The 55,885-nt window shown below is 62.4% G+C and carries 54 protein-coding genes (2 of these 54 running past the window's edge); 14 read left to right on the top strand and 40 right to left on the bottom strand.

The window, feature by feature from the left end; all coding sequences use genetic code 11:
• Window positions 1-376, bottom strand: the 5' portion of a protein-coding gene (gene tsaB, locus ACTIFE_RS05535; RefSeq protein ID WP_439528162.1) for a tRNA (adenosine(37)-N6)-threonylcarbamoyltransferase complex dimerization subunit type 1 TsaB. The gene continues 305 nt to the left of window position 1, outside the view; the window shows 376 of its 681 coding nt (coding positions 1-376); its start codon is at window positions 374-376; the stop codon falls past the left edge of the window.
• A gap of 130 nt (window positions 377-506) precedes the next feature.
• Complete coding sequence (locus tag ACTIFE_RS05530; RefSeq protein WP_439528161.1) at window positions 507-1,646, bottom strand: LysM peptidoglycan-binding domain-containing protein; 1,140 nt, start codon at window positions 1,644-1,646, stop codon at window positions 507-509.
• 710 nt (window positions 1,647-2,356) lie between these two features.
• On the opposite strand from ACTIFE_RS05530, the gene ACTIFE_RS05525 reads away from it, so the two are divergent.
• Together ACTIFE_RS05525 and ACTIFE_RS05520 are read left to right on the top strand one after the other, a co-directional pair.
• Window positions 2,357-2,953, top strand: a complete 597-nt coding sequence (locus ACTIFE_RS05525; protein WP_439528160.1) for a TIGR00730 family Rossman fold protein — start codon at window positions 2,357-2,359, stop codon at window positions 2,951-2,953.
• Between the two features lie 202 nt (window positions 2,954-3,155).
• Window positions 3,156-4,403, top strand: a complete 1,248-nt coding sequence (locus tag ACTIFE_RS05520; RefSeq protein WP_439528159.1) for a GGDEF domain-containing response regulator — start codon at window positions 3,156-3,158, stop codon at window positions 4,401-4,403.
• 65 nt (window positions 4,404-4,468) lie between these two features.
• On the opposite strand, the gene ACTIFE_RS05515 is transcribed toward ACTIFE_RS05520, so the two are convergent.
• The 8 genes from ACTIFE_RS05515 to ACTIFE_RS05480 all read right to left on the bottom strand — a co-directional run bounded on the left by ACTIFE_RS05515 (window position 4,469) and on the right by ACTIFE_RS05480 (window position 12,363).
• The gene (locus tag ACTIFE_RS05515) at window positions 4,469-5,029 is read right to left on the bottom strand and encodes a NifU family protein (RefSeq protein ID WP_439528158.1); all 561 of its coding nucleotides are present in this window, start codon (window positions 5,027-5,029) and stop codon (window positions 4,469-4,471) included.
• Between the two features lie 138 nt (window positions 5,030-5,167).
• Window positions 5,168-5,662, bottom strand: coding sequence for a universal stress protein (locus ACTIFE_RS05510; protein WP_439528157.1), 495 nt, complete (start codon window positions 5,660-5,662; stop codon window positions 5,168-5,170).
• Window positions 5,663-5,717: 55 nt separating this feature from the next.
• Window positions 5,718-7,499, bottom strand: coding sequence for a SulP family inorganic anion transporter (locus ACTIFE_RS05505; RefSeq protein WP_439528156.1), 1,782 nt, complete (start codon window positions 7,497-7,499; stop codon window positions 5,718-5,720).
• Window positions 7,500-7,705: 206 nt separating this feature from the next.
• Complete coding sequence (locus ACTIFE_RS05500; protein ID WP_439528155.1) at window positions 7,706-8,599, bottom strand: MBL fold metallo-hydrolase; 894 nt, start codon at window positions 8,597-8,599, stop codon at window positions 7,706-7,708.
• Between the two features lie 97 nt (window positions 8,600-8,696).
• Window positions 8,697-9,137: a DUF6691 family protein gene (locus ACTIFE_RS05495; RefSeq protein WP_439528154.1), complete on the bottom strand. Its 441-nt coding sequence runs from the start codon at window positions 9,135-9,137 to the stop codon at window positions 8,697-8,699.
• 3 nt (window positions 9,138-9,140) lie between these two features.
• Window positions 9,141-9,572, bottom strand: a complete 432-nt coding sequence (locus ACTIFE_RS05490) for a YeeE/YedE family protein (RefSeq protein WP_439528153.1) — start codon at window positions 9,570-9,572, stop codon at window positions 9,141-9,143.
• 109 nt (window positions 9,573-9,681) lie between these two features.
• The gene (locus ACTIFE_RS05485; RefSeq protein ID WP_439528152.1) at window positions 9,682-11,700 is read right to left on the bottom strand and encodes a VTT domain-containing protein; all 2,019 of its coding nucleotides are present in this window, start codon (window positions 11,698-11,700) and stop codon (window positions 9,682-9,684) included.
• Window positions 11,701-11,913: 213 nt separating this feature from the next.
• Window positions 11,914-12,363: a low molecular weight phosphatase family protein gene (locus ACTIFE_RS05480; RefSeq protein WP_439528151.1), complete on the bottom strand. Its 450-nt coding sequence runs from the start codon at window positions 12,361-12,363 to the stop codon at window positions 11,914-11,916.
• 178 nt (window positions 12,364-12,541) lie between these two features.
• Between ACTIFE_RS05480 and ACTIFE_RS05475 the strand changes: the two genes are divergently transcribed.
• A complete protein-coding gene (locus tag ACTIFE_RS05475; protein WP_439528150.1) occupies window positions 12,542-12,919 on the top strand; it encodes a rhodanese-like domain-containing protein in 378 nt (125 codons plus the stop codon).
• Window positions 12,920-12,961: 42 nt separating this feature from the next.
• On the opposite strand, the gene ACTIFE_RS05470 is transcribed toward ACTIFE_RS05475, so the two are convergent.
• Window positions 12,962-13,600: an HAD family hydrolase gene (locus ACTIFE_RS05470; protein WP_439528149.1), complete on the bottom strand. Its 639-nt coding sequence runs from the start codon at window positions 13,598-13,600 to the stop codon at window positions 12,962-12,964.
• Window positions 13,601-13,674: 74 nt separating this feature from the next.
• Window positions 13,675-14,034 (bottom strand): carboxymuconolactone decarboxylase family protein, encoded by a 360-nt coding sequence (locus tag ACTIFE_RS05465; RefSeq protein WP_439528148.1) that lies wholly within the window; start codon window positions 14,032-14,034, stop codon window positions 13,675-13,677.
• A 123-nt stretch (window positions 14,035-14,157) separates the two neighbouring features.
• Between ACTIFE_RS05465 and ACTIFE_RS05460 the strand changes: the two genes are divergently transcribed.
• Window positions 14,158-15,198 carry a diacylglycerol/lipid kinase family protein gene (locus tag ACTIFE_RS05460; RefSeq protein WP_439528147.1) on the top strand — a complete coding sequence of 347 codons (1,041 nt, stop codon included), beginning with the start codon at window positions 14,158-14,160 and terminating at the stop codon, window positions 15,196-15,198.
• A gap of 1 nt (window position 15,199) precedes the next feature.
• Here ACTIFE_RS05460 and ACTIFE_RS05455 read toward each other — a convergent pair whose 3' ends face one another.
• Window positions 15,200-15,505 carry a DUF1330 domain-containing protein gene (locus tag ACTIFE_RS05455; protein ID WP_439528146.1) on the bottom strand — a complete coding sequence of 102 codons (306 nt, stop codon included), beginning with the start codon at window positions 15,503-15,505 and terminating at the stop codon, window positions 15,200-15,202.
• A 282-nt stretch (window positions 15,506-15,787) separates the two neighbouring features.
• On the opposite strand from ACTIFE_RS05455, the gene ACTIFE_RS05450 reads away from it, so the two are divergent.
• The gene (locus ACTIFE_RS05450; RefSeq protein ID WP_439528145.1) at window positions 15,788-17,977 is read left to right on the top strand and encodes a transglycosylase domain-containing protein; all 2,190 of its coding nucleotides are present in this window, start codon (window positions 15,788-15,790) and stop codon (window positions 17,975-17,977) included.
• Between the two features lie 35 nt (window positions 17,978-18,012).
• Here ACTIFE_RS05450 and ACTIFE_RS05445 read toward each other — a convergent pair whose 3' ends face one another.
• The 7 genes from ACTIFE_RS05445 to rph all read right to left on the bottom strand — a co-directional run bounded on the left by ACTIFE_RS05445 (window position 18,013) and on the right by rph (window position 24,891).
• Entirely contained in the window at window positions 18,013-18,747 is a 735-nt protein-coding gene (locus ACTIFE_RS05445; RefSeq protein WP_439528144.1) for a M48 family metallopeptidase, read from the bottom strand.
• A 188-nt stretch (window positions 18,748-18,935) separates the two neighbouring features.
• Complete coding sequence (locus tag ACTIFE_RS05440) at window positions 18,936-19,355, bottom strand: DUF2852 domain-containing protein (protein WP_439528143.1); 420 nt, start codon at window positions 19,353-19,355, stop codon at window positions 18,936-18,938.
• A gap of 117 nt (window positions 19,356-19,472) precedes the next feature.
• Entirely contained in the window at window positions 19,473-20,387 is a 915-nt protein-coding gene (locus ACTIFE_RS05435) for a glutaminase (RefSeq protein ID WP_439528188.1), read from the bottom strand.
• 98 nt (window positions 20,388-20,485) lie between these two features.
• The gene (phaZ, locus tag ACTIFE_RS05430; protein ID WP_439528187.1) at window positions 20,486-22,027 is read right to left on the bottom strand and encodes a polyhydroxyalkanoate depolymerase; all 1,542 of its coding nucleotides are present in this window, start codon (window positions 22,025-22,027) and stop codon (window positions 20,486-20,488) included.
• A gap of 344 nt (window positions 22,028-22,371) precedes the next feature.
• Entirely contained in the window at window positions 22,372-23,529 is a 1,158-nt protein-coding gene (hemW, locus tag ACTIFE_RS05425) for a radical SAM family heme chaperone HemW (RefSeq protein WP_439528142.1), read from the bottom strand.
• Window positions 23,526-24,167 (bottom strand): RdgB/HAM1 family non-canonical purine NTP pyrophosphatase, encoded by a 642-nt coding sequence (gene rdgB / locus ACTIFE_RS05420; RefSeq protein WP_439528141.1) that lies wholly within the window; start codon window positions 24,165-24,167, stop codon window positions 23,526-23,528. The genes hemW and rdgB overlap by 4 nt, the downstream gene beginning before the upstream one ends.
• 10 nt (window positions 24,168-24,177) lie before the next feature.
• The gene (rph, locus tag ACTIFE_RS05415; protein WP_439528140.1) at window positions 24,178-24,891 is read right to left on the bottom strand and encodes a ribonuclease PH; all 714 of its coding nucleotides are present in this window, start codon (window positions 24,889-24,891) and stop codon (window positions 24,178-24,180) included.
• Window positions 24,892-25,079: 188 nt separating this feature from the next.
• Here rph and hrcA point away from each other — a divergent pair, with 188 nt between their 5' ends.
• Together hrcA and ACTIFE_RS05405 are read left to right on the top strand one after the other, a co-directional pair.
• Entirely contained in the window at window positions 25,080-26,126 is a 1,047-nt protein-coding gene (gene hrcA / locus ACTIFE_RS05410; protein ID WP_439528139.1) for a heat-inducible transcriptional repressor HrcA, read from the top strand.
• A gap of 46 nt (window positions 26,127-26,172) precedes the next feature.
• A complete protein-coding gene (locus ACTIFE_RS05405) occupies window positions 26,173-26,988 on the top strand; it encodes a HesA/MoeB/ThiF family protein (protein WP_439528138.1) in 816 nt (271 codons plus the stop codon).
• A gap of 54 nt (window positions 26,989-27,042) precedes the next feature.
• On the opposite strand, the gene trpB is transcribed toward ACTIFE_RS05405, so the two are convergent.
• From trpB to sdhC, 7 genes are all read right to left on the bottom strand, one after another.
• Window positions 27,043-28,248 carry a tryptophan synthase subunit beta gene (gene trpB, locus ACTIFE_RS05400; protein WP_439528186.1) on the bottom strand — a complete coding sequence of 402 codons (1,206 nt, stop codon included), beginning with the start codon at window positions 28,246-28,248 and terminating at the stop codon, window positions 27,043-27,045.
• Window positions 28,249-28,263: 15 nt separating this feature from the next.
• A complete protein-coding gene (locus ACTIFE_RS05395; RefSeq protein WP_439528137.1) occupies window positions 28,264-28,923 on the bottom strand; it encodes a phosphoribosylanthranilate isomerase in 660 nt (219 codons plus the stop codon).
• Between the two features lie 147 nt (window positions 28,924-29,070).
• A complete protein-coding gene (locus ACTIFE_RS05390; protein ID WP_439528136.1) occupies window positions 29,071-29,853 on the bottom strand; it encodes a succinate dehydrogenase iron-sulfur subunit in 783 nt (260 codons plus the stop codon).
• 55 nt (window positions 29,854-29,908) lie between these two features.
• On the bottom strand, window positions 29,909-30,754 hold the full coding sequence (locus ACTIFE_RS05385; protein ID WP_439528135.1) for an FkbM family methyltransferase: 846 nt from the start codon (window positions 30,752-30,754) through the stop codon (window positions 29,909-29,911).
• 9 nt (window positions 30,755-30,763) lie between these two features.
• Entirely contained in the window at window positions 30,764-32,590 is a 1,827-nt protein-coding gene (gene sdhA / locus ACTIFE_RS05380; protein ID WP_439528134.1) for a succinate dehydrogenase flavoprotein subunit, read from the bottom strand.
• A 5-nt stretch (window positions 32,591-32,595) separates the two neighbouring features.
• Entirely contained in the window at window positions 32,596-32,979 is a 384-nt protein-coding gene (sdhD, locus tag ACTIFE_RS05375; protein WP_439528133.1) for a succinate dehydrogenase, hydrophobic membrane anchor protein, read from the bottom strand.
• 11 nt (window positions 32,980-32,990) lie between these two features.
• On the bottom strand, window positions 32,991-33,389 hold the full coding sequence (gene sdhC, locus ACTIFE_RS05370) for a succinate dehydrogenase, cytochrome b556 subunit (protein WP_439528132.1): 399 nt from the start codon (window positions 33,387-33,389) through the stop codon (window positions 32,991-32,993).
• 243 nt (window positions 33,390-33,632) lie between these two features.
• Here sdhC and ACTIFE_RS05365 point away from each other — a divergent pair, with 243 nt between their 5' ends.
• Window positions 33,633-34,337 (top strand): aquaporin, encoded by a 705-nt coding sequence (locus ACTIFE_RS05365; RefSeq protein ID WP_439528131.1) that lies wholly within the window; start codon window positions 33,633-33,635, stop codon window positions 34,335-34,337.
• Window positions 34,338-34,391: 54 nt separating this feature from the next.
• On the opposite strand, the gene ACTIFE_RS05360 is transcribed toward ACTIFE_RS05365, so the two are convergent.
• The 10 genes from ACTIFE_RS05360 to ACTIFE_RS05315 form a co-directional block, all read right to left on the bottom strand.
• On the bottom strand, window positions 34,392-35,069 hold the full coding sequence (locus tag ACTIFE_RS05360; protein WP_439528130.1) for a sulfate transporter family protein: 678 nt from the start codon (window positions 35,067-35,069) through the stop codon (window positions 34,392-34,394).
• Window positions 35,070-35,137: 68 nt separating this feature from the next.
• Window positions 35,138-35,746: a recombination mediator RecR gene (gene recR, locus ACTIFE_RS05355; protein WP_439528129.1), complete on the bottom strand. Its 609-nt coding sequence runs from the start codon at window positions 35,744-35,746 to the stop codon at window positions 35,138-35,140.
• Between the two features lie 67 nt (window positions 35,747-35,813).
• A complete protein-coding gene (locus ACTIFE_RS05350) occupies window positions 35,814-36,134 on the bottom strand; it encodes a YbaB/EbfC family nucleoid-associated protein (protein ID WP_439528128.1) in 321 nt (106 codons plus the stop codon).
• 56 nt (window positions 36,135-36,190) lie between these two features.
• Window positions 36,191-37,270, bottom strand: coding sequence for a tryptophan--tRNA ligase (gene trpS, locus ACTIFE_RS05345; RefSeq protein ID WP_439528127.1), 1,080 nt, complete (start codon window positions 37,268-37,270; stop codon window positions 36,191-36,193).
• A gap of 112 nt (window positions 37,271-37,382) precedes the next feature.
• Window positions 37,383-38,951: a murein biosynthesis integral membrane protein MurJ gene (murJ, locus tag ACTIFE_RS05340; RefSeq protein ID WP_439528126.1), complete on the bottom strand. Its 1,569-nt coding sequence runs from the start codon at window positions 38,949-38,951 to the stop codon at window positions 37,383-37,385.
• A gap of 10 nt (window positions 38,952-38,961) precedes the next feature.
• On the bottom strand, window positions 38,962-41,766 hold the full coding sequence (locus ACTIFE_RS05335) for a [protein-PII] uridylyltransferase (RefSeq protein WP_439528125.1): 2,805 nt from the start codon (window positions 41,764-41,766) through the stop codon (window positions 38,962-38,964).
• A gap of 196 nt (window positions 41,767-41,962) precedes the next feature.
• Window positions 41,963-42,334 (bottom strand): helix-turn-helix domain-containing protein, encoded by a 372-nt coding sequence (locus ACTIFE_RS05330; RefSeq protein WP_439528124.1) that lies wholly within the window; start codon window positions 42,332-42,334, stop codon window positions 41,963-41,965.
• 14 nt (window positions 42,335-42,348) lie between these two features.
• Entirely contained in the window at window positions 42,349-42,930 is a 582-nt protein-coding gene (locus ACTIFE_RS05325; protein WP_439528123.1) for a Smr/MutS family protein, read from the bottom strand.
• Window positions 42,927-44,147 (bottom strand): murein transglycosylase A, encoded by a 1,221-nt coding sequence (mltA, locus tag ACTIFE_RS05320; RefSeq protein WP_439528122.1) that lies wholly within the window; start codon window positions 44,145-44,147, stop codon window positions 42,927-42,929. The genes ACTIFE_RS05325 and mltA overlap by 4 nt, the downstream gene beginning before the upstream one ends.
• Window positions 44,144-44,869, bottom strand: coding sequence for a Tim44/TimA family putative adaptor protein (locus ACTIFE_RS05315; protein WP_439528121.1), 726 nt, complete (start codon window positions 44,867-44,869; stop codon window positions 44,144-44,146). The genes mltA and ACTIFE_RS05315 overlap by 4 nt, the downstream gene beginning before the upstream one ends.
• Window positions 44,870-45,084: 215 nt before the next feature.
• Between ACTIFE_RS05315 and ACTIFE_RS05310 the strand changes: the two genes are divergently transcribed.
• The 3 genes from ACTIFE_RS05310 (at window position 45,085) to polA (ending at window position 49,821) form a co-directional block, all read left to right on the top strand.
• Window positions 45,085-45,585: an FxsA family protein gene (locus ACTIFE_RS05310; RefSeq protein ID WP_439528120.1), complete on the top strand. Its 501-nt coding sequence runs from the start codon at window positions 45,085-45,087 to the stop codon at window positions 45,583-45,585.
• A gap of 105 nt (window positions 45,586-45,690) precedes the next feature.
• Complete coding sequence (locus ACTIFE_RS05305) at window positions 45,691-46,755, top strand: acyltransferase family protein (RefSeq protein WP_439528119.1); 1,065 nt, start codon at window positions 45,691-45,693, stop codon at window positions 46,753-46,755.
• 63 nt (window positions 46,756-46,818) lie between these two features.
• Window positions 46,819-49,821, top strand: coding sequence for a DNA polymerase I (gene polA / locus ACTIFE_RS05300; RefSeq protein ID WP_439528118.1), 3,003 nt, complete (start codon window positions 46,819-46,821; stop codon window positions 49,819-49,821).
• A gap of 29 nt (window positions 49,822-49,850) precedes the next feature.
• On the opposite strand, the gene ACTIFE_RS05295 is transcribed toward polA, so the two are convergent.
• Window positions 49,851-50,810 carry a methylated-DNA--[protein]-cysteine S-methyltransferase gene (locus ACTIFE_RS05295; RefSeq protein WP_439528117.1) on the bottom strand — a complete coding sequence of 320 codons (960 nt, stop codon included), beginning with the start codon at window positions 50,808-50,810 and terminating at the stop codon, window positions 49,851-49,853.
• 85 nt (window positions 50,811-50,895) lie between these two features.
• Entirely contained in the window at window positions 50,896-52,344 is a 1,449-nt protein-coding gene (locus ACTIFE_RS05290; protein WP_439528116.1) for an aminotransferase class V-fold PLP-dependent enzyme, read from the bottom strand.
• A 119-nt stretch (window positions 52,345-52,463) separates the two neighbouring features.
• On the opposite strand from ACTIFE_RS05290, the gene ACTIFE_RS05285 reads away from it, so the two are divergent.
• Entirely contained in the window at window positions 52,464-52,934 is a 471-nt protein-coding gene (locus ACTIFE_RS05285; protein WP_439528115.1) for an Lrp/AsnC family transcriptional regulator, read from the top strand.
• Between the two features lie 142 nt (window positions 52,935-53,076).
• A complete protein-coding gene (creD, locus tag ACTIFE_RS05280; RefSeq protein WP_439528114.1) occupies window positions 53,077-54,495 on the top strand; it encodes a cell envelope integrity protein CreD in 1,419 nt (472 codons plus the stop codon).
• Window positions 54,496-54,506: 11 nt separating this feature from the next.
• On the opposite strand, the gene pyrF is transcribed toward creD, so the two are convergent.
• On the bottom strand, window positions 54,507-55,235 hold the full coding sequence (gene pyrF, locus ACTIFE_RS05275) for an orotidine-5'-phosphate decarboxylase (protein WP_439528113.1): 729 nt from the start codon (window positions 55,233-55,235) through the stop codon (window positions 54,507-54,509).
• 235 nt (window positions 55,236-55,470) lie between these two features.
• On the opposite strand from pyrF, the gene hisB reads away from it, so the two are divergent.
• Window positions 55,471-55,885, top strand: the 5' portion of a protein-coding gene (gene hisB / locus ACTIFE_RS05270; RefSeq protein ID WP_439528112.1) for an imidazoleglycerol-phosphate dehydratase HisB. Its footprint extends 179 nt past the window's final position; the window shows 415 of its 594 coding nt (coding positions 1-415); it begins with the start codon at window positions 55,471-55,473; its stop codon lies off the right edge, out of view.

Here is a 55,885-nt window from a genome sequence, read left to right as displayed (position 1 = left end):
CGTTTTCCCGGGCGCTGAGCGCCACCAGGAGGGGATGACCAGCACTTCGGCTTCCCTGTTCCATGGCAATCGCATCCAGAGTCGACACGCCGACAACCGGAGTGTTCTTCACCAGGGCAAAGCCGCGCGCCACAGAAAGCCCGACCCTCAGGCCGGTAAAACTGCCAGGGCCATTGGTCACGGCAATGCGATCAAGGTCCGCAAAGTCGCAGCCGGCCTCTGCCATCACTTCCGCGATCATGGCGAGCAGCATTTCGGCGTGACCACGCCCGATCATCTGCGACCGGCGAACCAGCTGGACTTGGGTCCCGTCCTGGAGCAGAACCGCTGCGGCACAGGTGGTCTGCGCTGTATCAATCGCAAGAAGCCTCTTCATGCCTATCGCTTAGTTCGCCAGGACGCGCTTGTCGAGCCGGGCTTTTGACTTATGCCCCACGCGGCCAGTTTCAAAAGACAATGGCCCGGCACTTGGCCGGGCCATTGCAGATGGATGGCCGAGCGACAGCTTACTCGGCTGTCGCAGCAGGGGCTTCCGGGGTCAGGAACACTTGCCCGGGGTAAATCAGGTCCGGGTTGCGGATCTGGTCACGGTTGGCCTGGTAGATCGTGGTGTAACGGTAGCCGTTCCCATAAAGCCGACGGGAGATGTTCCAGAGGTTGTCACCCTTGCGGATGACGACATTTGGTGTCGGACGCGGCTCTCCGTCAGCCTGTGCCGTTTCGCCGGGCTTCGGCTCCTCGACCTTGGACAGGACGATTTCGTCCTCAACCGCCTTCTCGAAAGTCACCGCAGCACGCGCCAACACTTCGCCAGTCTTGCGCGATACCTGGTCGACCCGGATCTCGACTGACCCGACAGGGACCTCGGTCCGGCTTTCATGCAGCCAGTTGCCACTGTCACTGCCATCGACATCGCCAGCATGCTGGTCGGCGACATAAACCCGCAGCAGAGCGCCGGGCGCGCTGGTTCCAGCCGCATAGAGCGTCCCGTTTTCAGACTCAACTGCTTCCACCGTCAGCGGGCCGGCGATCTCGGCTGCCGGAGCTTCGGGTGTCACAGGCGCAACAGGGGCGGCCGGTGCCGCAGGCTCTGCCACGACGGTCGCAGTGTCTGCAGTTGGAGCCGGGATTTCCGCCGCAGGCGCTGCTGCAGAAGCCTCAGCCGCTGGCGCCGGTGGCGCAGCTTCTGCAGGTGCTTCCACCGGCGTCGGCGAGGCAGCCGGAGCCGGAACAGTGGCGGGCGTTTCAGCTGCTGCTACGTCTGCTGCAGCCGGGGCCGGAGCCGGCTCAGCAGCCGGAGCGGGAGCGGGGGCCTCGGCCACTTGGAGCGGGGCCGGCTCAGGCGTCTGCAGCACGCTCGATGGTGCGTCTGGTGTGTTGAGCACGATCAACGGCCGGTCCTTGCCCCCTTCGGGGATCGAGACCGCCAGACGTTGCTCCGAATCCAGCGCCTTGCCATCGCGTTCAGACTGCAACTGCATGTCATAGTCGCCCGGAGGCAGCGGGTTCTCCAGAATGATGGACCACTCGCCATCCTTGTTGGCAATGCCCTTGCCGACAACTGCGCCATTGGCAAGCAGAGCGACGATCGCGCCCGGTTCGGAACGGCCGGCGATGACCGCCGCTCCATCCGGCTGGATACCCACAACGTCAAAGCTGGGAACATCAGCGGGCTGGCTCGCGGGATCTGTCGCCGCAGGTGCTTGGCTCGGGGCCGGAGCTTGAGCAGGGGCCTGAGTGGGTACCTCGGCTACCGTTTCCTGAGCCTGACCAGCCTGAGGCGCTGCGTTCGGCGCCGAAGAGGACTCCGATCCCGATGGGGCAGCCGCGGGAGCCGGAGCTTGCGGGGCTTCAGCCACGGTAGCCGGTGCGGCAGGCGCCTGCGTTTGTGGTGCCTCTGCTGCGGGTGCCTGTACTGCAGGTGTCTGTACTGCAGGTGTCTGTACTGCAGGTGTCTGGGCAGGCAGCTCCGCCAGCGGTGCGGGCGACTTGTCCGGACCGAAGTTGAGAACACCTGTCACAACAGCCGCAATGCCGACCACTGCGGCAACGACAAGGCTCCAGATCACGCCTGTTCGCGTCATTTATTAGACCCCACCCTTGGCGGTGCCCACCACCGCCTGGCCTTTCGACCACCCTTACCTAACGTTACAGCCCGGCAAGGGTTTTTTCCCGTCAACTTACGGACTTGTCACAGATTTTCTGCCAAGTCCCTCATCTGCTGCTTTATACGTCTTTACGCAGTGCGGCAAGCAAAGCTCGTTTGTTAACCGACCCTTCATTGCTGTCTGCATCGTTTGAAACGATTGCGGGCCGGACTTGACGGCGCCGCTCCCTCAATGTCAGACAGTCGAGCATGAAACTTCTCAAAAGCGTCTGCGTCTATTGCGGCTCGAGCAATGGCCGAAATCCGGTCTATATCGAAGCGGCCCGTCAGTTCGGCACAGCCTTGGCTGTTGCCGGCGTGAATTGCGTCTATGGCGGCGGCTCTATCGGCCTCATGGGAACGGTCGCGCATTCGACCCTCGAGGCCGGCGGTCACGTAACGGGCATCATCCCGCAGTTTCTTGAAAAGCGCGAAGTCATGCTGCGCGAAGTAACCGACCTTATCGTTACCGACGACATGCATGAGCGCAAGCGCCTGATGTTCGAAAAGTCAGACGCATTTGTCGCCTTGCCAGGCGGCATCGGCACGCTTGAAGAGGTTGTCGAGATGATGACCTGGGCGCAGCTCGGCCAACACCGCAAGCCGATCCTGTTGGCCAATATCGACAGTTTCTGGTCACCCCTGCTCGAGTTGATGGACCATATGCGCACGGAAGCATTCATCCGCCCCGAGACAGAGGTTCCGTATCTGGTCGCCGAGCGGATCGAAGATATCCTGCCGATGCTCGAAACTGCGGTGGCGGCTGCATCCGGTACCGTCCAGGATGTTTCGGTCGCACATCTCTAAATCTGCTTTCGCGCGAAGGATCGCCTGATCCTACATCCGCGCTTGGACAGAAGTGCCGCGCGCGTGCTGCCCTTGTGGCATCACGTCTCACGATCCTGTCATTTTTTACATGAAACTTGATTCCGCTGCGTCAGATACTAACTCTTTCTTCGTGATTCGCGCGCAATTGTCTGGGACAAATCCAGGAGCATCAGGAACGCGGATGCAGACGATCCTCCTTGTTGAGGATGCTTCCTTCTTCGAGAAGGCGGCCCTCAAGAAGCTGACCGAAATCGGCGAACATCATGTGCTGGTTGCCCGTGACTATGCCGAGGCTAAGGATATTCTTGCCTCGGCCGCACAGACGCCGGATCTTGCCCTTGTCGACCTCACGCTGCCCGATGCACCGGACGGCGAGATCGTTGATCTTTGCATTGGCAACAACATTCCAACAGTTGTGTTCACCAGCCGGTTCGAACCACGCCTGCGTGCGGCCATGCGCCAGAAGGGTGTCCTCGACTATGTGGTCAAGGACAGCCCGTCGAGCCTTGAGTATCTCGGAGAACTGGTTCAGCGTCTTGGCCGGAACCCTTCGATCGGTGTTCTGGTGATCGATGATGCATCCGTTGAACGCGCTGTACTGGCCGAGACGCTGTCACGTCATCGCTACAAGGTCTATCAGGCCCGTTCCTCCCATGAAGGGCTGGAGCTTCTTGCGGCAAATCCGGACATCAAGCTTGTTCTGGTCGACTACTTCATGCCGGACGAAGATGGCTTTGCTTTCCTGAAGACGGTGCGTCGCAAGTACGGTCGCGAGAAGTTGGCTGTCCTTGGCATGTCCGGCCTTGAGGACACGGAGAACCGTATCCGTTTCCTGAAGTATGGAGCGAGCGACTTTCTGCAAAAAAGTTGCCCGCCGGAAGAGCTTCTTCTTCGAGTTTCGCAGAACCTTGACGTGATCGATCGTTTTGCGACGCTCTCGGACCGTAGCCTGCGCGACACGCTGACCGGCCTCTACAATCGCCGGTATCTCTTCGGTGAAGGCGTTCGGCGCTGCGAAACCGCTGCCCAGCAGAAACAGCCGGTGTGGCTGGCCTTGATTGATGTCGACGAGTTCAAGTCGATCAACGACAGCCGTGGCCATGGAGCTGGCGATGAGGCCCTGCTGCTGCTCGCCAGCGAACTGAACCGCCTGACCGTTGAAAACGGATTTGCCGTGCGGATCGGCGGGGACGAATTCTGCGCCATCATCGGCAGTTCCAGTGAAGCAGAGGCGCGTGCGTTAATCGAGAAGTTCCGGGTTCAGCTACAGAACCGCGATGTCGTCCGCGATGATCAAAACTTCCGCATCACCGTCAGTATCGGCCTTGCCCGGGTCGTGGGCGGCGACGTTTCGGAGGCGTTGCGGATCGCCGATACCTATCTCTATTCTGCGAAAAGCGCCGGCCGCAACCGTCTCGTCGCATCCTGACGTTCCGTCTACTCCAGACAGCAAAAAGCCCGCCGAAGCGGGCTTGGCTGCCGGTTGACCACGCCTCAGATTGAGCGGACTTCCTCGACTTCCGGAACGAAATGGCGCAGCAGGTTCTGGATGCCGTGCTTCAGGGTGGCTGTTGACGAAGGGCAACCGGCGCAAGCGCCGCGCATCGACAGATAGACGATGCCTTCTTTGAAACCCTTGAAGGTGATGTCACCGCCGTCTTGCGCCACGGCTGGCCGCACGCGAGTCTCGATCAGGTCCTTGATGACCGTCACGGTTTCCGCGTCGCCCGCCTCGAAAAACTCCTCGCCGTCCCCGTCTTCAGTTCCGGCCGATGCCAGCATGACCGGCTGGCCAGACATGAACTGTTCCATGATCGCGCCGAGGATGGCAGGCTTCATATGCTGCCAATCGGTGTCGTCCTTGGTGACGGTAATGAAGTCATGGCCAAAGAAGATAGCCTGTACGCCCGGCACCGCGAACAAAGTCTGTGCCAGCGGCGACATTGCGGCCTCATCCGCAGAACGGAAATCGCGTGTTCCTTCTGGCAGGACCACGCGGCCCGGAAGAAACTTCAGGGTCGCCGGGTTCGGCGTCGCCTCGGTCTGGATGAACATCAGTGTTGTCCTCAGTCGAACGTTCGGGGCAGCGCTCAATCGACTGGCGGTGGCTGGTCGGAAAAGCCCCAGGTTGGAATTCTTGTAAACTAGATAGACCGCTGAAGCCAGAGGTCAAGCCGGTGTGTGCCAGATGGCTCAGGCCAGAGCTGCGATGGCATCATCATCAAGGTTGCCGGGCACGATGGTGATCGGGATCGGGAAGTGACCGGCTGCCTTGCCGGCAATCTGGGTGACCAGCGGGCCGGGTCCATCAGAGCTGAGCCCAGCGGCCAGCACGAGAATGGCGATATCCGCATCCGACTCAATCAACGTGATGATCTCGTCAGACATGTTGCCCTCACGGATCACCAGCTCAGGTTCGGTTCTCGCGACCGAGCGCACCCGATCCGATGCCTTGGCGAGGGTCGTTTCGGCAAGCTCCTGTGCTTCGGCCCGCATGATATCCTCGACGCCCAGCCAATGCTGGAAGTCGCCGGGAGCGATCACGAACAGGAGCACGACCACGCCGCCCGTGCGGGCGGCGCGCTTGGCGGCGTAGACAATCGCGCGATCACATTCCGGGGTATCGTCGACGACAACCAGGAATTTGCGGCGATGTCCTTCTTCAAAACTTTTGCGTACAGCGACCATGCGCGCATGCTGCCATTGCCAGGGCGTTGCCGCAAGCGGGGCAACTCGCCGCGCCTCAGATCTCCGGCCCGCTCCACAGGTCGCTGGTGGCCATCGCCTTCGGATTGCGCGCCTCCGCCACATGGGCGGTCTGCGGATCAAGGGTGCAGAACGCCTGATACTGGGTCAGAAACACCTCTCCCGTGAGGTGCTGCAGGAAATCCGTCCGCTGCAACCGATCCATCACCGGGCCCTTGACCTCGGACAGATGAAACTTGACGCCGGAATCCTTCAGTCTCCGGTTCAGCTCCTCCAGCGTCTCGAAGGCACTGGCGTCGATGACATTCACCGCCGGGCACATCAGCACCACATGCGCCAGCGAGGGCCGCTCGGCCACGAGTTCGAGGATGCGGTCTTCCAGAAAGCGGCTGTTGGCGAAGTAAAGGCTTTCGTCGACGCGCACGCTCAGCACCTTCGTTCCGGTCAGCACCCGGTGGCGCTGCACATTGCGGAAGTGCTCGGTGCCGGGAACGATACCAACCACCGCCATGTGAGGCCGGCTGGTGCGAAACAGATACAGGAGCACAGACAGGACGACGCCGGACGTGATTCCGGCCTCCACACCGACACCAAGTGTCAAAAGGATCGTAGCGGCCATCGCGGCAAAGTCACTCTTGGAATAGACCCAGGTGCGTTTCAGCGCCTTGAAATCCACCAGCGACAGCACGGCGACGATGATTGTCCCGGCCAGGGTCGCCTGCGGCAGGTTGGCAAGCAGCGGCGTCAGGAACAGGGTCGCAAGCGCAATGCCGACTGCGGTATAGGCACCGGCCGCCGGCGTCTCGGCCCCGGCGTCGAAGTTCACCACAGAGCGGGCAAATCCGCCGGTCACCGGATAGCCGCCGGAGACGGCCGCGGCGATGTTGGACGCGCCGAGCCCGATCAGCTCCTGATCCGGCACGATCCGCTGCCGCTTCTTGGCAGCCAGTGTCTGCGCCACAGAAACGGATTCCACAAACCCGACCACGGAGATCAGCAGCGCCGGACCAGCCAGATCCAGCCAGAGCTTTGCGTCGAAGGGCGGCAGGGTCGGCATCGGCAGCCCGGTCGGGATGTCGCCGACAAGCTTCACGCCAAGGTCGCCGAGCGAAAACACCGTCGCGGCCAGCGTCGTTGCGGCAACCGCCGCAACCGGTCCGGCCTTGGCCAGGCTGTCTGCAAGGCGCGGTCGCAGCCCGAAGGAGATCAGCAAGGGTTTCAAGCCCTTGCGCACCCAGAACAGGAACGCGGTCGCGCTGACGCCGATGACGAGGGTGATCAGGTTGATCTCGCCGAGCCGCGACAGCACCGAGCCCATGATCTCGACCATCGTGTGCCCGCCGCCGCCAATGCCGAAAATGTGCTTCAACTGGCTCGCGGCAATCAGCAGGCCCGAGGCCGTGATGAAGCCGGAAATGACCGGATGCGACAGGAGGCTGGCGAGAAAGCCGAGCCGGAACAGGCCCATGACCACCAGCATCAGGCCGGACAGGAAGGCAAGCGCAATGGCGGCGCCAAGATATTCGGCCGTGCCCTGCGCCGCCAGTTCCCCAACCGCCGAGGCGGTCATCAGGGAGACGACCGCCACCGGGCCCACCGCGAGCGCGCGGCTCGTGCCAAAAATCGCATAGGCGACCAGCGGCAGGATCGAGGCATACAGTCCGATCTCCGGCGGCAGGCCGGCCAGCAGAGCATAGGCAAGCGACTGCGGAATCAGCATGATCGTGACGATGACGGCAGCGATCAGATCATTCGTCGCCGTGTCGCGGGTGTAGGTCGTGCCCCAATCAAGGATCGGAAAGTAACGCTTCAGGTTCATCTGCCCCGGCCATCCGCTGCCTCGCCTGCGGCACCGGCAGTCTCCCCGGAAGATCAGGTTCCCGGAGCCGCCATCCCGTCCATGGCACGCGGCTCCGGTCCCCTTCGCCCCGGTCCTTTTGAAAGAACGATCCTCTTCAGGCCTTGGCACCTGTGACGGTGCCATCCCCGGTTGCGGATCGCAAGACCGCCGGGACCACTGCCAGCTCAAAGCCCGTTGATCGGCACCTTGAGATAAGTCTTGCCGCTCTCGTCGGCCGGCGGCAGCTGGCCGGCGCGCATGTTGACCTGCAGCGACGGGATGATCAGCTTCGGCATGTCGAGGGTGGCGTCGCGGGCGGTACGGAAGGCGATGAACTCGTCCCGCGTTTTGCTGCCGCCAACATGGATGTTGTGGACCTTTTCCGCCCCGACGGTGGTCTCCCACTGAATGTCGCGGCCGTTGGGACCATAGTCGTGGCACATGAACAGGCGCATGTCGTCCGGCAGGGCGAGAACCTTCTGGATCGAATCATACAGCACACCGGCATCGCCGCCGGGGAAGTCCGCACGGGCCGACCCGCCATCGGGCATGAACAGCGTGTCGCCGACGAAGGCGGCATTGCCGGCCACATGGGTCATGCAGGCCGGGGTGTGTCCCGGCGTGTACATGACGAAGCAATTCATGGTCCCGATCCGGTAGGTATCGCCATCGGCAAACAGCTTGTCGAACTGGCTGCCATCGCGCTGGAACTCGGTGCCTTCATTGAAGATCTTGCCGAAGGTTTCCTGCACGACGGTGATCTTGTCGCCGATGCCAAGCTTGCCGCCCAGCTTGCCCTGGATATAGGGCGCGCCGGACAGATGGTCGGCATGGACATGCGTCTCAATCAGCCACTCCAGCTTGAGCCCGTTGCTCTCGATGAAGGCTATGATCTTGTCCGCCGAGTCATAGGTGATGCGGCCGGCGGCGTAGTCGATGTCCATCACGCTGTCGATGACCGCACAGGACGTCGATGCCGGATCCTTCACCACATAGCTGATCGTGTTCGTGGCCGGATCAAAGAACGCGGTCACCTCGGGCTTCACGGACATGTCGACAGGATAGGACAACGCGCTCATCAGGTGCTCCATTCGGGGCCCAGTGGATCAACGGCCACTGGCGTGTTCCGTTTCGGATAGCAAACGGCCAGAGACGACCGGCCGCTTCTTGTTTCTGTTACTCGCCGGGCGCAAGCTTCTGGCGGGCCTGTAGGCTGGAAAGCACGCGGGCGGCTATCATTCCGGCGACAATGGCTGCGAAGGCAATCCAGGGCGCGCTGTCGCCAATGCCAAGCGCCGGGACCAGGCCACCCGGGCAGAAACCGGACAGGCCCCAGCCGATGCCGAAGACGGCGGAACCACCGACCAGCTTGACATCAATGTCCTTGCGCGTCGGCACGAGGAAGCGCGGTGCAAACATCGGCTGAGCGGAGCGGAACACGAGGCGATAGCCGATGGCCGTTACCACCAGCGCTCCGCCCATGACAAAGGCGAGGCTGGGATCCCATGTCCCGGCTATATCGAAGAAGTTCAGAACCTTGGCGGGATTGGCCATGCCGGAGAGCATGATACCGAGACCGAAGACCAGTCCGATGACCAGAGCAGAAACGAACCGCATAGCTTAGCCTCCGAACACATGGCGAACGAGGAAAACGGTGACGCCGCCGGTCGCCATGAAGCTGAGCGTGGCGACAATCGAACGCGGCGACAGACGGGAGATGCCGCAGACGCCGTGTCCACTGGTGCAGCCGGAGCCGTAGGTCGCACCGATGCCGACGAGGAAGCCACCGATGACCAGGGCTGTCGTGGAGACGGGCACTTGGATCTGCGGCATGGACCCGGTAACCAGCATCATGGCGGCCGGTGCAGCGATCATTCCGATGAGGAAGGCTATCCGCCAGCCCCAGTCGCTGTCGCCGGAACCGGGCAAGAAGGCACCCAGGATGCCGGTAATGCCGGCGATGCGGCCATGGGTGGCCATCAATGCGACGGCCGCGAGGCCAATCAATGCGCCGCCTGCCAATGACAGGAACGGCGTGAATTCGGTCGGCATGTTCGAACCCCTCTTCACATGCAAAGGCTGGCCCGACAGCAAGCCCCTCTAGTTCCGAATATATGAAATCAACTCGCCTACGCCAAGTCTTATTTTCAAAAACACGAAACTATTCGATCGCAGGGGCAAGGTCGGGCAACAGCACGGTCTGGGTACCGTCGGTCCGGGTGCGCACGACGGCGCCAGGAAGCGCGGTAACCGGGTTGTCCGCCAGAGCAGGCGCCGGCAAATCGATCATGGTGCTCGAGAATTCACCGAGGGGGTGCAGGATTTCCTCGCGAAGCAGACCACCGGCATAAAGCGGCAATGTGTTGCCATTTGCGTCAACAACATAACTCGTTGGCCAGAGGCGCAGCACCCAGCGCTTGCCACCGACACCGCCGTTGGGGTCGTCACGCATCAGCGCAAGCGCTGCATAGCGGCCATTGTGGGTCCGCGGCAGCGTGGGCAGGTCGTCCGGTGTCGTCTTGCCTTCGACAAAGCCGGTGGCCGACTTGACCGTCCAGTCCGGCGGACGGCGCCAGCCGTCGGCTTCCAGTCGCTTCGACAGCGCGTCGAGGCTGCCCGCGTACTGAATGACAAGCGGCTCCTTGAACTCGCCGCTGAGACCGATGCGGCGGCCCGAGACCAGGGTCCAGTCGTTAGTCATCCAGGCATCCAGCGCCAGCGTTTCCTCGCGGGCGACAGGACTGTAGTCCACCAGCGCTTGCGGCAGGTTGCGGGTAATGTGCCAGGCGCCAATGCTGGTCAGGGCAACGGCCACAAGACCGGACAGCACGCCGCGGCCGATTTTCTCGTTATGGATCGACCCGAAGACGAAGGCAAAGACGGAGACCATAGCCGTGCCGAACAGCAGGCCGGCGATCACGTCCGTCGTCCAGTGCACGCCGAGATAGACCCGCGAGAAGCCCATCGTCAGCACATAGATCGCCGTGATGGTGAAGACGCCAGCCTTCACCCAGGCCGAGCGATCATGGGCGACCAGAACCGCAATGATGCCGAACAGCACCGTTGTCAGCGTTGCGTGGCCGGAGGGGAACGAGTAGGCATGCACACCCTCACTGAGGTCAATCGGCCGCTCGCGCAGGACGATGCCCTTCATCAGCGGCACAAACAGCGCCGCACCGGTCATCGAGATCAGGAAGCCAGTGGCGCGTCGCCAGGCCTTGCGCAGGAACAGGTAGCCGGCGACCACAAGGGTGAGCAGGAAGATGATGAACCCATCGCCCAGCATGGTAACTGGCACGAGGATCCGGTCTCCGATGGGCGTGCGCAGCGTATCGAACAGGTTACGGATGGCCACATCAGCCTGCACCAGGCTTTCGCCCGGCCCGACTTCACTGATCAGCCAGAAGAACAGCGGCATGGTGACGAGCAGCACGGCGACGGAAGCCAACATACCCACGGAACGCGGATGTACCGGATCGAAGGTCCGCGCCACCCACTGCGAAACCCGGTCTGGACGCCGTGCAAACCAGCCGACCACAGCGATGTGGGTCCCCGGAAACAGCGGCATCACGATCTGGATCAGCCAGCGGCCAAGCATGATGATGACGAACAGGATGACACAAAGCCCGCCCAGCACCGCCGCCAGACGTCCGGAGACCTCGCCGATGGCGCTGAGCACCGTTCCCGCCAGGAAGCCCGGGCCCAGATGCACGATCGACCAGGCAATGGCCGAGGTGATGTTGACGAAAGTGAAGTACCAGAAATTCATGCCGACCATGCCGGCGATGCCCGGCACAACGGATTTCACGCCCGGTACAAAGCGACCGATGAAGATGCTCTTGCCGCCATGCAGCCGGAAAAAAGCCTCGCCTTGCGCCATCAGGGCCGGATAGCGCGACAGCGGCCAAAGCCCGCGCAGCTTGTCCTTGTAGACGCAGCCAACCCAATAGGATGCAGCATCACCGACAATGGCTCCAAGGGTCGTCCAGATGAAAATGGACCAGGGGTCGAGCTTGCCGAGCCCCACAAGGGCGCCTGCCCCCACCAGCACAACGGTGCTGGGTACGAACAGTCCGACGATAAACAACGCCTCGCCCATCGCGATCAGGAAAACGATGATCCCCGCCAGCTCCGGATTGTCGCCCAGAAACGTCACGATCTGGTTCAGGTACTCTGTCAAGTCGCGTGTCCGTGCAAGGGCTGGGCGCAAGGTCCTCTGTCCCTCGCCCTGTTGGACGCGGAACGTCGCCGCCGCGATTCAGTCGCTGCCTGCATATAGGCAGCCTTCTGGGGGCTCAACAGGTATCTAGCACGCGAAGGTTTCACGATTGCCAATGCTGGCTGTGGCAGGACCTCGCAATGATCATTTGCACCGGGATGTTGTCGGCACGGTTCAGCTGGCGAGGGCAGGCAACCGGGCGGCCATGGGGTCCTGCAGGATCCGGTCAATACACAACCGAATGCGCCTGAAATATTCCGAACAGACGGCAAGACTGTCGTTGCGTTCGCCGTTACCGGCAATATCCCAGAGCGTCTGTTTCGGTGTGCCGCGCCAAAGCGGCTGCTGCGATCCTGTCACGGATGCGGACAGGGCGACGATCCGGTCCGGTTGCGGCGCATGCGGCAACAGGAAGATATCCCAGCTCTTCGGCATGAGGCCTGTTCCTGCCAGCCCTTGATCCGACAGAAGACGCGGAACCGCCGGATGCAGACTGCCACGTGGCGCCGGCGCTGCCGAGAATGCCCGCAGCCGATGTCCGCCAATCGCGTTCAGATACGCTTCAGCCAGAGGCCCCAGAAGGGCATTGTCAGGACAGACAAACAGAACGGTGGCAGTGCTCATGCAGCGCCTCTCGATTCGGAAATTTTCTTGCGCGGCCTGTTTAGGACTCTCGGGCAACGGCCATGTGACAGAAAGCTGACGTTACGGCGCTTTCTTCGGGAAATTGTTGGCAATCGCGAATTTGAAATGTAATAAAATTCGAATATACGAAAATAAACCACCAATGGAGAGTGCTGACATGCCAACAGAAGATCACATCGGGACCGCAATCCTGCAAACCCTTACCGTCGAGGAGGCGCGGGCGCTGTATGACGTCAACGAGATTGTCCTGATCGACGTCCGGACCCCGGGCGAGTACGCCTATGAGCATGTCGCCGGCGCATTGCTGGCGCCCGTGTCAGGGTTTGACCCGGCTCGCCTGCCGACCGGCGGACCACGGCCGCTGGTGCTGATGTGCGGATCAGGCGTTCGCTCGCGCCTGATGGCAGAGCGCTGCGTCGAGGCAGGTTTTGAGCGCATCACCCATGTCGCCGGCGGGTTCACCGCCTGGAAGGCGGCCGGCTACGGCTATCTCGGCACCGATACGGCCACAGGCGCCCACATCCCGCGCCCGTGAGAAAGCACTGGCTTCCGGTTTCGGCCGGAAGCCAGCTCAGGATCAGACCAGTCCGGCCATCCGGGCTCCTGTCCAAATATCTCCGGCCAGGTGATGGGCAAACTGCCCCTCAGATGGCAGCAGATCCGGCACCTGTACGACGACCATGCCTGCAAGCATCGCCGCTTCCGCCCCTGTCTCGCTGTCCTCAAACGCCACGCAGCGGCGCGGATCCACTCCCAGCAGTTCGGCGGCATGCAGGTAAGGATCAGGCGCCGGCTTGCGCCGCGCCACGTCCTCGAAACACACCACGGATGTGAATTGCCCTCCAAGTCCGGCATGCTCCAGCTTGGTCCGGGCACTGTCACGGCGGCTGGATGTGGCAATCGCACGGGGCAAGGGCGTGGCGCTCAAATGAGCGAGGAGATCGCTGACACGCGGCCGCAGTGGGATGCCCTCCTCGGAGAAGATCCTGTGGCACTCCAGACCCCAGAGTGGCATGAAGGCATCCACCGCTTCGGCGCCCAGATGTTCCACCAGAATGAGCCGGCTGGCGGCATCATCCTTGCCGACCATCAGGTGGAACAGATGCTCCTCAGGCGTCAGCCCGAGCGACCTGAGCGCGCTCATGCCGCCACGCACCGAAACGGATTCGGTGGAAAGCAGAGTTCCGTCGAGGTCGAAGATCACCGCGTCATACATGCCGTTCGCCTTGCTGCCCCCATGGGTGGGGAGGCCGGCAGGGCAAACGGCAGCTAATACGTGCGTTGCGTCTGTCAGCCCTGGGGGGCGGAGGGTGCGAAGGCGTCAAAGGCCGCCAGCGCTTCGGCACCATAAATCATGGACGGCCCACCCCCCATGTAGACTGCAACGCCGATGGTCTCCAGTATTTCTTCCCGGCTGGCGCCATATTTTGCCGCCGCCTTGGCGTGATAGGCGAGACAACCGTCGCAGCGCGCGGTGATGCCGATGGCCAGAGCAATCAGCTCCTTTGTCTTGGAATCCAGCGCCCCGGCACCGATGGCCGCCCGTGCCGTCTCGCCAAAGCCTTTGGCAACGCCCGGAATGCCGGCCCGCAATGCGGCCATCCGGCTGTCGGTTTCGGAAATAAAGCTCTGCCAGTCGCTTACGGACATGTCGCCATCCTTCTGCCTTGTGCGGCGGCCCAGCCGCCTCTTCAGGATTGCTAGCAGCTTCATCCTGCCGCCGGATTGACCTGCCGCAAAGCGCAGCCATTCCCCGATGTTTGTGAAACGGCGATGGCAAGTTCCTCGGATCTGCTGCAAGGGTCTCACAAATGGGATAGGGATCCTGAGACCGGGGCTCGGCCCGCTGTTGTCAGCGCCTGGCCAGGAGCACAAAGAATTGCCACATCCCGGGCGTCGTCTGGAGACCACGACATGCGCTGTATTGCTCTTTTGAATCGTGACGGCGGTACCTTGAAGACCACAGATCTTGGCGACCTGTCCCGGCAGATCGAAGTCTCGTTCCGCGCAGCTGGTCATGAGATTGACGTCGAGGTCATCGGCTCCAGCGATGTCGAAGCTGCTCTGAACCGGCTTGGCGCGGATCCTACAGTCGAGATCATCCTGGCAGGCGGCGGAGACGGAACAATTTCTGCGGCCGCAAACATCGCCTGGCGCTCCGGCAAGGTCCTTGGTGTGCTGCCGGCGGGTACAATGAACCTCTTCGCCCGCTCGCTTGGCGTCCCGCTAACCCTGACTGCCGCGATCGATGCGCTGGCGCAGGCTCCAGTGGCACGCTGCGATCTCGGGCTCATCGATGACCGTCCCTTCGTGCATCAGGTGTCGATTGGCCTCCAGGCCGACGTCGTGCACGAGCGCGACAAGAACCGGCACCCCTCCCGCCCTGCAAAGATGTTCGCAAGCCTGCGCGCCTATCTGCGGACGCTGTTCCGCCAGAAATCCTTCCGTGCGCGGTTGACCATCAATGATCAGCCGAGAAAAGGGCGCTTCAGCTTTCTGGTGGTCTCGAACAACGTCTATGGCGATGGCCATATGCCTTATGCCGACCGGCTGGATGACGGAAAGCTCGGCGTCTATTGCGCCGGCCCGTTGTCACCGCTGGCCGGTGCCCGGCTGGGTGCAGATCTTGCCCGTGGTGCCTGGCGCAGCAATCCGGATCTTCGCTTCGAGCCGGCGCAGAACGTCAAGCTGCATCTGACTCGCTTCATCCGACGCCGCAAGGGGCTGATCGACGGCGAACTCGTCCGCCTTCGCAGCAAAAGCGAAATCCGCATCCTGTCCGGCGCTCTAAGGGTGCTGAAACCGGCCGCTTGAGTTACCCTGGCTGTGGGCCTTCATAGCCCTCAATGACGATGATGTCGGCAATGCCGGCCTGGTCTCGCAGTGACTTGGCATGGACATAGCCTGCCGACTGATAGCAGGCCAGAGCCGCTTCATAGCTTGGAAACTCGATCACCACATTGCGTGCCCGGGCCTCCCCTTCAACACACTCGAATGGTCCGCCGCGAACGAGGAACCGCGCGCCATAAGCCGCAAAAGGCTCGGCATTGGCCGCGACATAGGCCTTGTAAGCTTCCGGATCCGTCACATCGACCCGTCCGATCCAGTATCCTTTCGCCATTCCGCAGTCCTTTCCATTTGCCGGGGTCCCGATGCGGGCAGCGCCGCCAACCTCAACTTCTTCGCCTGTTTTGGCAACCGGCACAACCGTACCGGGCCGTTCCGACCGCGCCAAGCGGGCAAGACGACGTCCGGACTTCAGGAGGGCTTCCTGAAAGCCACACGGCGAGGAATTCAAACAGCCGCCATGACTTAACGCCGCCTTAAATCGCGGCTTCTATTTTGAACGACAGACCGCCAGAACAAGGGTTGTGCGCGCGGTTGCCAGCGTTGCCAGGAGATCATGGCGCAGAAGCGCAAAAGCGGACCTCGAATCGAGCCGATTTTCGACGGCGGTGACGCAGCCTTCCTGGACCTGCGCCCCACGTCGCGTGATCGGGTGAGCACTTCTGTGCCCACATCCAGCAAACGCCGCAGGCAGAAACAACACCAGTCCGGAACCGAAGGGGAAGGCGCCCCAAACAGCAACCCTCCGAAGCGGTCTCCTTCCCGCGGCGGTCGCAGTGGCAAACCAAGGCGTAAACGGCGCGGTTTTCTTGGCCGGCTGATCCGGCGCACGGTGTACTGGGGGTTCGTGCTGTCGATCTGGGGCGTAGTCGCAGCTGTCGGCATCCTTGGCTACTATGCGGCGCACTTGCCTCCGACATCCGAATGGCATGTGCCGGAACGTCCACCAAACGTGAAGATCGTGGCAGCGAACGGCGAATTGCTGGCCAATCGCGGCGACACGGGCGGCGAGGCCGTGCGGCTGGAACAATTGCCGCCCTATCTGCCGCAAGCCGTGATTGCGATCGAGGACCGGCGCTTTTACAGCCATTTCGGCCTTGATCCGATCGGCCTGGCACGGGCCATGGCAGTCAATGTCTCCTCCGGAACGTTGGTGCAGGGCGGGTCGACCTTGACCCAGCAGTTGGCCAAGAACCTGTTCCTGGAACCGGACCGGACACTTGGCCGCAAGGTCCAGGAACTGGTTCTCGCGCTGTGGCTTGAGGCGACCTATTCCAAGGATGAAATCCTGGAAATGTACCTGAACCGGGTCTATCTCGGTGCTGGCGCCTATGGTGTCGACGCCGCAGCACGGCGATACTTCGGCAAGTCGGCGCGGATGGTCACACTTGCTGAAGCTGCTACGCTTGCGGGACTGTTGAAGGCCCCCTCCCGCTACGCTCCGACGCGCAATCCGAAACTTGCGGCAGACCGGGCCCAGGTGGTGCTGGCCGCAATGCGCGATGCCGGTTTCATTGAAGCGGCAACCGCCCGCAAGGCCATCAACGAACCGGCTGTGGTGGTCTCCATCCAGAACAGTTCCAGCGCCAATTATGTTGCCGATTGGGTGATGGACATGTTGCCGCAATATGTCGGCGCCATCGATGCGGATATCGTCGTTGATACGACGATTGACGGCAGCATGCAGGAGGCTGCCGAACTCGCCTTGCGCGGCAATCTCGCAGCACAGGGACAGACCCTCGGGGTGCGCCAGGGTGCGGTTGTCATCCTCGATACCGCAGGTGCGGTCAAGGCACTGGTCGGCGGCGCCGACTACGGTCAGAGCCAGTTCAACCGCGCCGTTGCCGCAAGGCGGCAGCCAGGTTCCGCATTCAAGCCGTTTGTCTTCCTTGCCGCGCTCGAAGCCGGCCTCACACCCGATACGGTCCGCCGGGACCAACCCTTTACCGTGAAGGGCTGGTCGCCACAGAACTACACCAAGAAATTCTATGGCGACGTCACCCTGACCCAGGCCCTGGCCATGTCGCTCAACACCGTTGCAGCCAGGCTGATGTCTGAGGTTGGGCCGAAAACTGTGATCCGCACGGCGCGGCGCGTGGGCATTTCATCCCCCATGGCGGCAAACCTTTCTCTTTCACTCGGCACGTCGGAGGTGACACCGCTGGAGCTGACAGCGGCGTTCGTTCCCTTCTCGAATGGCGGCTATGGCGTGGTGCCGCATGTGATCGACCGGATCCGGACAGCTGAAGGCCGGACGCTTTATGCCCGGCAGGGCAATGGTCCGGGCAAGGTTGTGAGCCCGGTTCACCTGGCCCAGATGAACCACATGCTGGCCCAGACCCTGATTACCGGGACGGGCAAGAAAGCGGTGTTGTTTGACAAGCGGCCGGCCGCAGGCAAGACCGGGACCAGCCAGGATTTCCGTGATGGATGGTTCATCGGCTACACCGCGAACCTGACGGCTACCGTCTGGGTCGGCAACGATGACAACAGCCCAACGAAGAAGGCAACCGGAGGCTCGCTGCCAGCCGACATCTGGCGCGAAACGATGGAAGCGGCTCATCTCGGTCTGCCCGTCGCGCCGCTTCCGGGCGTCGCCGAGCGGATGATCCTGGAAGCCGGGCCGGCCCCAAGTGACGACGCGCCCTTGCCACCGGCAGATGTTGGCTCAGGCAGCCAACTGGTTCCGCCCCAGGAAGGGGCTCCGGGGCCGCTCAACCTGATCGAACGCATCTTCGGCAACTGACCCCGGTCTCCGGGTGCGATCCACAGTTCCAACCGTCAGCCGTAGGTGTGCAGACGCGCACCATGTTGCCGCAACCACTCGCGGGCATCCGGCGTTTGGGGTGCAAGACGCCGGCACAAGGTCCAGAAGCGGTCAGAATGGTTCATCTCGACAAGATGCGCGACCTCGTGGGCGGCGACATAATCCAGAATGTCAGGCGGAGCGAGAATAAGCCGCCACGAAAAGGACAGCCGGCCATTCGCCGCACAAGAGCCCCAGCGGCTTCGGGTATCCCGCAGGGAAATCGCCGTAGCCTGACGCCCGATGGTGGCGCAGTGGCGATCAACAGCCTGCACAAGATCATCACGTGCCTGGCGGCGCAGCCAGTCCGTGACCTTTCGGCTGGCGTGGGCAGCATCGCCTGGAACGTGCAATTGCGGACCGTCTGGTGCGGCAACACAGGTCACCAGCCCGCGCAGGCGCCCTGTCGCGACAATCCGGTGCGGAACACCGCGAACGGGGATCTTGGCCTCTGCCGCGAAAGGGGTTGCAGCAGGGCGTGCCGAGAGCTGACTCTCCAGCCACCCCCTGTTGCGGGCAGCGAAGTCGAGGGCGGTTTCCAGCGAGCCTCCGCGTGGAATGGTCAGGACAGGCTCTGAGGCATTTGTCGGCAACCGCAACAGATAACGGCGGGCACGGGGATCCTGGCGCAGACGAATGCTCACCTCGCCACTGGTCAGGGCGAACGTGACAGCTTCGGGCAGTTTCACACGACGGGAACGAAACAGCATCGGCGCCCCAGGGATCGAATCGGAACCAAAGCGTAGTACGGGATTGTGTCCTCGGGGGCCAGCGTTGAGCGAGCCTCAGCCGGCCTGTCAAACCCCGTTCGAGTGGCGGCAGTCCAGGGACCTGAACGACGAAAGCGGCGCTTTGGGCGCCGCTTCCGGTCGGGTTGGGTCCAGGATCAGTCTGCAGATCAGCCCTGATGCATATCTGCCGGAGTGCGGTTGGCCCGGGTTGCCATGAAGCGATCAAACTCTTCCTGGTCCTTGGCACGGCGCAGTTCGCGGAGATAGCTGTCAAAGTCAGCGCGCATTTCGTCCAGCTTCGCCCGTTCGTCCTCGATGCGCTTGATCTCGCGTTCGCGGTAGTCGTCAAAGGCGACGTTGCCGGTGCGGCTGAAGCCAGTGTTCTTGCTCATGTTGCAAAAAGTTCCCTTCATCGGGCTGGCGTTCCACTGGTCCCTGGCATCGCGCGCCATGGACTGGAAACGGTCACCCCAGAGAATATAGGCCAGCATCGCCAGGCCCAGCGGCCAGAAGACGACGAAACCCAAGACCATCAGGCCGATGGTCACCGGGGACCAGCCCGGGCGGATGACGGAAGTTGCGGTCATGTCTGCTCCCTATCGGTTGCCTCAACAGCGAATCACGTGGGGGGTCAAGGCCGCCTGTTCAAGAGCTGTTACAAACCGGGACATTTTCATCCAGTTTGGGTAGAGGGTCCAACAATCCTAGCCAAAGACCGACCATCCGGTCCGGCGGGCAAAAATCTCCATGGCTTCGGTGCCGAGCCGGGAGTTGCCATAGCGGTTGAGACCTGGCGACCAGACCGCAATCGACGCCCGGCCTGGAGCTATCACAAGAATGCCGCCGCCTACGCCGCTCTTGCCCGGAAGGCCGACCCGGAAGGCAAAGTCACCTGATCCATCATAGTGCCCGCAGGTCATCATCAGCGCGTTGATGCGGCGCCGGCGATCCTGGCTGAGAAGACGCGGAAACCCTGCCCCCTCGATCAGGAACCGGCCAGCCAGTGCCAACTGGCGGCAGGTCATGTCGATGGCACATTGGTGACAATAGGTGCCCAGTACCTTGTCCGGGCTGTTATGGAGGTTGTCGAAGGCGGCGAGGTAATGCGCCAACGCAAAGTTGCGGTGCGCGGTCTCCAGCTCCGACCGGGCAACATTGTGGTTGATGTGAATATCCTCATCATCGGCAGCGGCCCGGACAAACCGCAACAGGTGCCCGAGCGCCTCACGGGGCGCCGACATCGCAAGATAGGTGTCTGTCGTGACAAGCGCACCGGCATTGATGAAGGGATTGCGCGGAATGCCCTCCTCGCGTTCTAGCAGAAGGATGCTGTTGAAACTTTGCCCGGAAGGCTCACGCCCGACGCGGCGCCACAACTGATCACCGACCCGGCCCAACGCAAGCGCAAGAGCAAAGACCTTCGAGACCGACTGGATGGAAAACGGTGTATCGGCGTCACCGGCCACATGAACTGATCCGTCGGCCAGCGCAATGGCCATACCGAACTGCTGCGGATCGATCTTGGCAAGTTCCGGAATGTAGTCCGCCACAGAACCACGGTCTGCCCTGGACCCAAGGGTCGCGGCGATTTCGTCGAGAAGATCCTGCATCACGCCAATAGTGCTCCTGTTGTCCGGCGGACCGGACAACAGCATGGCGAATGACGCAAGGGAAATCTTTCGGCTTCAACCCGGCGGTTCAAGCGCCGGGCCATTGCTCAATTCACTGTTTCCGAGAGCCGGCGCGCCTGCTCGATCCAGTTATCCCTGGCCATACGGCCCCGAATGTCGAGCCGTGCGTCCAATGCCTCGATCTGCGCCTCTGTCAGGCCAGCGATCTGCCAGAAATGGAAGATACCGGCCTCATTCAGCGTTTTCTCCAGTTTCGGACCGACACCGGTGATTGCCTTCAGATCATCTGCAACGCCTTTAGGCTTTGACAGCAGCATCTTGGCCAACGGATCCGACTGGGCAGCACGGGGCGCCTTGGGCGCAGCTTCCGGGGCTGCCTGGGTCACAGAAGCGCCCGTGGCCACGGCTGCTGCTGCACGGGCCTGTCGGGCCCGGTTGTCCTGCGAATGGGTCAGGATGAAATCAATCATGCGCGGAGCAATTTCAGACCGGAACCGCGAGCCGTTGAAGACGCCGTAATGGCCGACCGCCGGCTGTTCGTAGTGGACCTTCATGTCATCCGGCAGTGAGGAGCACAGGTCATGCGCGGCGCGGGTCTGGCCGCGACCGGTGATGTCGTCCTTCTCGCCCTCAACGGTCAACAGCGCGGTGTTGCGGATCTTCGAACAATCAACAGGCGTGTCGCCATGCATCATCGTGCCGCGCGGCAGGGAATGATCGATGAACACCGTTTCGACGGTCTGGAGATAGAACTCGGCGGTCAAATCCATCACCGCGAGATACTCATCATAGAAGTCGCGGTGCTTCTCGGCGTTGTCGCCATCGCCCTTGACCAGATGCTGGAAGAAGTCGCGGTGCGCAATCAGGTGACGATCGAGGTTCATCGACATGAAGCCGGACAGCTGCAGGAAGCCAGGATAGACTTCGCGCATCGTGCCGGGGTGCGGGAACGGTACGGTCATGATGACATTGCGCCGGAACCAGTCGATGCCCTTCGACATCGCAAGATCATTTACGGCAGTGGGCGCCACGCGGGTATCCACCGGCCCGCCCATCAGTGTCATCGTGGAAGGGGCAAGGGGATCCTCGCGACCTTCCATCACGGCAACGGCGGCAAGAACCGGAACGGACGGCTGGCAGACCGCAACGACATGGGTGTCCGGTCCCAGGTGATGGATCATGGAGATGACGTAGTCGATATAGTCATCGAGATCGAACTTGCCATCGGCAAGGGGCACCATCCGGGCATCGATCCAGTCGGTGATATAGACATCGGCGCGCGGCATCATGGCCTCGACCGTGCCCCGCAGCAGCGTTGCATAATGGCCGGACATCGGGGCCACGATGAGGATCTTCGGATCTTTGCGCGGCCGTTCGAGCGCCCGCTCGAAATGGATCAGGTTGCAGAACGGCCGGCTCCAGACAACACGCTCATGCACCGCGACGCGCGTGCCGCCGACAAGCGTCGTTGGTAGGCCGAATTCGGGTTTGCCATAGCGCCGGGTTGTACGCTCCAGCACTTCACAGGCGGCCGCAATCTGACGCCCCATCTGGGTATGGGTCATCGGGTTGAACGGGTTCTGGAAGTAGAGCCGGGTTGCATCGGCAGCCGCGCGCATGGGCGCCATCGCCGCGTGATTGAGCTCATAGAGATGATAGAACGGCACCAGTTCCAATCCTCTTCGCTGACCGGGTACGCGGAACGCACCTCAGGTTCTGGCATTGCAGCAGGATAGGCCTAAGATTCACGGATCTTCAATAGCCGGTTTGGATATAGCTTGTGCCCAGCCTGTTGATTATTCGTGAAGAATAAGTCGCCCCAGGCAATACAATGGCTTCTATTTCGCCGCCATAGTATGCCGCATTGCAACATGACAATAGGGGTAAAGTCGTTTAGCTTGAGGCAGTTAGCCGGGTAATGTGACACGCCCCAACCGTCTTCCATGACAGGTGGCAGCCCGGTTGCGCGGGCTCAGGCGGCGAGATCAGCGACAACAGCATCGAGCACAAAAAAACCGTCTCGGGTCGCGCGAAGGCGGTGATTTCCGATCATTTCAACCATGCCGTGTTCCAACAGGGCATCCAGGCGACGCGGATCGATCCGCCGACTGGCCAGCTTCTCGTAGCGCAGAAGATCGACCCCTTCGACAAGGCGCAGGCCCATGAGCAGATATTCGTCGCCCTGTTCCTCGTCATTGAGCGGCATATCCTCGACCATGCCGTGGCCGCGTTCCTCGACATGGGACAGCCAGGTCTCCGGATGGCGTTCGATGGCCGTAGCCCGCTTCGTGGCGCCGAGCGAAAGCCGGCCATGGGCACCGGGTCCGACCCCGACATAGTCGCCATAACGCCAGTAAACGAGATTGTGACGGCACTCCGCACCAGGACGGGCGTGATTCGAAACCTCATAGGCGGGAAGGCCATGGGCGTCGGTCACATCCTGCGTCACCGCATAGAATTCGGCGCCGACATCAGGCTCCGGAACCACCAGCTTGCCGGCCTTGTGCAAGGCAAAGAAGGGCGTACCTTCCTCAATGGTCAGCTGGTAGAGTGACAGGTGATCGGCGGCGAGCGAAATCGCCTCAGTCAGTTCGCGCTCCCAGGCCGTAACGGTCTGGCCGGGACGGGCATAGATGAGATCAAAAGACAGGCGGGGGAACGTTTCGCGCGCCGTCTCGATGGCGCGTCGCGCTCCGGCGACATCATGCAGCCGGCCGAGGAGCCGCAGGTCCGGATCGTTGAGCGCCTGAACCCCCATCGAAACCCGGTTGACCCCTGCCGCCCGATAACCGCGAAAGCGTTCAGCCTCCACCGACGACGGATTGGCCTCCAGTGAAACCTCCGCGTCCGGATCAATCGACCAATGGCCTGCGATGGCCTCGAGGATCCGCTCGACAGTCCGAGGCAACATCAGAGATGGCGTGCCGCCGCCGAAGAAGATCGACTGGACGGTGCGGCCAGGAGTCCAGGCGGCAAAATGCGCCAGTTCGCGCTTGAAAGCAGCGACATAGCGCTCCTGGTCCACCGCCTGGTGGCGCACATGGGAATTGAAGTCACAATACGGGCATTTGGCCGCGCAGAACGGCCAGTGCACATAGATCCCAAATCCCCCGTCCGGCGTCGTGGTCATTCCTGCTCCAGACAGGCCTTGGAAAAGGCCGCAAATGCGCGGGCGCGATGCGACAGGCCGGGGCTCGTCCGGGACCAGCCATGCTTTTCGTCAGACGTCATCTCGCCAAATGTCCGCTCATGACCATCAGGCTGGAACATCGGATCATATCCGAAGCCCTTCTCGCCGCGCGGCGGCCAGACGATCTGGCCCCCCACCTCGCCCCGGAAGAATTCGGTATGCCCATCCGGCCAGGCAAGGCACAGGACCGCAACAAAGGAACCGCGACGCTGTTCCGGCGCGGTGGCGCCAAGCTGCTGCAGCTTTTCCTCGACATTGCGCATGGCCATGGCGAAGTCCTTGGCGGGACCGGCCCAGCGGGCGGAATAGATCCCCGGTGCGCCATCAAGCGCTGCTGCGCAAAAGCCGCTGTCATCCGCAAGCGATGGCAGTCCGGAGGCTTCGGCAGAGGCCTTGGCCTTCAGCTCGGCATTGGCCTCAAACGTGATGCCGGTTTCCTCCGGCTCCGGCAGGTCAAGCTCACCGGCTGAGACGACTTCGTAGCCGTAGGGTGCCAGCAACTCGCGGAACTCGCGCAGCTTGCCGACATTGTGGCTGGCCAGGACGAGACGTCCAGGTTCTAGCTTGCGATGTGTCATGCACGAACCCTCACAGGATGGCCATCTTCTGCAGATCGACCAGGCGGGCGATGCCCGACTTGGCAAGCCCCATCAGCGCGGCAAGATCAGCTTCGGAGAAAGGTTCGCCCTCTGCCGTGCCCTGGATCTCGACAATGCCGCCTTTGCCGGTGAAGACAAAATTGGCATCAGTCTGGGCGGTGGAGTCTTCGGCATAATCCAGGTCAAGCACCGGCTTGCCGTTGTGAATGCCACAGGAGATTGCGGCGACATGATCCTTCAGGACCTGCTTCTTCACCATTTCGCGGGCACGCATCCATTCGATGCAGTCATGCAGGGCCACCCAGGCGCCGGTGATGGCTGCCGTGCGCGTGCCGCCATCTGCCTGAATGACATCGCAGTCGACGGTGATCTGGTTCTCGCCAAGGGCTTCCAGATCAACAACAGCGCGCAGGGAACGCCCGATCAGACGTTGGATTTCCTGGGTGCGGCCGGACTGCTTGCCGGCCGAAGCCTCGCGGCGCATCCGCTCGCCCGTGGCGCGCGGCAGCATGCCGTATTCCGCCGTAACCCAGCCGCGGTTCTGGCCACGCAACCAGGGCGGCACGCGATCTTCGAGGCTGGCGGTGCACAGCACATGCGTGTCACCGAACTTGACAAGGCAGGAGCCTTCCGCGTGCTTGGCAAAGCCTCGCTCCAGCGTAACGGCTCTGAGTTCGTCGGCAGCGCGCTTGGACGGACGCATGGGCAACTCCCTAGGGTTTGTCCGGAAGCAACCGCCCGGAACTGGCACATTCGCGCGCTTGTAACTGCTGGCGCGCGTCGACGCAAAGGTCTGCTTGCGCTTGACGGCGGAATTGATCCTATATCTTTAATTTGCAAGACCGTGTCACGCGGCCCCAACGAGGAGACCCAAGTGGGAAAGAGGCTGGAATGGTGAGCTTGAGCGAGCTGGACAGGCGATCTCGCGACATCTTCCGCTCCATTGTGGAGAGTTATCTGGATACAGGCGAACCTGTCGGATCGCGCAATGTGGCGCGAGGCCTTGGCATGTCGCTGTCCCCCGCGTCGGTACGCAATGTCATGGCGGACCTGGAGCATCTGGGCCTTCTGTACTCGCCGCACACCAGCGCCGGACGATTGCCGACAGAAACCGGGCTTCGGTTCTTTATCGATGCATTGCTTGAAGTGGGCGACCTGTCGCGCGAAGAGCGGGAGCGGATCAACGTTCAGGTCCGCGCAACCGGTGGCAAGAATACAGAACAGGTCCTGACTGAAGCGACGCAGCTCTTGTCGGGACTGACAAGCGGTGCCGCTGTCGTCCTGACGCACAAGCAGGACATTCGTCTCAAGCACATCGAGTTCATTCGCATCGAGCCCCTGCGTGCCCTTGCCGTGCTGGTCGGGGAAGATGGCTCGGTGGAAAACCGGATTGTCGAGTTGCCTGCAAACCTGCCGTCTTCCGCGCTGGTGCAGGCGTCCAATTATCTCAACGCCCAGATCCAGGGGCGGACCATCGCCGAAGTCCGCCGCGAGCTTGAACGCCTGCGCGAGGCGAACCAGGCGGAACTGGACCAGTTGACCCAGAAGATCGTCGAAGCCGGGCTTGCGGTTTGGGGCGGGGACTCCGGTGATGGCGACACACTGATCGTGCGCGGCCAGTCCAACCTCCTGACCGAAGTCGGCGCTGCTGAGGATCTGGAGCGGGTGAGGCTGCTGTTTGATGACCTCGAAAACAAGCGTGACCTGATCCAGTTGCTCGGCCTTGCTGAAACAGGTGACGGTGTCCGGATCTTCATCGGTTCCGAAAACAAGCTGTTCTCGCTGTCGGGGTCCTCCGTCGTGGTCTCGCCCTACCGGGACCGGGAGCAACGTATCATCGGCGTATTGGGCGTCATCGGCCCGACCCGGCTGAACTATGCCCGCGTCATTCCGATGGTCGATTACACGGCTCGTCTCGTCAGTCGTCTCGTCGGCTGATCAAGCGGCTTCCGGCACCCTCCGTCCCACACATCAGGAATGCGCCATGCTGTCGCCCGCTGAACTCGAACGTTATGCCCGCCACATTGTCCTGCGCGAAATTGGCGGACCAGGGCAGCAAAAGCTGAAAGCCGCGCGCGTGCTGGTGATCGGTGCCGGCGGGCTTGGCTCGCCCGTGCTGCAATATCTGGCGGCGGCGGGGGTGGGAACGCTCGGGATCGTCGACCATGACACGGTGTCGCTGTCCAACCTGCAGCGGCAGGTGATCCACGACACCGACCAGCTGGGTGAACCCAAGGTGGCCAGCGCGGCCGAGGCCATCGCACGGCTCAACCCTTATGTCGCGGTCGAGCCGCATCCAGAAAGGCTGGGAGGTCACAACGCGTTGTCCCTCGTCGGAGGCTACGACCTCATCATCGATGGATCGGACAATTTCCAGACCCGCTATCTCGTCTCGGATGCATGCTACTATCGCAAGAAGCCGCTGATCACGGCGGCCGTGGGCCGGTTTGATGGCTCGTTGACCCTCTTGAGGCCGCATGAGCGGACGGCAGACGGCACGCCCAACCCGACCTATCGCTGCCTGTTCCCCTCGCCTCCAAAAGCCGGCGTCGTTCCCTCCTGCGCGGAAGCGGGCGTGGTCGGTGCGCTGACAGGGATTCTAGGCACGCTGCAGGCGATGGAGGCGATCAAGGCGATCACGGGCGCGGGCGACGGGCCGGTTGGCCGGCTGGTGATGTTCAATGCGCTGTCGTTGCGCATGGACGAGATCACCTATCGCTGGTCGCCCAAGAACCCGCTGAGTGGCGAGGCTCCTCTCACCTGGGCGGAGCTGCGGGAGCGGGACGCCCGCGATATCTGACGCCAATACGGCGCGGCAACCGGTCCCGCCGCAACGCCGGGACCGGTTTGTTTCTTAGAGATCGAAGCCAAGCATCTTGCCGACGGTGAACACGTCCTTGTCGCCACGGCCGCACAGGTTCATGACGATGATCTGATCCTTGTGCATCTTCGGCGCCAGTTTCATCACCTGGGCCAGCGCATGCGCCGGCTCCAGCGCCGGAATGATGCCTTCGATCCTGGTCAGCAGCTGGAAGGCTTCCATCGCCTCGTCGTCGGTGATCGGCACGTAATTGGCCCGGCCGATTTCCTTGAGCCAGGAATGCTCCGGCCCGATGCCGGGATAGTCGAGGCCGGCCGAGATCGAATGGCCTTCGAGGATCTGGCCGTCGGCGTCCTGCAACAGATAGGTGCGGTTGCCATGCAGCACGCCCGGCTTGCCGGCGTTCAGCGAGGCGCAATGCTCGTCGCCCTCAAGACCACGGCCGCCAGCTTCCACGCCCCAGATCTCGACGCTCTTGTCATCGAGGAACGGATGGAACAGGCCGATGGCGTTCGAGCCGCCGCCGACAGCGGCAACGATCGCATCCGGCAGGCGGCCTTCAGCGGCCAGCATCTGCTCACGGGTTTCCTTGCCGATCACCGACTGGAAATCGCGCACCAGCTCCGGATAGGGATGCGGGCCGGCGGCGGTGCCGATGAGATAATAGGTGTTGTCGACATTGGTGACCCAGTCGCGCAGCGCCTCGTTCATGGCGTCCTTCAGCGTACCGGCACCGGCGGTGACCGGAACGATCTCGGCACCCAGAAGCTTCATGCGGAACACGTTCGGCTTCTGGCGCTCCACGTCGGTGGCGCCCATGTAGACGACGCAGGGCAGGCCGAAACGGGCGCAGACGGTGGCGGTGGCCACGCCATGCTGGCCGGCACCGGTTTCCGCGATGATGCGGGTCTTGCCCATGCGCATGGCCAGCAGGATCTGGCCAAGGCAGTTGTTGATCTTGTGGCTGCCGGTGTGGTTCAGCTCGTCGCGCTTGAAGTAGATCTTGGCGCCACCCAGATGCTGGGTCAGGCGCTCGGCGAAATACAGCGGCGACGGCCGGCCGGTGTAATGGGTGTTGAGGTCGTCGAGCTGCGCCTTGAAGGCAGGATCCGCCTTGGCGTCGTTATAGGCCTTCTCGAGGTCGAGGATCAGCGGCATCAGCGTCTCGGCCACATAGCGGCCGCCGAAGATCCCGAAGTGGCCGCGCTCGTCCGGTCCCGAGCGCAGGGTGTTGGCCATTGTGGTCACGTTTCGTCACTCCTTCACATCTTCCGCCGATCGAACGGCCGCCATAAAGGCGCGGATCAGATCGCTGTCCTTGACGCCCTTGGCGCGTTCCACGCCCGAGGACACATCTACGGCCGGCGCCCCGCTCATGGCGATAGCACGGCCGACATTCTCCGGATCGAGCCCCCCGGAAAGCATGAAGCGGCGCCGCAGGTCAAGCGCCTTGAGGATCGTCCAGTCATAGGGAACCCCGTGGCCGCCCGGGACATCCGAATCCGCCGGCGGCTTGGCATCGAACAGGATCCACTCGGCCACCGTGACATAGGGCAGTGCCTTCTCGGTGTCAGCCTTCTCCCGCACGCCAATCGCCTTGATGATGCGGGTGCGCAACATGATCCGCGCCGCGGCGCAGGCTTCCGGTGTCTCGGAGCCGTGAAACTGGAACAGGTCCGGCTTCACCAGCTCGTTGATCCGTTGCAGCCCGGCCAGATCCATGTCCACCGTCAGCGCCACGATCTCGGTCTTGCCCCGCGCCATATCCGCCAGGCGGCAGGCATCACTCAACGATACATGGCGCGGGCTCTTGGGAAAGAACACCAGCCCGATCATGTCCGCACCGGCGTCAATCGCCGTCTGCAGGGTCTCCTCGGTCGACAAACCACAGATCTTGACTGGAATTCTGGACATGACTGCCTGACGTTCGTTCAGCCACAAGGGCTGTGGTCCGGGTGCGCGAGCGGCGAGCCTATAGCCCCGCGACGGCCGCAGGAACCCCAAAAAGAAGGGCAGCCTCGCGACTGCCCTCCAATGGTTTCGGTGCGGCTTGGCGTCGCGTCAAACGCGGCGCTCGACCATCATCTTCTTGATTTCTGCGATGGCCTTGGCCGGGTTCAAGCCCTTGGGGCAGGCCTGGGCGCAGTTCATGATCGTGTGGCAGCGGTACAGGCGGAACGGATCCTCGAGGTTGTCGAGGCGCTCGCCCTTGGCTTCATCGCGGCTGTCGATCAGCCAGCGATAGGCCTGCAGCAGCACTGCCGGCCCAAGGTAGCGGTCGCCGTTCCACCAGTAGGACGGGCAGGACGTCGAGCAGCAGGCGCAGAGGATGCACTCATAGAGGCCATCCAGCTTGGCGCGGTCCTCGTGGCTCTGGCGCCATTCCTTTTCCGGGGCCGGCGACACGGTCTTCAGCCAGGGCTCGATCGAGCGGTGCTGGGCATAGAAACGGGTCAGGTCCGGAACCAGATCCTTGATCACCGGCATGTGCGGCAGCGGGTAGATCGCAATCGCGCCCTTGCCCACTTCGTCCATGCCCTTGGTGCAGGCCAGGGTGTTGGTGCCGTCGATGTTCATCGCGCAGGAGCCGCAGATGCCCTCACGGCACGACCGACGGAAGGTCAGGGTCGGGTCGATCTTGTTCTTGATGTAGATGAGCCCGTCCAGGATCATCGGACCGCAATCGTCGAGGTCGACGAAATAGGTGTCCACGCGCGGGTTGCGGCCGTCATCCGGATTCCAGCGGTAGATCCGGTATTCGCGCAAGTTGCTGGCGCCCTTCGGCTTGTCCCAGACCTTGCCCTCGGTCACCTTGGAATTCTTTGGAAGCGTCAGCTGAACCATTCTCGTCGCTCCGCGTTACGGCGCCGGATTTATGTCCGGGCCAATGGGTTCCCCGTCAGACCTTCAGGCTGAACAGGATGTTGTCTCTGGTTTCGCCGGCCTGTTCATAGCCAAGGCGCTTGAGCAGGCTCAGGCAATCCTCGGTCCAATGCGGCCGGCAGTTTGTTTCAAGCAGAATGGCGCGGGGCCAGAGGTCCCGGCTGATGGTGGTGAGATAGGGCACCAGAACACGGTCCTCAAATCCCTCCACGTCGATCTTCATCACGTCGATCCGCGTCAGTCCGGCTTCAGTCACCACATCGGCCAGCGGGCGCACCGGAACACGAAAAGCGCTCCAGTTGCCGGCCCACTCGCCCTGGGTCAGGTCTTCGACCAGCGTGGCAAAGCCGGCGTTCGAGGGCTCGCGCCACAGCGACAGTTCGCCGTCCTCAGCGCCCACTGCCGTGCGGGCGATGCGGACATCCGACGCACCGTTGGCAGCGAGGTTGAAGGCCAGCTTGTCGGCCGTGTCGGGGCTTGCCTCGACGGCCAGAACCTCGGCTCCACTTGCGGCGGCAAACAGGCTGTAGGTGCCGATGTTGGCCCCCACGTCGACAAAGACACGGTCCTTGCCGAGCAGCGGCGCAATCAGCCGGTGTTCCGCCTGTTCGGGCAGGCGGCCCTTGGCCATCATTTTCCGGTCATCGTAGTTGCCACCGGGATAGAGGCGGAACTTCAGTCCCTCCACCACGGTGTCATACGGGCCGGAAAACACCCGGGCGACCAGGCTGCGGATCCGCTTGCGCAGGAAGGCCGACAGGTCGTGCCGGTCCGCCAGCGCCCAGGCAAACTTCACCAGTCCCTCGGCACGGTATGTGCCGAAGGGCGAGGTGATGTCAGGCCGGGCGAGGGCGGCAACCATGGACAGTCCTTAGTAGACGCGCGCCTTCGGGGCGATCTTCTTCGGGTCGATGCCGCCGTCTTCATAGCGGGTCAGCGGCTCGGTGATCACGGCGCGGTAGTCGAGCTTGACGGCACCGGCTTCGTCGACCCAGGCCAGCGTGTGCTTGCGCCAGTTGACGTCGTCGCGGCCGCCGAGCGGACCATCCTTGTAATCTTCGCGGGCGTGGGCACCACGGCTTTCCTTGCGGGCCTCAGCGCCGTAGACCGTCGTGATGGCGTTGGCCATCAGGTTCTGCAGCTCGAGGGTTTCAACAAGGTCCGAGTTCCAGATCATCGAGCGGTCAGTGACCTTGATGTCGGCCATTTCGCCCCAGATCGCGGACAGGCGCTTGCAGCCCTGTTCCAGGCTTTCCTGGGTGCGGAACACAGCCGCATCATCCTGCATGGCGCGCTGCATCTTCTCGCGAAGGTCAGCCGTTGGCGTCGAGCCGCTGGCGTGCCGCGTCTTGTCGAAGCGGGCCATGATTTCTTCGCAGGACCGCTCGTTCGGCGTCGGCACGGCGCTCTTGGGATCCACGACCTCACGGGCACGGATGGCCGCAGCGCGGCCGAAGACGACCAGGTCGATCAGCGAGTTGGAGCCGAGGCGGTTGGCGCCATGCACCGAGGCGCAGCCCGCTTCACCCACGGCCATCAGGCCCGGCTGGATGCGGTTCGGATCGCTCGCGGTCGGGTTCAGCACTTCGCCCCAATAGTTGGTCGGAATGCCGCCCATGTTGTAGTGCACGGTGGGCAGGACCGGGATCGGCTCCTTGGTCACATCGACGCCAGCAAAGATCTTGGCCGATTCCGAGATGCCCGGCAGGCGCTCGTGCAGAAGCGCCGGATCCAGGTGGTCGAGGTGCAGGAAGATGTGATCCTTGTTCTTGCCGACGCCGCGGCCTTCACGGATCTCGATCGTCATGCAGCGCGACACCACGTCGCGGGAGGCAAGGTCTTTGGCCGACGGGGCGTAGCGCTCCATGAAGCGCTCGCCTTCGGAGTTGACCAGATAGCCGCCTTCGCCGCGTGCGCCCTCGGTGATCAGGCAGCCCGAGCCATAGATGCCGGTCGGATGGAACTGCACGAATTCCATGTCCTGCAGCGGCAGGCCGGCACGGGCCACCATGCCACCACCGTCGCCGGTGCAGGTGTGGGCGGAGGTTGCCGAGAAATAGGCGCGGCCATAGCCACCGGTCGCCAGCACCACCATCTTGGCGGAGAAGCGGTGGATGGTGCCGTCATCGAGGTTCCAGGCGATCACGCCCTGGCACACGCCGTCATCCGACATGATCAAGTCGAGCGCGAAATACTCGATGTAGAACTCGGCGTTGTTCTTCAGCGACTGGCCATAGAGCGTGTGCAGGATGGCGTGGCCGGTGCGGTCGGCTGCGGCGCAGGTGCGCTGCACCGGGGGGCCGTCACCGTAGTTCTGCATGTGACCGCCGAAGGGGCGCTGGTAAATGCGGCCGTCTTCGGTGCGCGAGAAGGGCACGCCGTAGTGTTCCAGCTCGTAAACGGCCTTCGGGGCCTCACGGGCGAGATACTCCATGGCATCGGCGTCGCCGAGCCAGTCAGACCCCTTCACCGTGTCGAACATGTGCCATTCCCAGCAGTCCGGCGTCATGTTCTTCAGCGAGGCGGCAATACCGCCCTGTGCTGCAACGGTGTGCGAGCGGGTCGGGAACACCTTGGTGATGCAGGCCGTGCGCAGGCCCTGCTCGGCCATGCCGAGCGTGGCGCGCAGGCCGGCACCGCCGGCACCGACCACCACCACGTCGAATGTATGTTCGACGAATTCATAGGTCTTGGCCATGTGGGTCAGCCTCCAAAGCCGATCTTGATAACCGCGAACACCGAGCCGAGCCCGACGGCGGCGCAGAAGAAGATGTTGGCCATCAGGACGAGGAACTTAACGCCGTCGCCGTGAACATAGTCTTCAATGATGATCTGCATGCCCAGTTTCATGTGATAGACACCGGACAGGATTACGAGCAGAAGCAGGATCGAGATCAGCGGGTTCTGCAGCGCCGCGACCACGTCCGCATGGCTGCCGCCCTGCAGGGCGATCACAAGAATCACGAAGAACGAGATCAGGAACACGTTGGCCACCGCGGTGACGCGCTGACGCCAGAAGTGCTCGGTGCCTTCCTTGGCCGAGCCGAGGCCACGGACCTTGCCGAGCGGAGTGCGCATATCGGTCATCACGTGTCTCCTCAACGAACCATGTAGCCGATGACCCACAACAGGATCGTCAGCGCAACGGAGCCAATGATGGTTGCCCGGGCCAGCCATTCGCGCGCTTCGCGTCCAAAGCCCGCGCCCATGTCCCAGATGAAGTGGCGGATGCCACCAAGCATGTGATGTACCAGGGCCCAGGTAAAGCCGAACAGCACCAGGCGGCCAAGGATCGACCCCATCAGGTCGTTGACATAATCGAAGTAGGCCGGCCCGCTCGCGGCAGCAATAAGCCACCAGGCAAGAAACAGCGTCCCGACATAAAGCGCCGCACCCGTGATGCGGTGCAGGATCGACATCACCATCGTCAGGATCGGCTTATAGATCTGAAGATGGGGCGACAGAGGGCGGCTGCCCTTCATATCGACATCCGGCATGGACTTTCTCTCCCGTCCGACGCCACCCTTACGTTTGCGTAAACGTAAGCAACAGCTGGCGTTGTCTAAAGGCGTAATAGCGCCAACCAACCCACTCGTCAAAGTATCCTATCGGCCGAACTGAGCCTTTGTCTTGTCCGCTGGAGCCCAAAATCCGCTTGTGTTACCGTTGTGTTAAAACAATAAAATTCATTGCCCATCTAAAAATACGACGCTGATTCGAAGTGAAAGGAGATTTCAGAGATGAAAAAAATGCTGGCCGAATTCATCGGCACAATGACGCTTGTGTTCTTCGGTTGCGGTGCCGCTGTAATTGCGGGCATGGGCACGGGTCCAACCGCAATTGACATTCTTGGAATTGCCTTTGCGTTTGGTCTATCGATTGTTGCAATGGCCTATGGCATCGGGATGATTTCCGGATGTCATATCAATCCGGCCGTCAGCTTTGGCGTGCTGCTTTCCGGCCGCATGAGCGTTGCTGATTTTATTCGCTATGTTGTCGCGCAGATTCTTGGCGCATTGGCCGGTGCGGCCATTCTTGCCGTGATTCTCAGCGACAAGGCCGCAGGCTGGAGCGGCGGTCTGGGCCAGAATGGCTGGGGTCCGGGTTATCTTGGCGAATATGGGCTGACTGCGGCTTTCGTGTTCGAGGTCGTCGCCACCTTCCTGTTCCTGGTCTGCATTCTCGGCGTGACCCAACGGGGAGCACCGAGCCAGTTCGCCGGCCTCGCCATCGGCCTTACGCTTACGGTAATCCACATTGTCGGCATCAATGTTACCGGCGTGTCAGTCAACCCGGCGCGTTCAATTGGCCCGGCCCTCGTCGGCGCTGGCAGCAACCCGGCCGCCGTCGCCCAGCTCTGGCTTTTCATTCTGGCCCCGATGTTGGGTGCTGCTGCGGCCGGACTTTTGTTCAAGAGCGGCCTTCTGTCCGCCGATAAAGAATAGAGTTTTGGGAACGAGGTCGCAGCCCCGAACTCAAGCAGGCTTCCGGCCGGTGGCTCACACCGGCCGGGGTGCCCGTGTCGCCTGAATCCGCTTGAACAGGTGAACCATGAAAATGGTCGCGAAGACCGGCGTGACCAGATTGGCGACCGGCACCGCCAGCAGCCCGGCAATCAGCAGTCCGCCCATGAACACCGTGCCTGAATGCGCCTTGCGCAAGGCTCGGGCTTCCGCTGGATCCATGAACCGCGTCGCGACGAACTCGAAAAATTCCCGACCGAGCAGATAGGCGTTGACCACGAGGAACGCGATCAGGTTGACGCCCGGAACGAGCAACAATACCAGCGCAAGAAGATTGCCGAGAATGACAACGCCCGTAAACTTGGCGGTTGCGAGCAGGGAAGCCGCCAGCGGCATCGCGCGGCCTGACGCATCGTGACCATAGTCGGTGCGCTCGATAATGTCGGCAACATCGTCCTGGAAAAGACCGGCAAACAAGGCCGTGACCGGGGCGACAAGAAAGCCAAGGATGAAGATCGCGCCAATGCCGGTCAGGACCGACAGGACGGTATCGAGCCACGGATAGGGCAAATCCACATAAGCCGCGATCACCCCCTGCAATGCAATCCAGATGACCATCAGCACGGCAAGAGTAAGGGCCAGCGACTTCAGCAGGATGGCACGGAGCGGCGGCGCGAAGACCTGCCCCATGGCTCGCAGTGCATCGGAAAACATGGATCTGAATCCCCTCTTTACGTCAGGGGCTTCACATAGGCAGACCGGACTGTCTCCGCAATGACCGCTCAGAACCGGGTTCGTGCTTTCATCGCCTGGGTCAGTGTACCTTCATCAAGATGGTCAAGCTCACCACCCACCGGAACGCCGTGTGCCAGCCGGGTTACTGTCAGCTCAAGCCCGGTCAGCTGGTCGGTGATGTAGAGCGCAGTCGTCTGACCCTCGACAGTCGCATTGACCGCCAGAATCACCTCACGCACTGCGCCCTGTTTCACGCGCTCGACGAGCCTTTCGATGTTGAGATCCTCAGGTCCAATGCCGTCGAGAGGTGACAGGGTGCCACCAAGCACGTGATAGCGGGCATTGAGAACGCCGGCACGCTCGAGCGCCCACAGGTCCGCGACATCTTCCACCACGACCAGAACCGTCTCGTCCCGGCCATCGTCACAGCAGATCGTGCAAGGGTCGCAGGTGTCGACCGTGCCGCAGACCGAGCAGATACCGACCTTCTCCACCGCCACGCCCATGGCGTCGGCGAGCGGAACCAGCAGCTGCTCCTTCTTCTTGATGAGATGCAGGGCGGCACGCCGGGCCGAACGCGGCCCGAGCCCGGGCAACCGTGCGAGCAGCTGGATCAGCCGTTCGATCTCCGGACCTGCGACCTTGCGCCCTGCCATCTCGTGTTCCCTGTGTTCTTGTCCGCACGCGGGCCGGCGCGCTTGCGCACAGCCCGCAGCCCGTCTGTCAGAACGGCATCTTCATGCCAGCCGGAAGCCCCATGCCGCCCATCAGTTCCTGGGTCTTTTCCTGCATCTGGGCTTCGGCCTTGATCCGGGCCTCGTTGTGGGCCGCGATGATCAGGTCCTCGAGGATCTCGGCCTCTTCTTCCTTCAGCAGCGACGGATCGATCTTGATCGCGCGGATCTCGCCCTTGCCGGCGATGGTGATCTTCACCATGCCGCCGCCCGAACTGCCTTCGGTCTCGATATTGGCAAAGGCTTCCTGCAGCGAGCCCATCTTCTCCTGCAGCTGCTTTGCCTGCTTCATCATCTTCATGAAGTCCATGGACTGTCTCCTTGTCCGGTACGTGGTGCGCTCTCACCCATATGGGGTCGATCCGCTTACCTCACATCCAGAAAGCCGATGATCTTGCGCATGTCGCGCAGCACCGGCTCGGCGATGGCGGAAGCCTGTTCGGCGCCGTTCTTCAGGACGGCGTCGATTTCCGCCGGATCGGCCATCAGCCGTGCCATCTCGGCGTTCAGCGGCGCAAGCCGCTCCACGGCAAGCTCGGCCAGTGCCGGCTTGAACACGGAGAACGGCTGACCGCCGAACTCAGCGATGATCGCGTCCTTGGTCTTGCCGGCCAGCGCGGCATAGATCGCAACCAGGTTCTCGGCTTCCGGCCGGCCCTTGAGGCCTTCCAGTTCACCCGGCAGCGGTTCTGGATCGGTCTTGGCCTTCTTGATCTTCTTGGCGATCATGTCGGCGTCGTCGGCCAGGTTGATGCGCGACAGGTCCGAGGGGTCGGACTTCGACATCTTCTTCGTGCCGTCACGCAGGCTCATCACGCGCGGCGCCGGGCCGGCGATCATCGGCTCGGGCAGCGGCAGGTAGATCTGCTCCGGGCTTTCCGGCGACGGCACCGGGTTGGGCGAACCCAGTCCCAGCTCGAGGATCCGCTCGGCAAAGTCGTTGTTGAACTTTTGCGCGATGTCGCGCGTCAGCTCCAGATGCTGCTTCTGGTCATCGCCGACCGGAACATGCGTCGCGCGGTATGCCAGAATGTCGGCCGCCATCAGGTTCGGATAGGCGAACAGGCCCACCGAAGCGTTCTCGCTGTTCTTGCCTGCCTTGTCCTTGAACTGCGTCATGCGGTTCAGCCAGCCCATGCGCGCCACGCAGTTGAAGATCCACGCCAGCTCGGCATGTTCCTTCACCTGGCTCTGGTTGAAGATCACCGAGCGCTTGGGGTCGATGCCAGCAGCGATGAAGGCGGCGGTGACTTCACGGGTTGCGTTGGTGAGTTCCGTCGCATTCGGAAAGCCGGCCGTGATCGCGTGCATGTCGACGACACAGAAGATCGTCGGCATCACGTCCTGCATCGGCACCCAGCGCGAGACAGCGCCAAGATAGTTGCCAAGGTGAAGGTTGCCGGTCGGTTGAACACCGGAGAAGCAGCGGGGCTGGAGCGCTGTCATGTAAAGTCCCTGAAACAGTCGGCCGGTTGGAAGGGCCTGAAATTGGGAAAGGCAGGATGCCGCTGGACTTATGGCGTGGCGCCCGCGGCAAGGCAAGCGGCAGCAGCGCGCCTCATGCCCCGGTCTTGCGCCGGCGGATCATGCGTGCAAGGCCAATGAGGTCCGCCGCGCCGGTGACCTGTGCCAGACCGGCGAAGATCCCGACCCCGCCGGCCACCAGCACGCCGAGCGCGACAACACGCAAACCCAGCGACGGCCCGCCCAGCGCGCCAGCCAGGGCCTCAGCTCCCAGATGAACGCAGACGCCCATGGCAAGACTTGCCACGGCCAGAAGCCCGATCTTGCGCAGCACCGTCAGATCCGGCTCGAAATGTCCGCGCCGCCACAACACGGCCCCAAGCGCCAGAGCGTTTACCCATCCGGCAACCGTCGTCGCCAGGGCGATGCCCACATGCGCCAGAACAGGAAACAGGATCAGTGACAGCACCACATTGACCAGCGCACTCAGTCCGGCGAACCACATCGGCGTCTTGGTGTCCTCGCGGGCGAAATAGCCGGGCGAGAACACTTTATTGAGCACATAGGCCGGCAAGCCGAAGGAAAAGGCCGCCAGCGCCGCAGCCGTTCCACTCACGGCGGCGGCATCGAAGGCGCCGCGCCCGAACAGCACGGAGACGATCTCGTCCGGGATCACTACCAGGGCGACAGAGGCCGGAAGCGTCAGCGCGAAGGACAGCTCCATCGCCCCGTTCAGCGTCTTCTGGAACTGCGCATCCTCTCCGGCGCGCAGCTGCCGGGTCAGGCTGGGCAGCAGCACGACTCCGATGGCAATCCCGATGACCCCCAGCGGCAGCTGATACAGCCGGTCAGCGTAGTAGAGCAGCGCATTCGCGCTTGCCTGCGCCGAGGCGATCGCCTGCCCGACGACGATGTTGATCTGGGTGATGCCGCCGGCAATCAGGCCGGGTACGCCCAGCGCCACCAGCCGGCGCACCGCCGGCGTCAGGCGCGGTCGTGGCAAGGTCAGGCGGAAGCCCAGCCGCTTCATGTCCCACAGCACGACAGCCAGCTGCGCCACCCCGGCAATTGAAACGCCGAGGCAGAGGATGAGGCCGATCTGCCGTTCCTCGACCACACCGGAGAGGACGATGCCCGCCAGCACGGCGATCATCACCACATTGAGCATAACCGGCGCAAAAGCAGCAGCAGCAAAGCGCTGATACGTATTGAGGATGCCTGCGATCAGCGCCAGCATCGACATGAACACAAGATAGGGGAAACAGATCCGCGACATCAGCACGGTGAGGTCAAACTTGGCCGGATCTTCCAGGAAGCCCGGGGCCAGGACCCAGACCACGGCGGGCATGGCCATTTCGGCGATGGCCAGCAGGATGAGCAGTACGAATAGCATGCCGGAGGCGATTTCGCCGGCCACCTGCCGCGCCGACGCCTCCCCCTCCTCCTCCAGCGCCCGCCCGAACAGAGGCACGAAAGCAGAGTTGAAGGCCCCTTCGGCAAACAGCCGGCGGAACAGGTTCGGCAGACGGAAGGCCACAACAAAGGCGTCGGCCACCGGTCCGGCTCCCAGCACGGCTGCCAGCATGGCATCGCGCACGAAGCCAAGAATGCGGCTGGCAAGCGTTGCCGCACCGACCGTTGCAAAGTTGCGGATCAGGCTCATGCGCGTTCCATCAGGTGGAGGTTGCGGGGGTGGGCTCCGGCTTTCCTTCCACTGCCTCCGTCAGCCGCTCGCGGATCGTCTCCTGACGGCTGATGTTGGAGATTTTCTGGCCTGTCAGATCGGTCACGTAAAAAACGTCCACGACCCGTTCGCCGAAGGTCGAAATATGCGCTGAGGCGATGTTGAGGTTGAGTCCGGCAATCGCCCGGGTCAACTCATAGAGAAGTCCTGGTCGATCCAGCCCGCTGACTTCCACGACGGTATAGCTGTCCGACCAGGAATTGTTGACCAGAACCTCGGCCGCCACCCGGAACGCCTTCATGCGCCCCTTCATGTTGGCTTTCTTGGCGATATGATCAGGCAGCGGCGTCTCGCCGCGCAAGGTCTTGAGGATCAGATCCGTGATCCGCTCGCCGCGCCGACGTTCATCCGCGTCGTCGGGCAGTTCCCGGCTGACAAAGATCGAATCAAGCGCAAACCCGTCCGTCGTCGTATCGATCTGCGCGTCGACAATATTGGCGCCCGTGACAAAGCAGGCCCCTGCAATCGAGGACAGCAGGCGCGGATGGTCCGGGGCGAGAACGGTAATCTCTGTTACGCCTTCGAAGGCATGGGTGCGCACCTCTGCCGCGAACTTGTCATTCTTCCGGTCCGCCCGCCGGATCAGTTCAGCATGGGCAACGGCCCGGTCAATTTCGGCGCGCATCCAATAGGCTGGATAGTGCCGCCCGACATAGGACTGACGCTCGGCGGTGGTCCAGTGAGTGAGCTTGTCCAGGAGCCGCTCCTTGGCATCGATCACCACTTCCTTGCGGCTGAGCTGGCTGTGGCCGCCAGTCAGATGCGGCTCGCATTCATAGTAGAGCGTCCTGAGCAGCTGGCCTTTCCAGCCGTTGAAGACGCCCGGGCCAACGGCGCGGATGTCGGCAACCGTCAGGATCAGCAAGAGTTTCAACCGCTCCAGGCTCTGAACGATCTGGGCAAAGTCGTCGATGGTCTTGCGGTCGGACAGATCGCGCGACTGGGCATAGGTGCTCATGTCGAGATGGTGCTCGATCAGCCAGGCGACGGTTTCGGTTTCGGCTGCACTCAGTCCGAGGCGTGGGCAAACCTTCCGGGCAATCTTGGCGCCGGCGATCGAGTGATCCTCCGGCCGCCCCTTGGCGATATCGTGCAGGAACATCGCCACATAGAGAACACGGCGGTTCTGGATCGACTTGATAAGCTGGGTGGCCAGCGGATTCTCGCCTTCGGCCCCGCCCCGTTCAATCTCGGCCAGCACGCCGATGGACCGCAGCAGGTGCTCGTCCACCGTGTAGTGGTGGTACATGTTGAACTGCATCATCGCCACGACCTTGCCGAAGTCCGGCACGAAGCGGCCCAGGACACCAGCTTCGTTCATCGCTCGCAGGGTCGCTTCGGGCTGTGATCTCGATGTGAGGATCGACAGGAACAACCGGTTGGCTTCCGGATTGTCACGCAAGGCCACGTTGATCAGAGACAGCGAGCGATGGATCAGCTGCATCAGTTCGGGATGCAGGATGTAGTCGAGCCGATCGGCAACCTGGAACACCCGGATCAGGTTGACCGGATCCTCCTTGAACACCATGTCGCTGGCGGCGTTGATCCGGCCGTTCTCGACGACGAAACCGGGAGCCTCGCGGATCGGCTGTGCAGACGGGCCGCGAGGTCCCTTCAGCCGCAGCATCAGTCCGGTAAAGCCGTTGCCATGCGGTGATTTCACGTGCTGGGCTTCCAACGCCGAACACAGGATCCGCGTCAGGTCGCCCACATCCTTGGCAACAAGGAAATAGTGCTTCATGAAACGCTCGACATCCTTGAGGCCTGGATGTTGCGTATAGCCGAGGCGGATCGCGATCTCGCGCTGGACATCAAAAGACAGGCGCTCTTCAGGACGACCGGTGAGATAGTGCAGGTGACAGCGCACGGCCCAGAGGAAGTCTTCGCATTTGACGAAGAGATTGTACTCAGCCCGTGACAGAACGCCCTTCGACACAAGTTCAGACTGACGGCGTACGCGATAGTGATATTTGGCGATCCAGAACAGCGTGTTGAGGTCACGTAGGCCGCCCTTGCCTTCCTTGATGTTCGGCTCGACCAGATAGCGCGACATGCCCTGCCGCTTGTGTCGCTCGTCGCGTTCGGCAAGCTTGGCGGCGATGAAGTCCGAGCTGGTGCCGGCCACGACTTCCGTATCGAATTTTGTCTGCAACTCCCGGAACAGGGTTTCCTCGCCCCAGATGAACCGCGCTTCCAGCACTGCCGTGCGGATGGTCATGTCAGACCGGGACAGACGGATGCACTCTTCCAGGTTCCGGGTCGCATGGCCCACCTTCAGGCCAAGATCCCAGAGCATGTAGAGGATATATTCCACCACCTGCTCGCCCCAGGGTGTCTGCTTGTAGGGCAGCAGGAACAGGAGGTCGACGTCCGAACCAGGGGCGAGCGTACCGCGGCCATAGCCACCGACGGCCACCACGGCCATGCGTTCGGCGGTCGACGGGTTGGTGATGCGGTAGACATGCGCCAATGCGAAATCATAGATGACGCGAATGAGTTCATCCTGCAGGTGACTGAGCCGGCGGGCGCAGGCGAGCCCGCCGCCCTCGCGGTTGAGATGCCCCTGCGCCACCTCGCGGCCAGCCCGCATGGCAGCCTTCAGCTCGGCCAGCGCCGCCGCGCGGACCTTGATGTCGGTTCCCAGACCGTCGTAGCCAGCTGTCAGGTTGGTCAGCTTCGCCCGCAAGGCATCAGCGTCGATCATGTCGGCGAAATCGGAGGCGGGATAACTCATGGTCCTTTGCGGATCCTTATCTGTCTGAAAGGCTTTGATTTCCGTCAGGTTCCGGTCGAATTCCAGTGGCTATGGCGGATCTCGAAGGCGTGATGCAACAACGCCGGACCGGCTTGCTGTTCGCAGGACAATAGTCCCATCCCGCGCCTGCACAAGACTGCAAGGCGGAGCGGAGCCCGTTTGATGCGCCTGGACGCTAGACATTGTCTCGGGCGGCAACGACCCTTAGCTGATGCAGCAGATGATCGAGCGACTCCACGCTCAGTCCGCCGATCTTGCGTTCCAGGAGATTGGTCAGCTCGGTTGCCCGGGGATCCAGGCCGGATGTATCCAGCGTCACCTTCGGATCCGACATTTCGGCAAGGCGCTGGATCTCCTCCGCCTCATCCCAGATAACGTTGAAATAGGTGATGATGCGCTGCACGAGAAACCAGGTCGGCTTACCCCGCTTGCCATGTTCAAGTGCAGAGAGATAGGCGCTCGAAACCGAAAGCCCGGCCGCCATCTCCTTCAGCGAAACACCGCGCTTGGCGCGCATCTCTCGCAGTTTTGCCCCAAGCGGCGTCATGCCTGCCCCTCTTGCTAGTTGTCCCTTGCCTTGCGCAGGCGCACATAGAGGGCACCGGACCCGCCATGGGTCAGATGTGCTTCCTCAAAGCCGAGAACGATGGTCCTGAGATCCGCCATGGCCAGCCATTGCGGCACCACGCGGCGCAGGATACCGCGCTCATCCATATAGGCAGCCATCGCCCCTGCCCCGCCCTTGCCGGTGATCACCAGCACGAATGTATAGCCTTGCTGCTGGGCGAAATGCAGGAAAGACCGCAGCCGGTCATGCGCTTGATGCTGCGTCAAGCCATGCAGGTCGATGCGTGCGTCAATGCTGCGTTGCCCTCGAACAACCTTCTGCCGAACCCGGCGCTCGATCGGCGCCAGCGGCGGCGGTCCTTTTGGGGCCGGTGCCGGCCGCATCGCGGTTTCAGTTGCCGGCGGTGTCCTGGAGGCCGCACTGTCCTCGGCAGTCAGGGGAGATGGCGTGGCAGCCGGTTCCTCCGGGGTCCAGATCGTTGACTTGAGAGGCTTGGCGCTTGCAGCCACTTTCGACCAAAGCTCGCGCTCATCGCTTGTCAGATTGCGCGGACCGCGGCGGCGCCCCCCGCTCACGACCCCTGCCCCAGAAGATGTGCCAGCTTTCGCGGCCACAGCAGTGTCATTGACGCCGGATGCCGCACGGCGCCGGCTATCGTCCCGGCTTGTGCCCCTGATCCGATGAACAGGTCGCCCCGCGCCGGTCCCTTGATCGCCGAGCCCGTATCGTCAGCAATCATCAAACGCTGCCAGCGAGGGTCGGTGAGCCCCGAGTCGGCAAGATCGGCATCAACAAAAACCGGCATGCCGTAAGTGTGCAGGGAATGGTCCATGGCGATGCTGCGCCCGGCAACCAAAGGCAGGCCTGCAGCGCCAACCGGCCCTTCCTCCGGATCAATGTCCTCGATGGCCCTGAAGAAGATGAAAGAGCGGTTGTGGCCAAAAAGCCAGTCCATCCGCTGCGGGTTGCGCTGAAGCCAGTTGCGCAAGCCCGCCATGGTGAAATCCTCCGGCGAGCCTTCACCGGCCTCGACCAGAACGCGGCCAATTGCCGTGTAGGGATGCCCCGTCTTGCCGGCATAGCCGACACGCATCACCGATCCATCCTCGAGGCGGACCCGGGCTGATCCCTGGACATGCACGAAAAACGCATCGACCGGGCTCTTCAACCAGATCAGTTCGAGATCCTGATCCTTGAGCGCGCCATTCATGATGGCAGGGCGGTCAGGCAGGACCTCGAGCGCCTTGCCACGCCGGACTCCATGCGTGATTTCAGCGGGCCAGCCTTTCGGCCGGTTTTTGTCCGAAATCAGCGTCAATCCTTGCGGTGCACGGTAAAGTGGCGTCGCAAAGGCCGCCGACGGGCTGCGGGAGCCGTCGACTTCCGGCTCATAATACCCCGTGACAAAGCCGGCTCCGGATATCCGGGCAGGAACAAAGGCGCGCTCGAAAAAGACGCGTGCCTCCGGTCCTGATGCTGCCTTTGGAGCGTCCCTGCAAATCTGATCGAGTTCTGCCCGCATATTGCGCTGCAACGTCCCGGTCAGCGCGGCAGATGGCTGCGCAGGCTTGTCAGCGGAACAAAACCGACGGAAGGCAGCCAGCGCTGCAGCATGGTCATCCCGGTCCCAGCCCGGTAAGTTGGCAAAGGTCCCGGCAGAAAGGCGTGATGTCAGATCGTCGGACACAGACGCTGCCTTCTCCGGCTTTGCAAATGCGCCGCCCGGAGCAAAGCCCTGGGCGGCGGTCAGAAGGATCAACAAGGCGCCGAAGCGTGAAAATACTCGCTTCATTCCGCCGATTCGGTGGCAACCAGTTTCCAGTTCGGATCACGGGTGCTGGTGTCACGCGCAAAGGTCCAGATGTCGACGACTTCGCTGACTTTGGCCGGATCGCCATCGATCACATGGCCGTCCCGGTCGCGGGTCGCGGAGATCAGTTCACTCTGCAGCCGCACGGTCACCTGGGCCGTGGTTCCCTTGAGGGCTGCTTCAACGATTTCTGCCTTGTTGATGCCAACAAAGGTCGATTCCACCGTTTCACCGCGCGTTTCACGGTCATTCATGGCCGTCACAAATCCCTCGAAGACATCCTTCGACAGGAGTTGCTTCAAGGTCTTGCGATCCCCTTCGGCGAAGGCCGTGACAATCATCTCATAAGCTGCACGCGCGCCTTGCAGAAACTGCTCTGGCTCAAAGCTGCGGTCGGCCGAGAGGATCTGCCGCAATGCGGCGTTCAACGCTGTTCCGGACGGCGCAACCTTGTCGAGAACAACTTCGCCAGAGGCTGGTTCATCGCTTTCAGTACCGGTCGCCGTGCCAGGCAACGGAATGACATTGTCCCGTTGCGCAGGTGCCTTTTCCCGATCCTCGCGGTCCTGGGCCGGCTTGGAGTAGGGATCAAATGGCGGCCGTTCATTGCCCGTCCGCTTGCCAAGGACCGATCGCAGCTTGAAAAACACGAAAACAGCCAGTGCCAGGAGGATGATGTTGTAGATGTCCAGAACGTCGCTCATGGGTGCTACCGGCTTTTGATCCCTGACCTGATGTCCGGATGCTATCATCGCACCCCGGATCCACCGGACAGGTTCCTTTGAATGTAGGGGTTCTTGAACCAGCATCCAGTGCCAAGAGCAAGGCGATTGTTGGGCGCTCCTGGCAAGATACTCGCAATCCCGATCAAGGCACCTTATCTTGGGCGGGTTAGCCAACAGTCAACGTCAGGTATTTCGTGGCCTTTCTGGTTCTTACCGGTCTCATCCTTCTCCCGCTTGCGGAGATTGCGGTCTTCATCATGGTCGGCGAGGAAATCGGCGTGTTGCCGACAATTCTGCTCACCATTGTCACGGCCCTTGCCGGAACTGCAATGTTGCGCCACCAGGGCCTGTCCCTCGTGCGCCGCATGCAGGGCGAACTCGACGCAGGCCGTGTGCCGGGCGAGGAGATGATGCACGGCGTGCTGATGGTTACCGCCAGCATTCTGCTGCTTCTGCCGGGATTTATCACCGACACGCTCGGTCTGGCGCTGTTCATTCCGCCGCTGCGGGCGCTTCTTGTCAGGCGCATGGCGAGCCGGGCGACAATCATCGCGGCAAAAAGAACCAGGTCGAGCGGTCCTTCCGTTGTGGACCTTGATGCGGAAGACTGGCACCGGGAGACCCCGCAATCGGCTGACACGGGATCTCGCCCGGCGCTGGAAAGTCCCTGGAAGGACACCGGCGAGAAGCCCTGACGCTCCCGACCGTCTCACAGTGTTGTGATTGCCGCAGTGCAAGAATTGTCGGTTTTACCAAGGTTCTTAACCGACAACGCCGCCGATACACGCTAAGGTTGGCGAATGTCCGCTGTAGATACACTCCATACTAGGTCCTCCCTCCCCAAACGCATCGACTGGATCGATCATGCGAAGGGGATATGCATCGTGCTGGTTGTGATGATGCACAGCGTGCTGGGAATGGAGCTTGCCGCCGGCGAAACCGGCTGGATGCATCCTGTCGTGCAGTTTGCTGCACCGTTCCGGATGCCAGACTTCTTCCTGATTTCAGGCCTGTTTGTCGCCAATGTGCTGGACCGCGACTGGCGGCTGTATCTGGACCGAAAGGTCGTTCATTTCCTGTATTTCTACACCCTGTGGCTGACCATCCAGTTCGCGGTCAAGGCACCCGGTATGATTGCCGCTGATGGTTTCGAAGCAACATTGGGCGAATATCTTCTCGCCTTCCTACAACCGTTTGGCACATTGTGGTTCATCTATCTTCTGGCGGTCTTTTTTGTCGTAACGAAGATATTGCATGAGCTGAAGGTGCCGTGGCCGCTGACCCTGTTGGGGGCTGCCACCCTACAGGTCGTTCCGATCGATACGGGCATCTATATCCTCGACTATTTTGCCGAGCGATTTGTCTTCTTCTTCGCCGGATACGTGTTTGCGCCGCGCTTGTTTGCTCTTGCCGCTTTGGCCGCAGACAGGCGTTTGGCTGCATTGATGGCTATCGCCATCTGGGCTTGCCTGAACGGGGCAGCGGTTGCCTTTGGCATCTATCTCCTTCCAGGCCTGTCTCTGGTTCTGGGCGCTGCCGGCGGCATCGCCGTGGTTCTTGTCTCAAGCCTTCTCGCCTCGTCCGGCCGGCTGTCCGGATTGCGCTGGATGGGCGCACATTCGATCGTGATCTATCTCGCCTTCTTTTTCCCCATGGCAGTCGCGCGGATCCTGCTGCCCAAGCTCGGATTGTTCGATACGGGCACACTGTCCTTGCTGGTCACACTTGCCGCCGTGACCGGACCGGTGGTGCTTTATATCGCCGTTGAACGCACCGGCTACGGCCGCTTCCTATTCCAGCGTCCGGTTTGGGCGCATGTCGCCCGGCCAGCCGCGACCAAATCGGCCGGGCAGGCAGCAGAGTAAGCTACCCGCCAGGACATTGCTGCGGACGCACATTCGCCCTTTCTTCCTCAGGGCCAAGCGGGCATGATCCGCGCCATGTCGAACGATGCTTCCTCCCCCGCGCTCACCGCTGACGACCACCTCATTCTGGTCGACGGTTCCACCTTCATTTTCCGCGCCTATCACGCGCTGCCGCCGCTGACGCGCAAGTCGGACGGGCTGCCGGTTGGTGCGGTCTCCGGCTTCTGCAACATGCTGTGGAAGCTCTTGACCGAAGGCTTGACGCCGGAAAAAGGCGATGAGCCGACCCATTTTGCGGTCATCTTCGACCATTCGTCCAAGACGTTCCGGAGTGACATTTATCCGGCCTACAAGGCCCAGCGCCCGGCGCCCCCAGAAGACCTGATCCCGCAGTTCGGCCTGATCCGCACTGCCACCCGTGCCTTCAATGTGCCCTCGATCGAGCAGGAAGGCTTTGAAGCCGACGACCTGATCGCCACCTATGCCCGCCAGGCGGCGGAGATGGGCGCGCGCGTCACCATCGTGTCCGGTGACAAGGATCTCATGCAGTTGATCGGTCCCCGCGTCGGCATGATCGACACGATGAAGAACAAGGTCATCGGCGAGCCGGAGGTGTTCGAGAAATTTGGCGTCGGACCGGACAAGGTGATCGAGGTCCAGTCGCTGGCCGGTGACAGTGTCGACAATGTGCCCGGCGTTCCCGGCATCGGCCTAAAGACGGCCGCGCAGCTCATTCTCGAATTCGGCGACCTGGAGACGCTGCTCGCCAACGCGCACACGATCAAACAGACCAAGCGCCGCGAAAACCTGATCGAATTTGCCGAGCAGGCCCGGATCTCCAAGCAGCTGGTGACGCTCAAGACCGATGTGCCAGTGCTCATTCCGGTTACGGACCTCGCCGTCGAATCAGTCAACGGCCCGCAGGCCGTCGGTTTCCTTAAGGCCATGCAATTCACCACCCTCACCCGCCGCGTCGCCGAGGCAACCGGAGCGGAAGTCGTCAACATCGAGCCGTCGGAGTTCGAGATTGCCGGCTGGCACACACCCGATGCCAAGGGCCGCCAGATGGAGCGCGGCGAGACCGCCGCTCCGGTCGATATCTCGGACGCCTCGGCAAGCCAGCGTTCGGCAGCCGTCTCGACCGACGTTCCTGCCGGATTGATGACGGCGCAGGCACTGGTCGAAGGCCGACAGAACGAGGCGCGCGGCCTGAAGATTGACCATGCCGGGTATGAAGCCGTCCGCGACATCGACAGACTACGGGCCTGGGTTGCCGAGGCGACCGAAGTTGGCCTTGTTGCCTTCGACACGGAGACCACATCGCTCGATGCGATGCAGGCCGATCTTGTCGGCGTATCGCTCGCAACCCGGCCAGGTCACGCCTGCTATGTGCCGCTTGGCCATGTGGACGGCGAGGGCGATCTGCTGGGAGGCGGTGGCCTCGTTCCAGGCCAGATCCCGCTGCGTGATGCACTCGATGTGTTGAAGCCGCTGCTGGAAGATCCCGGCGTGCTGAAAATCGGCCAGAACCTCAAGTATGACTATCTCCTGATGCTGCGCTACGGCGTTGCCATCGGCCCGCTCGACGACACCATGCTGCTGTCCTATGCGCTGGACGCCGGCAAGGGCGGCAACGGCATGGACGAGCTGTCCGACCGCTGGCTCGGGCATACACCGATCTCGTTCAAGGACGTTGCGGGATCAGGCAAGTCGATGATCACCTTCGACAAGGTGGCCATCGACAAGGCAACCGCCTATGCCGCCGAGGATGCCGATGTCACCCTGCGGCTCTGGCGCGTGCTGAAGCCGCGGCTGGCTGCCGAAGCCATGGCGACCGTTTACGAAACGCTGGAGCGGCCGATGGTCCCGGTGCTCGCCCGTATGGAACGGCGTGGCATCTCCATCGACCGGCAGATGCTCTCGCGGCTTTCAGGCGAATTCGCGCAAGGCATGGCCGCCGTCGAAGCGGAAATCTATGCGCTGGCGGGCGAGACCTTCAACATCGGCTCGCCAAAACAGCTAGGCGATATCCTGTTCGGGCGGATGGGCCTGCCCGGCGGCAAGAAAACCAAGACCGGAGCCTGGTCGACAGCCGTTTCGGTCCTGGATGATCTCGCTGCCGAGGGTCACGAACTGCCGGTGAAAATCGTCGAATGGCGCCAGCTCGCCAAGCTGAAGTCCACCTACACCGACGCGTTGCCCGGCTACATTCATCCCGAGACAAAGCGCGTCCACACATCCTACTCGCTGGCCTCGACCACGACCGGGCGCCTGTCCTCGTCGGAGCCGAACCTGCAGAACATTCCGGTCCGCACAGAAGCCGGCCGCAAGATCCGCAAGGCGTTCGTGGCAGACAAGGGCCGCAAGCTGATCTCGGCCGACTACAGCCAGATCGAGCTGCGCGTGCTGGCGCATATCGCCGATATCCCGCAGCTGAAGAAGGCGTTTGCGGACGGTCTCGACATCCACGCCATGACGGCGAGCGAGATGTTCGGCGTGCCGGTGAAGGACATGGATCCGATGGTTCGCCGCCGCGCCAAGGCGATCAATTTCGGGATCATCTATGGCATCTCGGCCTTCGGCCTTGCCGCCCAGCTTGGCATCTCGCGTGGCGAAGCGAGCGACTACATCAAGATGTATTTCCAGCGCTTCCCCGGCATCCGCGACTACATGGAAGCCGTGAAGCGGGAGGTGCACGACAAGGGCTATGTCACCACCATCTTCGGCCGCAAGGCGCACTATCCGGACGTGAACACATCCAATCCGTCGATGCGCGCCTTCTTCGAGCGGGCCGCCATCAACGCACCGATCCAAGGGTCGGCCGCTGATATCCTGCGCCGGGCGATGGTGCGGATGGAGGGCGCGCTCGCTGTGGCCGGATCATCGGCAGAGATGCTGCTGCAGGTTCACGATGAACTGATCTTCGAGGTGGACGAGGCAGGCGTCGACACAGCCATTCCGGTCATCCGCTCCATCATGGAAGGGGCCTGCGAACCATTGATCCGCCTCTCGGTGCCGCTGCAGGTGGATGCCCGCGCCGCCGATACCTGGGACGAAGCACACTGACCTGATCAGCGCCGGTATAGGGCCAGTGCTCAGCCCGCCTGCAACACCGGCCCCGTCAATCCAGCCTCCCAGCCGAGGATCGCCCGCTTGCGGGTCAGGCCCCAGTGATAGCCGCAGAGGCCGCCGGTGCGGCCGAGCACCCGGTGGCAGGGCACGACGAAGGAAATCGGGTTGCGCCCGACCGCCGTGCCCACCGCCCGCGCCGCGCTGGACTTGCCGAGGCTGCGGGCGATGTCGGAATAGGTGGTGGCCCGGCCCATTGGGATCTTCAGCAGCGTCTGCCACACCCGGATCTCGAAATCCGTGCCGATGAAGACGACGTTGAGCGGCGTGTCGGATGCCCATGCTGAAGGATCGAAAACCCGCACGGCATAGGGAAGCGTTGCCTCCTGGTCCGCAACGAAACTGGCGGCCGGCCAGCGGCTGCTCATGTCCTCGAAGGCTGACGTTTCCTCACCCGGATCGGCAAAGGCAAGGCCTGCCAGTCCCCGCTCGGTGATCATCAGCAGCACCTGACCAAAGGGGCAAGGGTGGAAGCCGTAGCGGATGGTGACGCCGGCGCCGCGGCTGCGGTAGTCGCCCGGTGTCATCGCCTCATGGGTCACGAACAGGTCGTGCAGCCGGGCGGGACCGGACAGGCCAACCTCGTAGGACGTGTCAAGGATGCTGGCTGCATCGCGCAGCAGCGCGCGAGCGTGGTCAAGCGTGATCGCCTGGACGAACTGCTTCGGCGTCAGGCCGGCCCAGCGCGAGAACACCCGCTGCAGCTGGATCGGCTGCAGACCAACCTGCCGCGCCAGATCATCCAGCTGCGGCTGATCGCGCCAGGTCTCGGTGATGCGTTCCAGCGTCTCGCGCACGACCTGATAGTCCCGCGCTGCATCCTCGCCGGTGGCGATGGCAGGGATCAGCTCGGCGCTGACCGCATTGGCGCGGGCAGTCGCCAGATCTGTGGCGGCAAACAGGTCGGACTGGGAAGCATTGGCCATCTGGATCACTCGGCAAAGTCTGGCATTGGATACTGCCTGACCTTACCCCGCCCTGCCCCGGTTCAGCCACCCGATATGCGAGGGCTCAGCCGGCCTTGCGGAACCGCGCGGTGCGCGGATCGCCGACATAGAGCTTGGCCAGTTCCTGACCATCGCGGGCGAGCTGTGCCACGCTCTCGTGGATGAAACGCGCGGTGGTATCATCCATCAGATAGCTGAAGTTAAGCCGTATCCAGCCCGGCTTCTCCATCTCCTCGCCGGCCTGGATCGAGGCACGAAGTTCTTCCGACCGCGCCTGGTCAATGCCGAGCAGCCGGTGTGCATAGGGTCCGGCGCAGGCGCAGCCGCCGCGCGCCTGGATGCCGTGGAAGTCCGACAGCATCCGCGTGAACAGCTGCGGATGCACCCGGTTGCCGGCCGCATCCTCGATCTGGAAGGCGAAGATCGGCAGGCGGTCCCGCTTGTCGCCTGCAAGGATCTTCAGGCTCGGGTGTCCGGCCCAGGCCTTGAAGGCCATCCGGGCGAGAGCCTTGTCGCGGGAGAGGATGAAGTCCTCGCCAACGGTGTCCTTGATCAGGAAGGCAAGGCCGGCGCGGATGTCGCCGACGACATTCGGCGTGCCGGCTTCCTCACGGGCGGCCAGCGAGGCGGAATAGTCGTGCCCCCAGGGCGAGACGAAAGACACGGTGCCGCCGCCGGGCCAGGTCGGCTTCACCGCCCGGACGGCCGAATTGCGGATGATCAGGACGCCCGAGGCTCCCGGTCCGCCAGGGAACTTGTGCGGCGAAACGACGATGGCATCCCTGGCACAGTCGCTGCCGGAGTTCATGCGGATCGGCAGGTAGGGGCCGCCGCCGGCATAGTCCCACAGTGCCAGCGCCCCATGCGCCTTGAGCAGCCGCGTGACGGCGTCGGCATCGGTCAGGAGACCGGTGACGTTGGAGGCGGCGGAAAAGGCACCGACGACGAGAGGCCGGCCAGCCAGCCGGATCAGCTCGGCTTCCAGTTGGGCCATGTCCGGCCCGCCCACGGCAGACTCGGCAATCTCGATGACCTCGGCGCCGCTTTCGCGCCACGGCAGAATGTTGGAATGATGCTCATAGGGGCCGATCAGGACGGCTGCACGGTCGTTGCCAACAGCGCCCTGCAGACCTGTGACACCGAACAGGCTGGCCGCCCGGTTAACGGCCGCTGTCGCGCCCGAGCCGGTGAAGATGACGGTGCAGTCCTCGCCCGCACCGGTAACCTCGGCGATCAGGGCCCGTGCCTCGCGCCGCAGCTGGGTCATCCGCGCGCCGCACCAGGACGCCTCCGTGTGGCTGTTGGCGTAATAGGGCAGCACCTCGGAGAGAATGAACTCTTCCACTTGCCGCAGGGCCCGGCCGGAGGCGGTGTAATCCGCATATACCAGCTTGCGCGACCCAAACGCGCCTTCGATCTCGATGCCTTCGCCGATCAGTCCCACGCGCAACGTCTCAACGAGCGACGCGTTTGCGGCCAGGTGGTCACGGAAATCGGCAAGGGACATCGGCATGGCGGGCATCCTGCAAAAGAGCGAATGCGGAAGAATTTATGCGAAACCCCTTGAGAGAAATTCCAAAGTTTCACACAGTATGGATCATTCACGTAGATTTTGTTCGAGAAGACGCCGCAATGATTGATCAGTTCAACAAGGCCATTCTGAAGGCCTTGCAGCAGGACGGCAGCCTGACCCAGCGCGAATTGTCAGAGAAAGTGAACCTGTCTCCCAACGCCTGCTGGAACCGCATCCAGACGATGAAGAAAGAGGGCGTGATCACCGGCCAGACCGTGCAGCTCGATCGCACCCGGCTCGGGCTGGATCTGGTGGTGTTTGCCATGATCCGCACCCGGCATCACTCGGCTGAATGGCTTGAGACCTTCCGGCGCCATGTGCAGACCATTCCCGAGGTCATCGACTTCTTCCGCATTGGCGGGGACTACGACTACCTGCTCAAGGTCGTCACCCGCGACATGGCCAGCTACGACGCGGTCTATCGCCGTCTGATTGCAGGTGTCGAACTGGACAGCGTGACGTCCTATTTCGCGATGGAAGCCATTGAGGAACAGCGGCCCCTGCCGATCCAGGAAACCCGCGAGCAGTAAACCCGGCAGAAATCGTGATCCCGGTCACACATGTCCAAAAGGGCCACAGCGCCGCCGCGAAGAAATCTCCAAACCATCATCTGAAACGCCAAGATCAAGCGCCTGATCATCCTGCACTTCCATTTCGAGAAGGCTTTTGATCATGACGGTTTCACATTCCCCCGCTGCTTTACCGCGTGCGACACGCCGGCTCTCTTCATCGCCGGCGTTCAAGGCTGCCATTATTTCGGTCCTGACGCTGGCCCTGCTCGTCCCCAGCCTGCTCGTGCAGGATCTGGTCCGCGAACGAAAACTGCGGGCCGGTTCCGTCGCTGACGCCATCGCCCGGGACTGGGGTGGCACACAAGCCATTCAAGGTCCGGTTCTTGTCGTCCCATTTCTCGAGGAGGTCGAGCGGGATGAAATCCAGAACGGTGTCACCGTGCGCAAGCGCGACCTGCACCGACGGGCAGCATTTCTCCTGCCACAGGAGCTGACGGTGCGGGTCAACGCCCAGACGGAACTGAGGCAGTTGTCGATTTACAGCTTGCCAGTCTATCAGGCTGACATCCGTCTCGAAGGTCGCTTCTCGCCTCTCGATGCCGGGAGTTTCCGCCCAAAGTTCGAAGGCCGCATCGTCCCATCCGGCGACCCGGCCTATCTCGCTGCGTCAATCTCGGAGCTGAAGGCCGTAAAATCGGACATTTCACTGAGCATTGATGGCGGCCAGCCGCGCCTGTTCGATCCCGGTTCCGGCGACCTGTCGCTATCCGGCAGGGCAGCCCAGTCGATCCAGACACCGCTGACATCGGCTGAAGTCGCAACGGGTTTCCGTTTTGAAATCCCGCTGCTTCTGAATGGCTCCGGCTCATTTCATATTGCGCCCTCTGGCCGAACCACACGCGTCGAGATCACGTCAAACTGGCCGCACCCCGGTTTCAGCGGCGGGTTTCTGCCGGATCAGCGCGAGATAAACCCCGATGGGTTTACCGCATCCTGGTCGATCCCCTACCTCGCCCGAGGCTTGCCGGACCTGATGATGGACAGCAGTCTGCCGTTTTCATCTCAGATGCTGGGCGTAACCTTTGTCGAGCAGGTGGACCTTTATCAGACCGTTGAGCGCTCGGTGAAATACGCGATTTTCTTTGTCACGCTCACTTTTCTGGCGGTTTTCCTGCTGGAACTGCGCGCCCCGGGTCAGGTGCACTGGATCCAGTACGGGCTGACAGGGATGGCGCTGGTGGTGTTCTATGTGCTGTTGCTCGCCCTGTCGGAGCACATCGGCTACGACCTCGCTTATCTCATGGCTGCGACGGCAGTTTCGGGCCTCATTGCTGTCTATGTCGGGTTTCTCGTTGCAAGTAGAAAGGCGGGCGCGCTGATGGCTGCAGTTCTCGCAAGCATCTACGGCACTCTGTACCTCCTAATGCGAGAAGAAGACTATGCTCTGCTGGTCGGCTCGTTCATCGCCTTCCTAGCCGTCGCAATCACGATGTTTGCAACGCGCCGGCTGGATTGGTCAGGTACGATCAAGGCCCATGTATCCGGAGATCAACCCGACAAGACACCCGACCCGGCTTGACCACCCGACTGTCACAGCGCCGAGGCAATCTCTTCGACGATGGCTTCGGCGGCCCGGCGCGGATCGGCAGCCCGGCTGATCGGCCGGCCGATGACGAGATAGTCCGACCCTGCGCGGATCGCGTCCGCCGGGGTCATCACGCGCTTCTGGTCGCCGTGGTCGCTGCCGGCGGGGCGCACGCCCGGTGTCACGATCACCAGCTCTTCGCCAACCAGCGGCCGCACCAGCGGCGCTTCCAGCGGAGAACAGACGAGGCCGCCCATTCCGGCAGCGCGGGCATCGGCGGCCCGGCTGGTGACGAGATCGCGCACCGGCTTGCCGTAGCCGGCGGCAGCCACGTCCGCCTCGTCCATTGAGGTGAGCACGGTGACGCCGAGCAGGCAGAGATCGGTGACGCCTGTGTCCTCAAGCGCGGTCACGGCGGCGCGCATGGTCTTCGGATAGGCATGCAGCGTCACGAAGCGCACGCCCATGCGGGCGATGTTGCGCACGGCGCTGGCGATGGTGTTGTCGATGTCGAGCAGCTTCACATCGAGAAACACGTCGATGCCCTCGCCCGCCAGTTCACGGGCCAGATCCAGTCCGCCGGCAAACTGCAGCTCCATGCCGATCTTGTAGACGCCGACCGCCCCTTTGGTCGCCGCGATCAGGTCCCGCGCCTCGGTGACGGTCGGCACGTCCAGCGGCAACACGAGCCGGCCGGTGGCGGACTGCGGGGCAAAGGGGTTGCGGCGCGTCATGGGGGGCTCCTTCCGGGTCGGCGACGATGACGGGGAAATAGTTGCTGCGGTTTAGTATCAGCCGTCCTGATCCTGCGCTAGCAGTTTGCCGCTGGGAACAAAACTGCGGCCCCGTGTTTCTGCCGGTCTGCAGCCAATGGACTGACCAGTCCATTTTTGTTTCAATGACTTCCCGCGCCTGCTAAAACACCGCGGTTTCGTCGGTGCCCCTCACCGGCTGAGGGAAGGACGACAGATGCGCACAGCGACGATCTCGCGCAACACCAAGGAAACCCGCATCGAGGTGGAGATCAACCTGGATGGCACCGGCGCCTATGACGTGGCGACGGGCGTCGGTTTCTTTGACCATATGCTGGAACAGCTTGCGCGGCATTCGCTGATCGACATCAAGATCCGCGCCGAAGGCGACACCCACATCGATTTCCATCACACGGTCGAGGATGTCGGCATCGCGCTCGGTCAGTCCCTGGCCCTGGCGCTGGGCGACATGTCCGGCATCACCCGTTACGCCGACACGCATCTGGCCATGGATGAGGCGCTGACCCGCTGCGCGCTGGATGTGTCGGGCCGGCCTTTCCTCGTCTGGCAGGTCGAGTTCCCGCGCCCGAAGGTCGGGGACTTCGACACGGAGCTGTTCGAGGAGTTCTTCC

Origin of the sequence: Pannonibacter sp., assembly GCF_051860505.1 — a bacterium.
Lineage (GTDB): Bacteria > Pseudomonadota > Alphaproteobacteria > Rhizobiales > Stappiaceae > Pannonibacter.
The sequence above is the reverse complement of the archived record's forward strand: the minus strand, read 5'-3'. Positions and strand labels throughout refer to the sequence as shown.

Excerpts from the sequence above, each read along its gene's own strand:
- ACTIFE_RS05525 (WP_439528160.1), top strand. The coding sequence starts at position 2,357 with ATGAAACTTCTCAAAAGCGTCTGCGTCTATTGCGGCTCGAGCAATGGC.
- ACTIFE_RS05520 (WP_439528159.1), top strand. The coding sequence starts at position 3,156 with ATGCAGACGATCCTCCTTGTTGAGGATGCTTCCTTCTTCGAGAAGGCG.
- ACTIFE_RS05515 (WP_439528158.1), bottom strand. The coding sequence starts at position 5,029 with ATGTTCATCCAGACCGAGGCGACGCCGAACCCGGCGACCCTGAAGTTT.
- ACTIFE_RS05510 (WP_439528157.1), bottom strand. The coding sequence starts at position 5,662 with ATGGTCGCTGTACGCAAAAGTTTTGAAGAAGGACATCGCCGCAAATTC.
- ACTIFE_RS05505 (WP_439528156.1), bottom strand. The coding sequence starts at position 7,499 with ATGAACCTGAAGCGTTACTTTCCGATCCTTGATTGGGGCACGACCTAC.
- ACTIFE_RS05500 (WP_439528155.1), bottom strand. The coding sequence starts at position 8,599 with ATGAGCGCGTTGTCCTATCCTGTCGACATGTCCGTGAAGCCCGAGGTG.
- ACTIFE_RS05495 (WP_439528154.1), bottom strand. The coding sequence starts at position 9,137 with ATGCGGTTCGTTTCTGCTCTGGTCATCGGACTGGTCTTCGGTCTCGGT.
- ACTIFE_RS05490 (WP_439528153.1), bottom strand. The coding sequence starts at position 9,572 with ATGCCGACCGAATTCACGCCGTTCCTGTCATTGGCAGGCGGCGCATTG.
- ACTIFE_RS05480 (WP_439528151.1), bottom strand. The coding sequence starts at position 12,363 with ATGAGCACTGCCACCGTTCTGTTTGTCTGTCCTGACAATGCCCTTCTG.
- ACTIFE_RS05475 (WP_439528150.1), top strand. The coding sequence starts at position 12,542 with ATGCCAACAGAAGATCACATCGGGACCGCAATCCTGCAAACCCTTACC.
- ACTIFE_RS05470 (WP_439528149.1), bottom strand. The coding sequence starts at position 13,600 with ATGTATGACGCGGTGATCTTCGACCTCGACGGAACTCTGCTTTCCACC.
- ACTIFE_RS05465 (WP_439528148.1), bottom strand. The coding sequence starts at position 14,034 with ATGTCCGTAAGCGACTGGCAGAGCTTTATTTCCGAAACCGACAGCCGG.
- ACTIFE_RS05460 (WP_439528147.1), top strand. The coding sequence starts at position 14,158 with ATGGCAAGTTCCTCGGATCTGCTGCAAGGGTCTCACAAATGGGATAGG.
- ACTIFE_RS05455 (WP_439528146.1), bottom strand. The coding sequence starts at position 15,505 with ATGGCGAAAGGATACTGGATCGGACGGGTCGATGTGACGGATCCGGAA.
- ACTIFE_RS05450 (WP_439528145.1), top strand. The coding sequence starts at position 15,788 with ATGGCGCAGAAGCGCAAAAGCGGACCTCGAATCGAGCCGATTTTCGAC.
- ACTIFE_RS05445 (WP_439528144.1), bottom strand. The coding sequence starts at position 18,747 with ATGCTGTTTCGTTCCCGTCGTGTGAAACTGCCCGAAGCTGTCACGTTC.
- ACTIFE_RS05440 (WP_439528143.1), bottom strand. The coding sequence starts at position 19,355 with ATGACCGCAACTTCCGTCATCCGCCCGGGCTGGTCCCCGGTGACCATC.
- phaZ (WP_439528187.1), bottom strand. The coding sequence starts at position 22,027 with ATGGCGCCCATGCGCGCGGCTGCCGATGCAACCCGGCTCTACTTCCAG.
- hemW (WP_439528142.1), bottom strand. The coding sequence starts at position 23,529 with ATGACCACGACGCCGGACGGGGGATTTGGGATCTATGTGCACTGGCCG.
- rdgB (WP_439528141.1), bottom strand. The coding sequence starts at position 24,167 with ATGACACATCGCAAGCTAGAACCTGGACGTCTCGTCCTGGCCAGCCAC.
- rph (WP_439528140.1), bottom strand. The coding sequence starts at position 24,891 with ATGCGTCCGTCCAAGCGCGCTGCCGACGAACTCAGAGCCGTTACGCTG.
- hrcA (WP_439528139.1), top strand. The coding sequence starts at position 25,080 with ATGGTGAGCTTGAGCGAGCTGGACAGGCGATCTCGCGACATCTTCCGC.
- ACTIFE_RS05405 (WP_439528138.1), top strand. The coding sequence starts at position 26,173 with ATGCTGTCGCCCGCTGAACTCGAACGTTATGCCCGCCACATTGTCCTG.
- trpB (WP_439528186.1), bottom strand. The coding sequence starts at position 28,248 with ATGGCCAACACCCTGCGCTCGGGACCGGACGAGCGCGGCCACTTCGGG.
- ACTIFE_RS05395 (WP_439528137.1), bottom strand. The coding sequence starts at position 28,923 with ATGTCCAGAATTCCAGTCAAGATCTGTGGTTTGTCGACCGAGGAGACC.
- ACTIFE_RS05390 (WP_439528136.1), bottom strand. The coding sequence starts at position 29,853 with ATGGTTCAGCTGACGCTTCCAAAGAATTCCAAGGTGACCGAGGGCAAG.
- ACTIFE_RS05385 (WP_439528135.1), bottom strand. The coding sequence starts at position 30,754 with ATGGTTGCCGCCCTCGCCCGGCCTGACATCACCTCGCCCTTCGGCACA.
- sdhA (WP_439528134.1), bottom strand. The coding sequence starts at position 32,590 with ATGGCCAAGACCTATGAATTCGTCGAACATACATTCGACGTGGTGGTG.
- sdhD (WP_439528133.1), bottom strand. The coding sequence starts at position 32,979 with ATGACCGATATGCGCACTCCGCTCGGCAAGGTCCGTGGCCTCGGCTCG.
- sdhC (WP_439528132.1), bottom strand. The coding sequence starts at position 33,389 with ATGCCGGATGTCGATATGAAGGGCAGCCGCCCTCTGTCGCCCCATCTT.
- ACTIFE_RS05365 (WP_439528131.1), top strand. The coding sequence starts at position 33,633 with ATGAAAAAAATGCTGGCCGAATTCATCGGCACAATGACGCTTGTGTTC.
- ACTIFE_RS05360 (WP_439528130.1), bottom strand. The coding sequence starts at position 35,069 with ATGTTTTCCGATGCACTGCGAGCCATGGGGCAGGTCTTCGCGCCGCCG.
- recR (WP_439528129.1), bottom strand. The coding sequence starts at position 35,746 with ATGGCAGGGCGCAAGGTCGCAGGTCCGGAGATCGAACGGCTGATCCAG.
- ACTIFE_RS05350 (WP_439528128.1), bottom strand. The coding sequence starts at position 36,134 with ATGGACTTCATGAAGATGATGAAGCAGGCAAAGCAGCTGCAGGAGAAG.
- trpS (WP_439528127.1), bottom strand. The coding sequence starts at position 37,270 with ATGACAGCGCTCCAGCCCCGCTGCTTCTCCGGTGTTCAACCGACCGGC.
- murJ (WP_439528126.1), bottom strand. The coding sequence starts at position 38,951 with ATGAGCCTGATCCGCAACTTTGCAACGGTCGGTGCGGCAACGCTTGCC.
- ACTIFE_RS05335 (WP_439528125.1), bottom strand. The coding sequence starts at position 41,766 with ATGAGTTATCCCGCCTCCGATTTCGCCGACATGATCGACGCTGATGCC.
- ACTIFE_RS05330 (WP_439528124.1), bottom strand. The coding sequence starts at position 42,334 with ATGACGCCGCTTGGGGCAAAACTGCGAGAGATGCGCGCCAAGCGCGGT.
- mltA (WP_439528122.1), bottom strand. The coding sequence starts at position 44,147 with ATGAAGCGAGTATTTTCACGCTTCGGCGCCTTGTTGATCCTTCTGACC.
- ACTIFE_RS05315 (WP_439528121.1), bottom strand. The coding sequence starts at position 44,869 with ATGAGCGACGTTCTGGACATCTACAACATCATCCTCCTGGCACTGGCT.
- ACTIFE_RS05305 (WP_439528119.1), top strand. The coding sequence starts at position 45,691 with ATGTCCGCTGTAGATACACTCCATACTAGGTCCTCCCTCCCCAAACGC.
- polA (WP_439528118.1), top strand. The coding sequence starts at position 46,819 with ATGATCCGCGCCATGTCGAACGATGCTTCCTCCCCCGCGCTCACCGCT.
- ACTIFE_RS05295 (WP_439528117.1), bottom strand. The coding sequence starts at position 50,810 with ATGGCCAATGCTTCCCAGTCCGACCTGTTTGCCGCCACAGATCTGGCG.
- ACTIFE_RS05290 (WP_439528116.1), bottom strand. The coding sequence starts at position 52,344 with ATGCCGATGTCCCTTGCCGATTTCCGTGACCACCTGGCCGCAAACGCG.
- ACTIFE_RS05285 (WP_439528115.1), top strand. The coding sequence starts at position 52,464 with ATGATTGATCAGTTCAACAAGGCCATTCTGAAGGCCTTGCAGCAGGAC.
- creD (WP_439528114.1), top strand. The coding sequence starts at position 53,077 with ATGACGGTTTCACATTCCCCCGCTGCTTTACCGCGTGCGACACGCCGG.
- pyrF (WP_439528113.1), bottom strand. The coding sequence starts at position 55,235 with ATGACGCGCCGCAACCCCTTTGCCCCGCAGTCCGCCACCGGCCGGCTC.